The following is a 57671-nucleotide window of genomic DNA, read 5'->3' on the forward strand; positions in this document are numbered from 1 at the left end:
CTGCCCACTTAGACCGCAGCTCAAAGTTCTCCCGATTTTGCGCCCTTTGCAAACCTTCCTCAAGATCACGCAATTCTTCATCAAGACGCAAACGTACTGTCTGCTTGGGATTTGCTGCCAAAATCAAAATTTTCTGGGTTTTGATGGTCATTGCTGACGTTTTTTAAGTATATAGAGAAGTATAATTTAAATGCAGCGGACAGACTTTAGTTGCTAGGGATCACTCATGGGCGCAATTACCAATAACCCGCAGTGGGGTATTAAGTTAGCAGATTATTCCACAGTCCCGCAAAATTCTAAATTGTGATCGGGGCGACTCAATCGACTTAAATCCTATGCGGCGAATTGTGAATGTCCACCCGAAGAATTTTTGCTTGAATGCCAAACTGACCCAGTGTTAACGATTCAAATTAAACGAATGGCTTCGCTTAAACTTTGGTAAATAATTCTCATGCAACAAGAAGGAATATCTGAACCATTCCTGAATTTAAAGCAGTGAGCGTGTAGTAAAATTTGCTCACCTCATAAAATGGAATATGGTTTTAGACAACTCTAGTCAAAATCTCCGAGGACGCAACTTCAAAGGACAAGACCTTGCGGGTGCGAACTTTAGCTATGCCGACATCCGAGGGGCAAACTTTAGCGGTGCTAACCTGACAGGTGCAAACTTTAGTCATGCCAAAGCTGGACTGCAACGCCGATGGGCTGCTCTCTTAGTGGCTGTTTCGTGGGCGCTGGCGGCGATAGCAGGATTTTTATCAGCTTTTGTTGGTTCCTTGATAGCGCTAATCATTAACAATTCTTCTTTAGAAATTCGGATATCAGGCTTACTTAGTATAGTAGTTATTATTTTCTTTATTGTTACAATTCGTCAAGGAATACAGGCAGGTTCAAGAGCCGTCTTTGGAACCGTCCCCTTCGCCGGAGCCTACGTCTTCGTCTACATCTTCGCCCACGTCTACGTCAGAATCGCCAAAAGCGTCCAAGGAAGCATCGCCTTTGCCGCAGCCATCGCCGCAGCCGGAGCCGGAACTTACACCGGAGCTTTCGCCATCGCCGTAGCCGGAGCCGTCATCATAACCGCAGCTTTCGTCGGAGCCTACATCGTAGCCGGAGCCTTCGCCGCTGCTGGAGCCTTCGCCGCAGCCTTCGTCTACATCTTCGCCGATGCCGGAGCCTACGTTTACGGCACTGTCGAAGCCTTCATCGGAGCCTACTTAGGAAGAACAACCAGCAAAGCCACCATTGGCTACGAAGTCTCCTTGGTCGGAGCCTACGCCGGATTCTTCGCCGTCGTATTATTTAGCGCATATATTAGTTGGCGTACATTGAAGGGAGATGAGAAGCACACTCTAATTCGCAACATCGTCGTCGCCTTTGCAGCCTTTAAAGGTACAAGCTTCCGCCGCGCTAACCTAACTAACGCTAATTTTACAGGCGCTAGCCTCAAAAGTACGGACTTTAGAAAAGCTAATCTAACTCACACTTGCTTTTATAAAACCAAAAAACTTGACCAAGTTCGCCCTGGTTCAAGCTATCTATTTCTTCCACAAGTGCGACAAATACTGGTTACAGGAAAGGGACAAGATAAGAACTTTGACCGTGAAGACTTGCGAGGGGTCAATTTTAAAGGTGCTAACTTGCAAGATGCCAGTTTTATTAGTGCGGATTTAAATGAAGCTAACTTGCAAGATGCAGACTTATCTAGAGCCAAGCTAGTACAAACGCAGTTAGACAATACTGATTTTACAGGCGCTACCCTCACCGGAGCTACTATAGAGGACTGGGGTCTTACTGGTGAAACTAAACTCAATGAGGTGAAGTGTGATTACATCTTCATGCGATTAGAAACAAAAGACAACCCAAATCGCTGCCGTAAACCAGATGATTGGAATAAAAACTTTGAACAAGGTGAATTTACAGAATATATTGCTCCCATTGTCAAAACTCTAGACCTGTACCACAACACAGAAGTTGATTTTCGTGCAATCCAAATCGCTTTAAACCAGTTAATCGAAAATAATCCAGAAGCAGAAATTCAACCTGTAGCGGTAGAAAAACGTGGAGTTAATAAAAATAAACTTTTAATCAAAGCTGAAACAGCAACAACCGCTAATCACTCGGAATTACATGCTGAATATTTTAAGAGTTACGACACTCTTATATCTTTACCACCAGAATCTTTATTAGAATTACTAAAAGAAAAAGATAACACAATTAGTTTATTAGACAAAAAAATTGAGATAGCACTAAAAACAGCTATTGAAAAACATAGCGTTAATGCAGAAACCTATAACAATCAAGAAAATACAATGTCAGAAGCACCCAAGTATAACCTTAATAATCCGAAATTTGGTGGTGGTTTTTCAGGAGATGAAGGCACTACGATAGGCGGAACTTTAAATGACTACTCATCAAATATTGATTATTCGTCAAAACAAAACCTTACTGAAGCTGCCGCAGATATTCAACAGCTTTTGACTCAACTGCAAACTCAAGGATATAGCCAAGAGCAAGCCCAACAACAAGCTGCTCAGGACTTGGCAAAGAAAGCTGATAATGACCCCACAGTTTTAGGCAAGTTGGTTAAATGGGGACAATCATTGAGTGATACCGCCGCTAAAACAACTGTAAGTGAAGCCGCAAAAGAAGTTTTCAAGATAGCGCTGAGACTATCGGGTATACCCATACCATAATTTTTAACTATGATTCTGCCAAAGCAAATTGTGAACAACTACGCTGCTGTTCGTATTTCCGCAGTGGGGAATTGATTGATTGGAACGTCCAAGAGGGCAATGAATAACTGGTAATATTTGGTGAAAGTGGGATTTGTGGAGGTGAGTTGTGAGCAAGCCAAGCCCTCAAGTTTTAGAGACGGCTATAACAGCAGCCTGCAATGCTCATACAGGCTTGCATCAAGCAATTCATGAATTGCGACATGGTTCGGTTACTGAAGGGAAACAGATAATAGCTAGACAGATTGCGGCGCTGGCTAATGCGCTGATGATTTTGTGAGATGTTGGAAAATTTTTCAACAAGTGAGGCGATGCAAGCTACTACTCTACTTATAGCTCCCATAGCTCCCAGGATCGGCGCCAAAATCACCATCCTTGGAAAATTTTTCATGAGCCTGAACAGAGCGATCGCTTCAATATCTGAAAAACTTTTCATAACCGAGGGCGATCGCTCAAGTCTTTCGCCTACTAAGATTGGATACTTAAGTGTCCAAGGGCACAGGTATGCTCTTGAAGCGATCGCTTTTGGGTAGCTGAAAAATTTTTCATAACTGAGGGCGATCGCAAGCAGCAACACAAAATAAGACATCTGCTGGTAAGACAGATAGCAGACAAGTGTAAGACAAGTCACGATACTTGAAGTTTATAAAATTCTTTAAAAAATGCTCTTAAGGCTTAAACGTTTAAAGGCTTTGCCAGACTGGCTTTCGCCTTAGATAATCTACTGAGATTTTTATAAAAAAATTATAAAATACTCACTTCAAGTGCGGAAGACAGCAGACCATTGCTGTCTTACAATTAAGATGAGACAAATAAGACAATCGATTTAGTTTGTCAAGGTGAAGAAAATTCTTTACAGAGTCTTGTTATTTACTGTAGAAATTATTTTTTAGCATACCTTTATCACTGCCTAGTCAGTTATTTGCGTTCTATTGCCAGCTAGCCAAGTTCAACAACTGCATGAAGTTTCCCGAATCACCCCGTGTCAGATATATCCGCAACCCTCTTGCGGAAGTAATCTGCCAGCTTCGATTTCCCAAGATATTAAGAATTGAAAAAGAAGCTCCTGTGGATTTTCAGGAAGCGGTAAGAGCAGATTATCCAATCTTCAGTACTGGTCAATCCATTGAGTTCTCGTTGTCTAACCCGCAGCCTAACTCACCGCCAGTCCTATTTGGGCAAGGTTCATCTTATGAGTTTGCGAATAAAACAGGAGAGTGGAAACTGGTTCTAGCAAGTGATTTTATAGCTCTCTCTACGTTTAAATATGAAAGCTGGGAGGATTTTAAAAAACGATTACTTATTGCTATTGAGTTACTAGCTAAATACTACAAGCCTTCGTACTTTACAAGGATTGGCTTGAGATACCAAGACGTTATTATGCGCTCCGAGCTTAATTTGGTAGGTCGCCCGTGGCGGGAGTTGCTTAAACCCCCAATTTTAGGAATATTTGCAACTGACGATTTACTAGAGAATGATTTACCCCAGGCATTTTCGCATTTTGTGTGTCATCTGGGTTATGCAGACGCAATGGTGAGTGCTAAATACGGGCTTGCAATAAAAAATGCAACTAATGAACTGGGTTATTTCATAGATGCTGATTTTCATACCGAGAAGATAGTGGAGACAGACGATGTTAGCGCGTACCTCGATCAATTCAACCGAGAGGCAAGAAACTTTTTCCAGTGGTGTATCACTCCCAGCTTACACCAAGCCTTGGGCCCTGAGTCCATTGAATAGACAAGGCAGAACTTTGGCGGAGATATCTATCCCTGTTGATGCTGATGTGCCAACAAATATTCGCTCATCGGGCGTGTATCTACCAAGGCATTATCTTCAGGATAATAATTTTAACCTTTCAATTAACAAACAAGTTGTTTTAAAGGCGTTGAGCAAAGTCTTATTGAAAAATGCCAATAGGACAGTTCAAAACTGCTGGGAAGAGATCCTAGCTTCTGCCTCAACATCGTCGGCAGTGCCACTTATAGAACTTAATGATTTCCCTGCTCAAATCAAAGAATATTTTTATGAGTTGCGTGCAAATGACAAGGATGAGGATGCCCTGTATAAAATTTCAGAAGCAATAGTTGAATGGTTGACAGACAACCCAGAAGAATATCAAACAAGGTTAGCTGTTGAACTTTATGACATGTCTTCAACCGCTAAACGTATTCTTATAGCGCTCTTGAGTGATGCAGAAGCTCAAATCAGTAGTAAAATTTTGCTTAACGTTATCGGGTTATTTTTAGAATCAACAGATAAATTATTGGCTCAATCTTCCGCAGTGTGTCTTTTAGCTTGTGGTGGTTTTTTGGGCAGGAATATTTTGCAAACTACACTTTCTACTAAAAATCTGCCACACTCTGAATTGATTCAAGGCATAATTAGACTATTCGGTTAAGTTATGTTCAGTCTCTTGATTACATGAAATCTCGTGCAATCCCTTCAAGGATCTAAACTGCCCACATATCTAGTGCGTCTTTGTAGAAAGCTGACAAATTTTAAATTAATTGTAAACGAGGCGATTATCTGTACAGACGGTTGCTGGAGCGAGGATTTAATTCAAAGAGTTATCAAGGAAGTACTAGCAGAAAAAAGCTCAGGTATTTCTACTTATAATGCCGATATATGTACTCCTTTTGACGTAGGGCATTCTCTTGCGGTGATAGCAGAAGGTATATCTCAAAAAGAGTTCCTTGCTGCGTCCAAGCCTCGAAAATCTAGCTGTACTAGGGGTTCTTTAATCATTCCGGTAAGTTGTTTTCCAAAAACAACTCGCTACCAATTCACCCCTGAAAATAATTTAAACTTTTACCCAGCCAACGAGCGGCATTTTGATCTAGACATTGACGACTCTGAAGAATTAGCGGTTGCAATCTTAAAGGGCATTCACAATAGAACTATAGGATGGACAATTCTTGGAAATGAGGGGAAGTCGTTAGGCTCTTATCGTCTTCAAGCCGGTATTGCCTACTCACACTGCCTTAAAACTTTTGGAGAACTGAATCACTCTCAACCACCACCCAGTTGGGAAAATGGCAAGGATCTGACAGCAGGTGAGCAAATTGAAATTCTTCAGCATTTAGCGCAAGTAGTGCAAATTGACAGCCCTATAGAAATGTAGCCCCGCAAGCTATAAAAGATATGGCTTAAGCCTTGAATGACGCGATTCTAACAACAGTAGTCAAGGCGTTTATTCAACAAGAGCTAGAGCAGGAACAAGTATAGCTTCCTGAAAAATTTTTCACACTCCCGCCGCCATTACCTGACCGCGTGACATCCTATTCATCAAGTCTGCTGCATCATCAATTGGGTTAGGAGTTTGTACGGTCAGGCTTCGCGGTGTATTGGCTAGAGTGATAATTGCACTGTTGAGAGCATCTAACCTTTGCTCAATCCCCTGGTTCGCCATTTTCAGCGCCTCCACGAATTGGTTGCCTCCAGATGCCTCACGTGGTTGAATGGTAGCTGAATTTAAAGCAATAGCCGTTTTATCAACTGGCGGCATATCAACCTTGCTGCTGGGCAATTGCGCCCCTGATGTTGGCAACTTCATCCCCTCTCGTTGCCTTTGGTAAGCATCAAACAAGTTTTCTCCCGGCTTGAGGTCAAGCTTGGGCATCTGGTTGATGTCGATCCTGGTCGGAAGTGCCAACTGTGGATTAGTAGATTCCACCTTAGCCTCAGCTGATGATAAACTCATCGGTTGCCGTGCTTTTTCCCCAGCTTCCACTAAATCTGATGCGCTTTGTCGCTGGCGTCTTTTTTCACCGTATGCAAGACTTTCAGTTTGAGCGCCTTGGGTCGCTTTTTGTTCGGCCGTGGAGTTAGCAGCGATCTCAGGCTGGTCGTTGAGATTAGCTTGGGCGCTATCTACACGCTGATTGCTGAGGTCGATTTGTTTGTTAGCAATGTCTAGGTTAGTCTGGGCGGTTTGAATAGCCAGTGGGTCTTTTTTGGATATGGCAATCCTGAGCGCTCCCTCAGCTTCATTTTTGGCTTTTTGAGCTGATAATTGGGCTGACTCGGCTTCATCTAAAAGGATTTGAGCAGCAATACGCTGGCGTTTCAGGTCATTCTCTAGGGACTTACGTTGAAACTCCTGCTCTTTCTCCAAAGCCATCTGCTTGATGAGAGCGATTCTATTTTCAGCCTCAATCCTTTTCTCTTTAATCTGCAACTCCATAACTTCAGGTTTGGTGCTGGAATTTACCTCATAACCCATGTCTCTTAGTTGCTCGCGAGCCGCCCTTTTGGTTCGCCGCTTGACATTTGGATCTTTGAGCTTGTCAACTAAGCCTTGTGCATCGTCAGCATCAGTTCTTTGATTTTCAACTCTTGCTTGAGATGCGTCGGATAATGCTTTAGATAAGCTCTGGCGGGACTGTTCTAACTTTGAGGTGCGTTCAAGACTTTGGTTGTAAAGGTCGAGTTTTGCCTTGGATTCATCAAGTTGAGAAGTCTGCTTTTTGAAGCGGTTCTCTTCACCCGGATTTCTCACAAAATCTGAGTTTTCTTCTATAGCTTACGTTTTGATGAATGCGTTGCGACAAAGATGTTTAGCCAAAACAGAATTACAAAACGCTCAAGTTGGAACTATTCGTACCAAATTATTGAAGTTAGGAGCCTTAATTACTGTAAGCACACGGCGAATTTTAATTGCGATTACTAGCTCTTGTCCATATAAACATATTTTGGCTGCTGCTTACAGATGCTTAAAAATGCTCCCGAATACTGCTTAATATCAACTCAAACTGCATTTAATTTCTCATAATTAATCATATTTTGGCTTGCTTTTATCTAAGTCTAGTTTTGAAATGCTTATTTTTCTAGACACAGCATTTTATTTTCAGTACAAAGATAAACATAGTGATTATTCTATCTTCATAGCTACTGTTTTATACTTAATTTGTTACACCACGTAAATTTGAATTCATGATGTATCAAAAAAATGTCTTACATCAGGTCATGTAAATTGATTTTTGATTGTTTGTGAGAAATGCGGGTCAAAACGGTCACAATTCCGGGATTGGTTTTGATGGAGGTGAGAAATCAATTTTTACCCCTTATGTAATTGTCTCAGAAGAACAGCTTTCCGCATCAGAGCAAGTTTTAAGAGCGCAGATTATCCCCAATGACAAACGCCTCAAGTCTGATGAAATCAAAGCACTGTGTCAGAAATCGCCAGTGAAGCGTGCCATCTTCCACGGCGGACTAAACGAGTGGTTCCCCATGCCAGAGATGAAGAACTATTCAGGATACGATCGCGATAACCGCACTTTCCTTAATGCCAATGCTCCAAAAAACCAAGCTGAGATATTAATCGGCAAACTGGAGGCAACCAACAAAACCTCACTCGAAAGCTTTATCCTTGAGGACTTAGGCATTACTGGAGAGAAAAAAGAGCGGATGAGGCAGGGGATACTAGAAGCGATCGCCCTCCACAACCGCAACGACCTACTACAAAAATTCCAAGCATGAAAAATTTTTCATGTATAAAATTAGGGCAGATTTAGGGCAAGGTTTATTTTATGTCTTCAAAACTATTGCCATCAGGAGGTTTCAAGAATCTATAGTTACGTCAATCGGGCGGGGTTTGAATTGTCGACTTTGATTACCTTGCTGAAGCATCATTACTGCGCCAATTGGATAAGCCAGAGATATGCTGGCAAGCAGACGACGCACATGGATATCGTCCCAAACCCAATCTCGTTGAAAATCTGGAAGTTGGATACGTCCAGTTTTAATGTCTTTCATGACATCAAGGAGAAAATATTTAGTGATGTCAAAGGTAGAGATTGAGTTCATTTGATGTTCTGCCATTTTTGTCATCAAGAAAAATGCGGCTACTCGTTACAGCTAGTACTTCGTATGTCAGCCTAAGATTCTCTTTGGGGTAACAGCAAGGGGTTTTTGGGGCAGTTGGTCGTGAGTAGCGATCGCTTATGCTTAATCTTGAGGAAAGTCTGGAGGTAAGACAACAATTCCCCTTACTACTAGCTGCTTAAATTGATTGATTAAATCAGCTTGCCGTAATATTCGGGTAACGTATCTAGGCCGTCGATCAAAGTCTGTCCCCCAATCTTTAACAGTTTTTGGACTAGTACCTGTAACTTCTGCGATCGCATTAATGCAAGCTTTGCGATAATTACGTCCTGGTTCGTGAGTAACCCAACGACGACAATATTCCATCGGTTCTAGGGGCAACTGACAGAGGATATCAATTTGATGTTTATTTTGGTGGGATTGCCTCCCAGTTTGCATCTTGGGCGTTCGTGAGTTAGTAAGGGTTACAGCAGCAGGGAATTGTGAAGACACCTAGCTACTGCACTCAAAACCCATACTTGCTGACCTCAACTTAAGAAATATCTGCTCTTAGCACAAGTATTTTAGTCACGATTCACGAGTAAATTATTGTTGAGGAAAGTCAGGGGGTAGGACTATTTTTTTGATTTGGTTGAGCATATCAGCCATACGTAAGATATGCGTTACATAATTGGGGCGCTTCTCGAAGTTGGAACCCCAATTACCTATAGTCCTTGGACTCAGCCCAGTTGCTTCGGCGAGAGAGGCTATGCAGGCTTTTCTGTACCCCCGGTCATCGGGGGACATATCAACCCATTTTTTACAGTATTCCATCGGCTCCAAGGGCTTTTCACTGAGCGCGTCGATTCTATATTCAGCCCTTGAGCGAATGATGTCTATGACCTTACTTGATCTGAGTAACACATTTACTCACGATTCGTGACTACATTAAAGATATTATGAGCCACGATGTATGTAGAAAAGCAGTGCGATCGCTGATTATCGCTCAGGTATTATTTGCATCTTGAATAACAAGGGTAATATGATTTTTTTGTGCGTAGACATAACTAGGTGTTAAGTTAGAAAACTAACTAGTAAAATAGCAAGCAATGAGCAATGAAGCTAATACCTGCCGTAAATATGTTGAGCCAAAACTAAGAGATGCAGGGTGGGAAAAAGAGCCTCACGATTATACTGAGCAGTATTACTTCACTAATGGCAAAATTCGCCCCAAAAACAAGCGTCAACCTCGTGGTGAACGAAAATTTATAGATTATTTGCTGCTATATAAGGGAGAATTTCCCTTAGCCGTGGTGGAAGCCAAGCGAAAACATAAAACACCAGATGAGGGACTGGAACAGGCAATAGACTATGCCAATCTTCTAGGGGTGAAGTTTGCTTACTCGACTAACGGACAAGGAATTGTAGAGTTTGATTTCATCACGGGTAAGCAGTCTGATGTGATGGAATCGTTTCCCAGTCCTGATGAACTTTGGCGACGACTAACTGGGGAAGCGAAGGAGCAAATTAGAACAGACATAGCAGAAAAACTGTTAACTCCGTTTTATCCAATTCCAGATAAACCACTGCGTTACTATCAACGAAATGCTATTAATGCTGCACTAGCGGCAATTTTCAAAGGTCAAAAGCGCTTACTGCTAACATTGGCGACAGGAACAGGTAAAACTACTGTTGCTTTCCAAATCGCTTGGAAATTGTCAAGTTTGGAGTGGAATGCTTCTGGAGAATCTCGTTCTCCTCGAATTCTGTTTTTGGCAGACCGGAATGTGCTGGTAGATGACCCGATGAATAAGGATTTTTCTGCCTTTAATCAGGAGAAAATTTACAAAATTCAGGGGGAAGCGAAAAAAGGACGTGACCTCTACTTTGCTATTTATCAAGCAATTGGTGATACACAATATAGCTTTGGACTTTATAGAGAATACAGTTCTGATTATTTTGACTTGATTATTGTTGATGAGTGTCACCGAGGTAGCGCCAGGGATGAAAGTAACTGGCGACAAATTCTAGAACATTTTGAACCTGCGTATCAGTTAGGACTTACAGCAACACCGCTACGGGATGACAACGTTGATACCTATCGCTACTTTGGCAATCCCCTTTATACATATTCACTCAAGCAAGGGATTGATGATGGTTTCTTAGCTCCCTATCGTGTTTATCGAATTACTACCCGTTCCGATCGCCAAGGATGGCGACCTAACGCTGGAGAGATTGACCGTTATGGAAGAACAATTCCCAATGAAGTTTATCTCACCCCAGACTTTGAGCGGAAATTGGTGAGAGAGGCACGGACAAAGGCGATCGCACAACACATTACTGATTTTTTGAGAAGTGGCGATCGCTATGCCAAAACCATTGTCTTTTGCGTGGATGAGGAACACGTTAAAGCAATGATTAAGGAATTACGCAACCTCAACAGCGATATCACCAAAACAAATCCTGACTATATAACTCGCATTACCTCTGATGCTGGTGATGTGGGTAAAGGGCATCTCTACAAATTTAAAGATGTCTTAGATGAAACTCACATTATTGCTGTTACTGCTAAGTTGCTAACAACAGGGGTAGATATTCCTACCTGTAAAAATGTTGTGCTTGCCCGTGTAATTCGTTCACCTACAGACTTTAAGCAGATTATTGGACGGGGAACTCGTGTGCGAGAAGAACGAGGTAAGCTGTCCTTTAATATACTCGACTACACCAACAGCACAGTATTGTTTGAGGATAGAGATTTTGACGGTGAACCCGCCCTGATTAATGAATCAGAGATAGATGATCAGGGGAAAATACTCTCTGAACATGAAGAGGAATTAGATTCAGAAGAGTTAGAAGAGGAAGCAGACGACTTGGAAGACGATGAAAGGTCTGGATTTCCGGGACTTCCAGATGATGATGACATACCACCTCGGAAATATTACGCTGACGGGGGAAGCGAAGAGATTGTTGAAGAAAGAATCTATGATTTAAATCCAGATAATCAACTGCGCTTGTCTCGATTAATTGATTACACCAGAGAACAAGTTCGCATCCTGTATCGTTCTACTCTAGAAATACAGGAACGCTGGGCAGATCCAGAACAGCGTTCAGAAATTATTGAATTGTTGGCGGATAGGGATATTGATTTTGATGAGTTAAAACAAGTTACTAATCTTCCCGAAGCTGACCCTTTTGATTTACTATGTCATATTGCCTTTGATGCTCCGGTGCTGACTTGCAAGCAACGGGCTGAAGCGTTGCGTCGTCGCAAGACTGATTTTTTTGAACAATATGGGGAAGATGCTAGGGCAATTTTAGAGATAGTTTTGGACAAGTATGCAGAAAAAGGAGTTGAGGAGTTTAATATTCCGACGACATTTAAGGCTAACGGCGAATTTAAGAAATATGGCAATGTGGCTGAAATTGCTCAACGGTTTGGTGGAGTTAATCAACTTAGGGAAGCAGTAAATCAACTACAGAACCTATTATATTCTGCATAAAAATTGAATATGGAAAGTAATGCTAAACAAAAATTTGATAAAAACTGTGAAGATATTAATAAACTATTAGAGTTTCATGAATCAAGTGGTGGGAGTAGTCCTGGAAGACGTTATGGACTTGAAGTTCTGAATAAATCTGCTGTTGTTTTGATTTGTGCCATTTGGGAAGCATATTGTGAAGATATTGCCGCCGAAGGATTAGAACACATAGTAAATTATGCAACATCCTCAGATAATTTATCAACGGAAATCAAAAAACAAGTAGCTAAGTCGGTAAAAGAGGATCAAAATCAATTAGCAGTTTGGAGTCTTGCAGATGATGGTTGGAGAAACTATCTCAGAAATAGACTTACGCAATTACAAGAAAAAAGAAACAGACAACTAAATACACCCATAACAGTAAATATTGATAAATTATTTGATGAGTCGTTAGCGATTAAAAATATTTCACACTCATGGCGTTGGAAAAAAATGTCAGCCACTCAAGCGGCTCTAAAATTAGATAAATATATTAATTTACGGGGTTCAATAGCTCATAGAGGAAGTGCTTCTGAAACTGTTAAGAAGCAGCAAGTAGAGGCTTTTTTGAAGCACGTGCAACAAATTGTTGATATTATTGAATCGGTCGTATTTACTTATATCACTCAAATTACTAGTCAAGATAGTTATTAATTGTTATTAAAAAGTATAAATACAGTACATAAATGCCAAAACGTTCCACAAAACAAAATAATCAACCCGTAACCACCGCCCAAAAACTGGGTAGCGTGGTTAAGTCAGCGCGTGACATCATGCGGACAGATAAGGGATTGAATGGAGAATTAGACCGTCTCCCCCAGTTGACTTGGATTATGTTCTTGAAACTTTTGGATGATTCCGAAAAACTGCATGAGGTAGAAGCAGAGTTAGAAGGAATATCCTATAAACCAACTATTCAACCGCCTTATCGCTGGCGAGATTGGGCTGCTAATGAAAGTTTTACGGGCGATCGCCTGAAAAGTTTCATCAACAATGATGAGGCAATTTTACCAGATGGCACGAAAGGTGCAGGGTTACTCGCCTATTTGCGAAATCTCAAAAGCAAAACCGGACGCGATCGCGCTGATGTCATCGCCAAGGTGTTCAAAGATGTCACTAACCGCATGATTAGCGGGACTTTGCTGTGGGATGTCCTGAATAAGGTAAATGATATTCACTTTGACAAATCAGAAGAAGTGAATCTCCTCAGCACCCTTTATGAATCGATGCTGAAGGAAATGCGAGACGCTGCGGGAGATTCGGGAGAGTTTTACACCCCCCGTCCGGTAGTGCGGTTTATCGTGCAGGTGATGGAACCGAAACTGGGAGAAACCATTTTTGATCCTGCTTGCGGAACTGGTGGTTTTTTGGTCGAGGCGTATGAATACCTGAAAAAGAATTGTAGCGCCCAAGATTGGCAGATATTACAAAAAAGCATTATTGGCGGTGAGGCAAAATCCTTGCCTTTGATGTTAGCGCACATGAGTTTGCTGTTACATGGGTTTGAATATCCCGATATTGATGACGGTAATAGTCTGCGGTTTACCCTTTCGGAGATGGGTGAAAAAGATTGGGTAGACGTGATTCTCACAAATCCGCCGTTTGGGGGTGAGGAAGAAGACAGAATTAAAAATAACTTTCCCCCAGATAGACAAACTAAAGAAACTGCGTTGTTATTCCTTCAGTTGATTATGCGTCGTCTCAGACAAAGACCCAAACCAGGACGCGCCGCAGTAGTGTTTCCCAATGGGGTGCTATTTGGGGATAATACTTGCGCCAAACTCAAGGAAGATTTACTCAAGGATTTTAATCTGCATACCATTGTCCGTTTACCTAATGGGGTGTTTGCGCCTTATACTGGCATTCCCACAAATTTGTTATTTTTTGACCGTTCTGGACAAACGAATGAGATTTGGTACTATGAGTTACCTTTGCCAGAAGGACGGAAAACTTATACCAAAACTAAGCCGATACAGGATGAAGATTTTTCTGTATGTGTAGCATGGTGGAAGAATCGAGAAGAGAATGCACAGGCTTATAAATATAACTTTAGGGAAGCTTATAATCAGGCGATAAAAGATGCAACGCCTCATTGGGATGCTGGGAAGAAAGCAGAGGAAACGGCTAATCAACTTGCAAAGGCAGTCAAGGAATTAGCTGAGAAAATCCAAGGCTTGCAGAATTCAATTTTGGATTTTTCACCATCCAAAGATATTGCACAGATTAAAAATCAGATTCAGATAGTCAAGGATGAGGTTAAACAGGCTCAAACTGCGGAGCAAATTCAGCGCGAGATTGCTAAAGATGAGAAGGCTAAAGGGGAGGCTATTTACTGGGCGATTTATAATCTTGACCGAAAAAACCCAAATAGTCAGCAGGATTTTGAGCATTTACCACCTGAGCAATTAGTTGCTGATATCTTAGAGAAAGATAGGCGAGTAGCTGAAATTATGGCGGAGATTCAAGCGCTTTTGGGAAGTTAAATTAGGAGAAAGTTAGATGAACATCGAGCAAGCAGTGTTAGAAAGATTACGCCAGTTACCTATTGAGAAACAGCAGCAACTATTAGATTTTGCAGAATTTTTATCTCAAAAAACGACTCCTAAGACTCCTTTACTATCTGTTAGAGGATTATGTGCTGATTTAAAAGTGGATATTACTCAAGAAGAGATTGCTCAAGCGCGTCAAGAAATGTGGGGTAATTTTCCCAAGGATATTGTTTAATGACATCGGTAGTTGCAGATACACACACGTTAATTTGGTACATTTTTGACTTGCAGAGATTGTCTGAAGCCGCATTAACAGCGTTGGAACAAGCAGTTAATACAGGTAATCCTATTTACGTATCAGCTATCACAGTCATAGAAATTGCTTATTTAGTTGAGAAGGGACGCTTTGCTGAAGAGGTATTAACACGAATTTTAAACGCTTTGGATGATCCCAATGTAGGTATTGTACTTCTACCTCTGGATCGAAATGTTTCAGGAGCAATTCGGCAAATTGATCGGGTAACTGTTCCTGATATGCCTGATAGGATTATTGCAGCTACAGCTTTTTATTTGGGTATTCCTTTAGTTACTCGTGATTTGCGAATTAGAGCTTTAACCACTATTAAAACTATTTGGTGAAAACTTGACCTAAACACATTATTATTGCTGAGGGTTATTTATGAGTATATAATGCCAAGGCAATTACTAGTATGAATACAATTTATCCTTTAGTACCTTTAGTCCAAATAGCTGTCCCTGTTGAACGTCCAGAAGTTCCAATGGCTGGGAAAATATACCGTCAAATAGGTGTAAAACTTTGGGGTGAAGGCACTTATGAGAGAGAGTCAATAGACGGAATTCAGACTCAATATAAAACACTCTCAAAAGTAGAAGAAAACGATATTGTTGTAAATAAAATTTGGGCGCGAAATGGTAGTGTTTCCGTTGTTCCTGCCAGTCTTGCTGGTTGTTATGTTTCGGGTGAGTTTCCAACTTTTACTCCTATTTTAGATAAACTATACCCTTTTTGGTTTTATTGGTTTACAAAAACAAAAAAATGCTGGGAAAATTGTGATGAAAAATCACGCGGTACTAGCGGAAAAAATAGAATTAGACCAGAAAAATTTTTAGAAATTGAAATTCCCCTGCCACCGCTAGAGGAACAACGGCGGATTGTGGCGCGGGTTGAGGAACTGGTGGGGAAGGTTGAGGAAGTGCGATCGTTACGTCAAAAAGCACTTGAGGAAAGTAATTTGATTTATAAAAATCTTGTTAGAAAAATTTTTGATAATTATATAGAAAGTAGTATCTCTATAGAAAAGTTAGTAGGACGTACAAATCTTAAGAATGGAAAATCTATCAGGGCAACTGAGCAACTATCAGAAATTAAGTGCATAAGGTTATCTGCAATCAGAGATGGTCACATAGATTGCACTGACTCTAAGCCAGTACCAATGAGTCACGAAGAAGCACAACAATATTTAGTCAAAGCTGAAGATGTTTTTATCGTTCGTGGAAATGGTAGCAAACATTTAGTTGGTCAAGCAGGGATTGTTAAGAAGTTTGCAGAAGGAACTATATTTCCTGATTTATTTATCCTAGTCCCTTTAGATAGCCATAAAATCTTGCCCTCATTTTTTGTAGCTTGGTGGAATAATCCATTAATGCGAGAAAAAATAACTGAAGTTGCTAAAACAACCTCTGGTATATGGAAAATTAATCAAGGACATATTGCTTCTTTCTCAATTCCAGTCCCACCTCTGTCCGAACAACACCGCATCGTCGCCTACCTTGATGAACTACAAACCAAAGTAGACACAATGAAACGGCTTAGAGAACAGGCGATGAAAGAACTTGATGCACTTTTACCTTCCATTCTGGACAAAGCATTCAAAGGAGAACTTTGAAGGAAAAGAGAGACAAGATTTTTTATCAATAAATAGTTGGCACAGAAAATAGCAATACAGTATGAAGCCAGAAGACTTTCAAAATAGCCCAACAGGTCAATTAGTTCAAATTATACAGGGAGAAAATCCTTGTTTTGCTTTTGTTCCCAACCCTTTACCACCAGTGCTAGAACTGGATACAGAAATTTGGCGCACACTTTCTGATGCTGACCGAGCCTTGGGTGAACTTGCAGGATTAGGACGTACTATGCCCAATCCAAATCTTCTCATCCGTCCATTTATTCGCCGGGAGGCAGTGCTGTCTTCACGTATTGAAGGAACGCAAGCAGATATTACCAACCTCTACGCCTATGAAACCGGACAATTAACCATTCCAGGTCTAAATCCTTCTCCACCAGAATCTGATGTAAGAGAAGTGTTGAATTATGTTCGTACTTTAGAATATGGCTTAGAAAGACTCACAACCCTGCCTATCTGCTTACGTTTTATGTGTGAACTCCATGAGCGTTTAGTAGATGGTGTGCGTGGAGAAAAAGCGGCTCCTGGAGAATTCCGTCGTTTTCAAAACTGGATTGTAGTGCAAGGGCTAACTATCAACGACGCTCGATTTATTCCTCCACCTGTGCCAGAAATGGAAAAATGTCTTCAGGAATTAGAAAAATATCTTAATAGTGACTGTGGCTATCCACCACTTATTCGGATAGGTTTAATTCATTATCAATTTGAAGCTATTCACCCCTTCATTGATGGCAATGGACGTATTGGGCGATTACTAATCTCATTATTACTTTTGCATTGGAACTTATTACCCCAACCCTTACTTTATCTCAGTGCGTTTTTTGAACGTCATCGACAAAAATATTATGATTTAATGCTCAGAATCAGTCATTGTGGGGCTTGGCGGGACTGGCTAATATTTTTTCTACAAGGGGTAACTGAACAATCTAAAGATGCCTTGGTTCGGTCGAAACGGTTACAAGATTTGCAGTTGCAATGGAGGCAAGACTTAACTCAAACCCGTGCCACAGCCCTATTGTTGCGTCTTGCAGACAGCTTGTTTGAGTCTCCTATTCTCACAATTACCCAAGCCCAGACAATTATAGATGTTAGCTATCGCTCTGCACAACAGAACGTTGAAAAGCTCGTCAATGCAGGTATCCTGGTGCAGGCTAGTGAAGGTTCTTACGGAAAAATATTTATTGCGCCAAAAGTTTTACAAGTCATTGGTGAGTAAATTTACTTAAATTATACTTTTTACTTGAAAAGTATAATTCTTTAGATTAGAATTATACTTTAGTTGCAATCTTTGTAAAGCCTTGTCCAAAGTGGGTTTTGCTAGCTGGATAGTATATTGTCGCTTGCATTTGCTCCCAATTCACTCACAGCGTTATGTCTTAGCTACTTCCATGAGCTACAAGCGTAAACTGACACAATGAAATAATTTTAGAGAAGAATGAGAAAAGAACTTGATGTGCTGTTACTATCAATGCTTAAGCATTCTAAAGCGAATTGTCACTAAAAAAAGAGGTGGGAGCTTTATCCAACGCTGGTAAATTTATTTAAACTATAAATGTTTTACGCATGAAAGAAAAAGCGAATATTCGCCATTACTTCGTTGACGAAGCAGGAGACTTAACTTTTTTTGACAAAAAAGGACGAATTATAGTAGGACAACCAGGGGCATCTAAGTTTTTTATGGTAGGTATAGCCCAGATTTGTCAACCAGAACAGGTAATTTTAGAACTTGCAGAACTTAGAACACAACTTTGCAACGATCCACGTTTTAAAGATATCCCCTCAATGCAACCGTCTGCCAAGAAAACTGCAATTACTTTCCATGCTAAAGACGATCACCATGATGTTAGGCTAGAAGTCTTCAAACTGATGCAAACTTTTGAAGTAAAAATATTTGTGGCTATTAGATGCAAAGCAGAGTTAGCCTTAGCAACCCAAAAAACTTACGAAGCCTTGAGCAAAAAAATAAATCAAGATGATATATATGATGACCTAGTTAAACGATTGTTTAAGGATCGATTACACAAAGCCAGTGCTAATCATATTGTTTTTGCTAGACGCGGTAAAACAGCACGGGAAGAAGCACTGCAACAAGCTATTAATCAAGCAAAAAAGAACTTTGAAACTAAGTGGCAAATCTGCTCAGATAGTCAAACAATTATTAAACCAGCCTACCCATCAGAATTTGCTGGCTTGCAAGTTGTTGACTACTATCTGTGGGCTTTACAGCGATTATATGAACGCCAGGAAGAGAAGTATTTTTTTCCCCTTGCCCAGAAATACAGAATGATTATGGATTTAGATGATCGGCGAAATAAAGGATATGGAGAGTGGTATACCGATTCAAATCTACTGTCGCTAGATAAATTAAAGTGGGTAGTGGGCTAGGTCTAAGTAAACAAGTTACCCAGACACACGGCATGAAGCCGACGTTCGCCCACAAATTTATTTTATCATTTATAATAAGGAGTTTAACTATTTTATTTATTTTTATTGTAAAGTCATCTCTCTAAACTTGATAAAACTCCACTGAAATCAAGTATGTATCATTTATTTAATTCTTTTTACTGCAAATAGTGCTGCGATCGCAGCACCAAAAACTCAAGGTAAACTTCTGGGGTAGAAGTGCGTAGACACGCATTGGCTTGTCGCTAGACATAACCTCAACCTTGTAAATCGGCTTTTGACATTCTGCCATCTCCGCAAAAGTCAAGACCATACCCTACCGTAACTTTATTGGTGAAGCAGGTATTAGAAAGACAAATTGATGAAGCGATCGCTTGATGCTGTAGAGTTTGCCTTGGAAAGTGCGATCGTGCATCTGAATAATGAGACTCAACTCATGATTCAGCTTTACTCAAATATGATTTGCGGGAACACCAACAAAACAGAAATAGTATGGGACGATTACTTCAAATTGAAAGATAATAGAGGTAGATACTTTAGGTAAAGCAATATCTCATGGTTAATGTTATTCGAGGTGATGTAGATAATAAGCCAGTTTCATCTAGCAGGCTAGCTGAATACTTCGAGAAAAGACCCGATATCGATGGCAGCTTATATCTGGGATACCCAATAATAGGAACGTCTCAAGGTGGTTATCAAATTGATGCTATTTTATTATCTAGAGAGCATGGTGTTGTTATTTTCAATATTATTGAAGGAAATAATACCAGCATAGATAATATAGAAGAGTCACAAGATGAAAGTGTAACCAAAGTTCAATCAAAACTACTTCAGCATAAAACTCTGATTGAAAGAAGAAAACTAATGGTAGAAATCAATGCTGTAACATTTGCGCCGGCATTGAGTAATACACTAAATAATATTTCAGAAGACTATCCCATCATAACTAATGAATCTAACTTAGAAAAGTACTTAAAATCTTGTAAATGGGAACACAACCAATATTTTGAGAGCCTTAGCTCAGTGATACAAGTTATAACTTCTATCAGAAAAAGAAGGCAGAGGAGCTATGTTCAGAGAGAAAATTCAAGGGGTGCAAAACTCCAGAAACTGGAAGATTCAATCGCAAACCTAGATAATAATCAGAGTGCTGCTGTGCTTGAAACTGTAGAAGGTGTACAGCGAATTAGAGGACTTGCTGGCTCAGGTAAAACTATAGTTCTAGCTCTTAAAGTTGCATATTTACAGGCAAAACATCCTGATTGGAATATTGCTGTTACTTTTAATACTCGCTCTCTTAAAAATCAGTTTAAACACTTTATTAATACTTTTAGTATTGAACATACGAGTGAAGAGCCGGACTGGGAAAAAATAAAAATTATTCACGCTTGGGGAAATCCCTCAACGGAAGGAATTTATTATGAACTATGTAAAAAACATAATATTGAATTCAGAGATTTAGGTGCAGCAAGAAATCTTACAAATGTATCTGGTCAAGAGTTTGACAAAGTTTGTGAGGAAGCACTCGATAAAATCCACAGTTTTGAGCAGTATTATGATGCAATACTAGTTGATGAAGCACAAGATTTTTCTAAACATTTCCTGCAACTTTGTTACAAAATTTTGAAGCAGCCAAAAAGACTAGTTTATGCATATGATGAGTTACAAAGTCTGAGTAATAAGACAATGGAATCACCAGAAGAAATCTTTGGAAAAGATACTTACGGTAATCCATATGTTCAACTTAAAAACAGATCAGGAAAACCAAAACAAGACATTATATTAGAGAAATGCTATAGAAATTCTCGCCCACTCCTAACTTCTGCACATGCTCTGGGTTTTGGAATATATAGAAATGAAGGATTAATCCAGATGTTTGATGATGCAGGGTTATGGAGAGATATTGGTTATGAATTAGAAGAAGGGAAGCTAGAAGATGGAAAGCCTGTAAAGCTTAGTAGGACTAGCAATACTAGTCCAATGTTCCTCGAATCTCACTCATCTATTGATGACTTAATTATATTTAAGTCCTTTAATAATAACCGCGAACAAAATGAATGGTTAGTTAAGGAAATAGAAAAGAATATTAGGGAAGATGAATTAAAATATGATGACATAATGATTATTCATTCTAACCCGTTTACAACTAAAGATGCCGTTGGAACCTCTAGGGCTTTACTCTTTGAAAAAAAGATTAATTCTAACCTGGCCGGAGTTACAAATTCCCGCGATGAATTTTTTAGTGAAGAAGCAGTTACTTTCACAGGTATCTATAGAGCAAAGGGAAATGAAGCTGCAATGATATATGTTATAAATGCTCATGAATGCTTCTCTGGTACAGAGCTTTCCAGAAAAAGAAATATCTTGTTTACTGCCATGACAAGAAGCAAAGCTTGGTTAAGAGTGTTGGGGTATGGCGAAGACATGAGGGGTTTGGTGAAAGAATTTGAAGAAGTGAGAAAAAGAAACTTTGTTCTTCAATTTACCTATCCTACAGAAGAAGAACGAAGAAGAATGAATGTTATCAATAGAGATATGAGTCCTAAAGAGCATGAACGTAGAATTCAGAACCAAAGAAAATTAAAAGATATTATTGAGGATTTAGAGAAGGGTGTTATGCAGAAAGAAGATTTGCCACCAGAATTAATAGAAAAATTAAAAAATCAACTATTTGAAAATGACTAGTCATCAAGAAATTTATAAAGAAATTGAATACATTACTAAAAAACTAATAGAAGTTAGTTTATGCGATCAACAAAATTTTCCCTCATCTACATCTCTTGGTAGAGATAGTTATGAAATTGCATATTCTGGTATGCAGAATCTCTCAGTAGCACTGAAAAATATTGACTATAAGAACATATATAATGAACTAGAGAGAGGTAAAAACTACAATTTCAAAATGATTGATTGTGCGTTAATACAACTTTTGTATACGTATAAAAAATCTGAGTTAATTTCACATAGGCTTGCCTTTTTACCATCACCATTTTTAGAAGTATTCCAGAATGAGCCTACAATTTATGAAGCAGACGAAATATATGCAGATATAATAGCAAAAAATATATTACCAGTACCAATCAGATTCGATTATGATCCAGGCAATCATAAAGAATTAGATCACCCCAAATGCCATCTAACCTTGGGACAGTTTGAAAATTGTAGAATACCTGTTTGTTCCCCAATCACACCGAGTACCTTCATATCCTTTATTATTCGTAGTTTTTACAATACTGCTTTTAGGAAATTTACAGATGATCTTACGTTCTCAAGTAACCTTTTCGATAAAACGATAACTGTTGGAGAGAAGAAAGTATTACATATAGCTATTTATTAAATTTTTGTATAGAATGCTTACTGGTTAACCGACTCATACAATCTGTTGGAAAGCCGAAGAATCAAGCAGTACTAATAATTTATGAGCTTTCCATCCACTAATAACGCCGAATCTTACACCTTTCCGTAAACTTTGGAAATTATAACAGTAAGTTTAAATTGTGGCGATCGCACTTCAGTTTTTCTTCAACTCGCTGTCATTACATTGACAATTACAGAGGAATGCCCATAGAAGATTAGGCACAATAAGCTCTTGATTTGAGTGCGATCGCAATCCTTAGTAAGCTTTCTGCCGTTTTTTCATACTTCTAAAAGGCGTATGACATTTGTTACATTTTCCCTGTTCCCACAACGCCGGGATAGCAAAACGTTCTTTGCAAAAGGGACATTCTGAAAGCAAACGCAACTTGTGGCGATCGCACCCCACCATTGATTGAAACTGCCACTCTAGGCGGTGATATGATTTCTCAGCATAACAAGCCGCACATAAACGAATTGGCTCAAGCTTCATCTTTTCGCCTTTTGGCGGCAGCATTTGAACTATTTTGTCTGCGTCCAAACCTATTAGTTTTGCGATCGCCTCTAATTCCTTTTGACTGGGAAGCGGATTCAATCGAAATTTCTCCCACCTTGCTAATACTGGGCCAATTCCTGCGGCTTTACTTAAACTCCCAGGAGACGAGACGCAAACTGCTTCGTGTCGCCTAAATCGTCCAAAATAGTGACTAATACTCTCCCCTTCGTTGGGTTCTACATACCAAGGCGGACGTTGAACCGCTTCTGGCTCCATAACTTACATCTCAATGCTTAAACGGCTTGAACTCAAAGTAAATATGCCATTTTAGCCTTTCCTCTTAAATTTAACTTTTGGTTCCTTGCGTCTACCAAATTTTCTAGTCAGATTAGCTTGACTCAATTCAAAGGATGGCTCATCTAGTTTCAGGATTGCAATTTTACGAAGTAAATCATACAAAGGCTCAATCAGCCCTCCAGATTTTAGTTTCAAATAAGAAATCACACTATCCATTTGTGCAAGATTTAATCGACCATCTTCAGGAATGAATTTTTGCTCCCAATCATCCACAACTTCAATAATATCTTCTTCAGTTAAATTGGGAAACTCGTATGGCTCTAAAAATGAGTCATGAACGCGCACGTATGGAAGACTTTTTCGTTCGAGAATATTATCGCTTAAATAGTAAGTCCCAACCAAGATAATAGCTATTCGCCATTTCGTAAAAATATCAATTAGTTCGTTAAATCCTTCCAAAGTTAGGTAGTCGGCATTACCAATTATGAGTATTTTGACACCATAGCTTTTAAGAGTTCCCCATGCCCGCGATCGTAAATCTCGCAGCGCTCCAACATTAGTAAGCGGATGACCGACTTCTTCTAGAATAGAGTAATACAAATCTGTTGGGCCACCATGCTGATCAATTTCGGCATAAATAACAGTCGCCGGAATTTCTAACAATGTCCCTCGCCTTTTTACATATTGCATCCTATAGAGTTGGCAAGCTTTTAGCAAACCAGAACCTGTAGCAGATGTAACGTAACCACAGAGTTTTGCATCACGCTGGTCATCAAGCCAGTCAAATAATTCTGTATCGCGGTCTAATGGTAAGTAAGTGTCAGCTTTACCAATTCGCTCAACCTCAGCCTGTATTTCTGGTGAGCGACGCAGTTCATCAGCAGACTGTAAACTAGCATCAAACTGCTTCTGAAGTTTTGGTTCTACATGGGCTAAGTTAGTCTCTGACATTTTACTTACCAGTTATCTTCCACAAATTGGTTCCAATTTTGTACCCCTACTCTCGGTCGTCTAGCCTTAGCGGTGCGATTGGTTTCAGGTGTATCCTGTTTGTCTATAGAATTTACAGGTTTTTGTGAGGCAATATCAGGTGCAGATGTAGAATTTTCTTGTGATATCGTTGTTTCCTCCAGTATTGCATTTTCAGGAAACATTTCAACAATTTTCGATTTATTAGACTTTTGTCCCTGTTTTGCTTGAGCTTTTCTTTGCCGTTTTCTCCGACTTTTACGTTCTTGTTCCACGTCCTCAAATATATTTAGTCGTTCATTCAAAATTGAAGAATTATCAACTTCCTTAGCTTCCACCCGAAGCTTCTTCTTAATCCAATTTAATTCCCCAAGAGAAAGCCGCTCTTTTTCTAGATCCCTAGCTTTGACAACACCAATAAACTCTCCTGGTTGACCGTCAAGAGGACGGGTATAAGCAAGCAGAGTTACAATATTGCGCTGGTCATATCTTAAGGAAATTTTCTGACCTTCATACCTTACTAAAGAATCTCCCTGATATACCAAACCTTCAAAGTTGACAGAACCATATTTCTCGACATTCCGATAAGCAACTTTCATTAAGCAGATGTCTAGTTCACGCTCATCGAAAACTTCTGGCTCACTCAAGAGCATTGATTTCCAGCGTTTAATACGTTTTTGGTTTTTTACCTTTGGATAATCATGCTGATTGTAGTGGTCTACAAAATACCTCACTAATATTCTTTCTAGCTTATCAAGCGTTAAACATGCAGTTCTCTCTGCCTCTTTAGGGCGTTCCTCAATACTCGATCCGGTATATCCTCCATATAAAGACAAAACTTCCTTATTAATCTTGTCAAATATAGTTTCAATTAAACCGCCTGCCGATGGAAAAGCACGTAGCCGACGTTGGAAACCTAACTGTAGCGAAATTTGCTTCAAATGTGCAGACTTAAATTCCTTGGCGCGGTCTGTAACTAAATATTCTGGAACACCCAGAATATCCCATTTTTCTTGCAGTTTGTACTCTGGTTCGTAATGCTTTGGCAACATTGAATGACGAAAGGCTAGTGCAACTTCATGTGACCCAGCAGACTCATATCCCAAATAAAACCCAACCACACATCCAGAATAGCTATCCATCACTAATGTTATGTAAGGGCGACCAATAATTTCTTTGTCTTCATCATCAATCAACAAAATATCTAACTTGGTATGGTCAACCTGCCAAATCTGGTTGCTATGGGTAATTTCTAAAATTCCTTCAGTTGTCTGAATAATTTGTCCTTCGGTTGGTGAACCGGGATGGCGAACTATTCTGCTTTCTTGATCAATATTAAAGTTTATAACTTTATAGACGGTGACATGAGAGGGACACTTTCCCTCTATTAAATCCTTTAGTACCTCTGGGTATTGTTTGAATTTTTCAGCATCAGCATACTTTTTAGAGCGTAGTTCTTCTCCCTTAGATGCCAAAGCTATCAAGTATCCGTGAATTTGATTATGATTTACCCGCGAACCCTCTTTTTGACCCCATTCATGCTTTTCAACTATAAATTGAAACCATTGTTTGCTAATACGAAACTGTCCTTTATCCTGACGACCGACTGCAAGGGTAGCAACTCCGTCTTTTTGAACTCTCTCAACCATTCGTTTTATAGTTCGGATGCTTTTGCCAAGTGTTTTAGCTGCCTCTGCGATCGCATCCCTGCGAGCATTCTTATCAGGTGCTTGTACAATGGCATCAATTACATCAGCTTTTTGCTGAAACTCTGGCGAATCATCATTAAACAGTAGATAAGGCTTTCCCTCTACCTGCTCCGTAGCAACAACTTCCTCATGATCGGAGAGATTAGCGCCTTGACTCAAAGAACGCGTAGACATACACTTGACCTGTCTTCCAAGAAAAATGACATCATTTACTTTAAAACTCTATCAGAAAAATGACATCATTTACTTTAAAATTGGTGAGAGAATAATCAAAGAAAAAATATGGTTCAAATACTTTTGCAGCAAGGCTTTTGGCTTATTAGGGAGCTATCCTAAAAATGGACACTAATTCTTTAAAATGGACAATAATTATTTAATGTACAGCTGCTCGTACTAATCATGCTTTTGTGCTGACGGAAACTGTAACGGTTGCTGAATTAATGCACCAAGGAGCAACAGCAGACGATATTCGTCGTCAAGTTTTAGTAGAGGATTTATTTCAATTACGTTCTCAAGCTTCCCGCGAAAGAGCGCTGCAAACAATACTCAAGCGTCTGCATCAAGTCCCAGAGACTTACGTACACTTAATTGCTACTGGTAATATTGATACCCGACGATATACTATTTTGTTTTTGATTTTGCGGGAGCATCGTTTGTTACGCGAATTAGTTGCGGAAATCTTGTTAGATAAAATCAAAGCCTTTGACTATATTCTAACTGCGGCTGATTTGCGAACTTTTTTTGAAGGTAAACGGGAGCAAAGTGCAACTGTAGCAGCGTGGTCAGATTCTACTTATAAAAAGGTAATGAGTAGTACAGTACAAGTTATAGTAAACGCCGGACTCTTGCAGCCTACTCCGCAACGAGGTAATTATGAAATTCGATCTATACCCGTACCATCAATATTGCGTCAACAACTTCTTAATGATGGTTTTGAGCATTATCTGGCTTTAATGCTCGATTTTTAATCAATGGCTAATGCTTTATAAACTGCGTCTACGGGGTCGGCATAAAATGAAGTTTGAAATTTAGCAAATAATTCTGGCGGGACACTCACTAAATCAACAGCGTTGGACATTGGTAAGAGAATACGTTTTGCACCTGCGTCAAATGCAACTTGTAAGCTACCAGCCAAATTACTCACAGGGGTGATTGTACCGCCTAAAGTCATTTCCCCGAAGATTGCAAGTTGGGTTTGGACGCTGCGTTTAAGAGTTACCGAACACAAAGATATAAACAAAGCGAGTCCACTTTCCTTGGGTATTCCTACCCCCTGTAAGTCAAGTAACTGCAATAAAAAATCGTAATTATTCGGGTAAATGCTACTACTAATTCGTTGGGCGATCGCCTTAAAGTAATTTAAAGCAATGTTCGCGCTGTCTTTAATTTTGGCTGTGTTTGCGACACCTGTACGTGTCAACTTACCGTTACCTGGTACTACTTGCGATTCGAGTTTAAAAGTGCCAATAATACCGCTATCTCCAGTGCTAATAAAGTGTAAATGACCGGGAGTTAATATTTCCTGACTAATTAAACTGGAACCACCTTGTTCGGGGACAGAGACAAAATATTCATCCATTGTCTCTAAGTCAATGTAGCTAAAATACACATCGTAAAATTCCATCCCGCCAATTTTTTTGAGTTGTTCCTTCACTCGTCGTCGCACTCGCAGGGCATAAACTAAAGCTTCCCGGACATCTTCTTTAGTATAGGAACCATCAGGAAAAAGTAACTTTAACAACCCGGATACAGTTTTACGAACTGCTTGCACATCTCTTTGCTTCAAGTTATTACCCAGTCGGTAGTAACTATCAATGGCATCAGCAAAGCTGCGTTTACGCATTTCCCGCAGCCATTCGGCTAAATAATCGACAATAAAACCGTACTGGTTAGTAAAATTTTCTGGGCTGAATTTAGGAATTTCCCAACCAGGAATATATGCGTGAAAGCGGTCAAAAAATGCCGTATCTATCATTGTTTCCGGGAAGGGTGCAAGCAAGTGGGAAGTTCTCACCAAAGATTCAACGCTTTGGTTGATGTTTCCCACAAAAACCATTGAAGCGGTGGCAGTAATTTCTGCTTTTCCCCGTGCAAAGGAACCGGAAGCCATGTAGTCTTTCATTATTTGCACACCGTCGTTGTCGTGGAAGCTGATGCCAGCAACTTCATCAAAAGCAACTACATCGAATAAACCAACTAATCCGATGCGACGGGTGGACATATTGTAAAACAGGTTGGCAACTGTGGTTTTACCACCGGAAACTAAAATCGAATTGGGGGAAACTTCTTTATAAACGTGGGATTTTCCAGTGGAGCGAGGGCCAAGTTCGCAGCAATTGTAATTATTTTCGCACAGAGGAACTAGGCGGGCGAGTAGATGCCATTTAATTTCTGCTTCAAAGGTAGTAGATTCTAAACCTGCTGACCGAATTAAAACATCAATCCATTCATCACGGGTAAAATTAGGACGACCCGCAAATAGTTCCTCCATGTCTACATTAGGCATTTGGATGGGTTTGAGGCTGCCGACAATGAAGGGACTGGGTTTAATTCCAGCTTCGTATTCTAGTTGTAAAATACACCAAATTCCACCACCGAGTAACTTTTGGTTGACTTTGACAATTTCCGGGTCAACAACCACACCTTTTATACCCAGGTTCATCAAAGTACCTTGATACATATCTTCTTTTTCGTTCAGTGTTACCGTTACCCTGTCAATGATCGTGAAGCGTCCTAATTCCCGAATTTTTGATTTTACTTGTTCTGCTTCATCAGGACGAACGTAGTTTTGGGCGAGGATATTTTTCACACGGGTGACACCTTCCTCGATGGTAACTTCATCGTCTGTAGCGCAGTACATTCCCAGTAGGTATTCCAAAACGTATATAGGTACGTTTGCGCCTTCTTTAATACGCTTGGTCAGGTCTTTACGCACCACCTTTCCAGGATAAATGCTGTTTAGTTTTTGGTTGAGATCATCCATACTGGGATGCGGGGGTGGTGAGAATATTTTTTGATATCTTTTAGGTTAGCTTATGATTTAACTATCAAAAATCGCCAAAATCGTTGGCTATACTCAAGCTAATAGTCCAGTCTTCTCGCACCAATTCGCTGTCATCATCGGCATCGCGGATAATTAATAAGGCACGGGTAGGAGGGTTAGAAGTCGCGATCGTTAGACGGACGATATTTCCTCTTTCGCTGGGGTTGGAACTGCTACTACTTAATTCGATTTTCTTGACATCAGTGATAGGTGTATTGGTTTCGGTATTATACAAAGCCACTGTTATTTGACGCGATCGCCATCTTCCTTCAACTGCATCTGTTTGTACCAATGTCAAGGTAAAGCGATTATTCGTGACTCTTCTTTCTCTGGCGCTAACTTGGACATTGACTTTTCTGGCTATTCCTTCATCGTCTTTTGTGGCTCGTTTATGATGATAGGTGATAATTGGTATGCAGATTTCTTGTAGAGAAGCACCACCGTGGACAAATTGCGAACCTGCACCCTGAATGGCGAAGCGTAATGTCCCGCGAGGAATTACGGTAAAGGTATTTTCTGCATAGGGTAAGAAAAAGTGTAATAAACTGGGTTCCTGTATTTTTTCTCGCGTTAATAGGTAGCGACGTTTACTTTCTAAAACTACATCGCCGTTTGGTATGGAACGTTTTTCTGCTTCTTGGATGGGACGACGTTGATATAAAAATCCGTGGTCGCTAGTAAAAAATACATTTGTGCCATTAAGAGAATTACAGATTTTCTTGACTAAACGCACAAGTTCTTTAATTGCATCTTCACAGGCTGCAAATACTTGACGTTCGCTTGCTGGTTTATCGCCAATGGCATCAATGACATTGTGATAAATATATACCAAGCGGTAGGATGAAATTGCATTCCGCCCTTCTTCAATCGTCATGTCTAATAAATGGCCTGCATCAATCACTGTTGCTTCAACTTTGCTATTTTGAGTTAGCAATTTTTGCCGAGCTAGGGAACCTTTAGTACTGAGTCCATCTACTTTTACATCATCATTTTTCGGCACTAATTCTAGCTTAGACCCTGGTAATAATGCTGCCATTCCCAAACGGGTAATGCTGGGTAAAACACCTAATTGTGCATTGAAATTGGTGTCACCCCGTAATTCTTTTTTGATGACTTCTTCGAGTTCTCTAGCGACTTCGTAACGCAAAGCATCAGAAATAATCACAAAAGCTTTTTCTCTGTCGCTGCGATCGAATATGGGCAAAACATTTTCGCGGTAAAATCTGGTTTGAGATGGAACACCAGCTAATTCCCATTTTTCACCGAGAGAATCTGACCAAGCAGCACCTAAGCCATCCAGAAACCATTGAGTGTAGAGATTTTCAATATCATCGATTAACTCTCGTTTGAGTATATCTCCTTGGGCTGCGTCACTAGCAACAATGAAATGACGGTAAGCAAGGTCAAATTGGTATAATTCGCTGGTGTAAGCTTTAAATAAGACAGGTGCGGAAAGATGAAATCCTTCTCGATATTGCTGTTTGAGTTCGAGTAGAGTTATCGCTGCATCGAGCGCTTGATAAATTGCTTCGTAAGTAGGAAACCAAATTAAAGTCCGACGAGCTTGCAACCAATTTCGCCAAGGTGTTAAATTTTGAGTTTGTTCTCCCATTTGAGAACGAAGTATTTTCACACAACCTCGGATTAAGACTTTATCGACATCCTCAAAACTTGCAGCCTCACATAATATATCCGGTTCTAAGTCTTCAATTTTATTAAAAATATTTAATTCATTTCCAATGGTATTGCTTAATTCCTTCCAGATGTTTGAGTCTTGCTGGTCACGTATCCATTGGTCAATAAAGGCATAAGCTCTTTGCCCAGGAATAATAAGATAATTATCTAGGTATTTTTTTAATTGGGTAGGAATATTACCGCGCAGAGATTTATCAAAGTGGGTGATAATTAAATGGATGAATAATTTATTTAAACTAGGGTTTGTATTCGGGAAATCTGTATGTTCTTGAACTATTTCCCAAAATACGACTGGGGAAAAATAGCGTTCGATATCTAACCAAATTACATTATCAGATTCCAGTAAACCCGCTATTAAAACCCGACGAATTAGTAAACCCGCATCGGGTACTTTTAAACCGACAACAACCGATAGCATCGCCAAAAATAAAGCGCCTTCGTCGCTGTCAGCAGAAATTTTCATTGCTTCCAATGCTTCTTTGCGTTTGCGATTGTTGAAAAATTTCTGATGTTCGCGGATGGTATTTTCTAAACGACGCTGACGCAAGCCCAAATCAGCATAAATCAAAGCCGCAGGGTCAGCAGAAAAAGTTAAACCACTTTTTTGGATATCAAACAACCAATTATCTTGAGGTGCAGGTTCGCTTTCGGGAATGTATAGTAAAAAATTTTGATTTGGTTGTTGGATAAGTAAACGGTATTTGGTTGTAAAAGGGTTGTCAGCAAGTTGGAGTTTTTCCACACCTTCAATTTGTAGTTCGTGGAAGGTGCTGGTAAATTGTTCATCTGGATCGTACCAAAACACTACCCGTCGTCCTGAGTGCAACCAACGGGCTGAATCTTGAAATAGGTTTTCTAAGGTATTTTGGATACGAGCAGTATTCACTCTCGTTTATTCCCTCCCTCTTTGGCGATGGTTTTGAGCGTCACTTCCTTCTTTTACCATATCGATCGCCTATTTCCGAGTCTTTTTTTCACTTCCTCACACTAATACACTTCCGGCTTAAAATCGACAAGGTGCAATCTTCCGATAAAATCCTTCATGCGTCGAGATACAATTTTCTATAAACTATTTCAACAATCGCCAACTTTACTATTTGAGTTATTGACAAATCCTCCAGCAAATACAGACGAATATAGATTTGATTCCGTAGCAGTTAAAGAACCAAAATTTGAAATCGATGGCGTATTTTTACCTCCAGAAAGTCAAAATTCCGGTGTTGTGTATTTCTGTGAGGTACAGTTTCAAAAGGATGAACAGCTTTATGAAAGGGTATTTGCCGAATCTTCACTATATTTTTACCGCAATAGTACCAGGTTTAGTGATTGGCAAGCAGTAATAATTTATCCATCCCGTAGTATTGAACAAAGTAAAATTTATCCCCATCGCTCATTTTTGAACGGAGAGCAAGTAACTCGCATATATTTGGATGAGTTGGGTGATATTCGCTCTTTACCTGTTTGGGTCGCGTTGATGGTGTTGACTACAATTGAAGATGAGCAAGCAACCGAAGAAGCTAGGTATTTGCTTACCAGGAGTCAGCAGGAAGCACCTCAGCCAGAAAATCGCGCCATAATAGAGTTATTAACAACAATAATGGTGTACAAATTTGAAAATAAGAGCCAACGGGAGGTAGAGGAAATGTTAGGAATTACACTTAAAGAAACACGGGTTTATCGAGAAATCAGAGAAGAAGGGGAAAAATCTCTGGTTTTGCGTTTATTAGCCAAAAGGGTGGGAGAATTACCCCAAGAGGTGCGATCGCAAGTTGAATCTCTCTCCCTGGAACAGTTGGAAAATCTGGCTGAAGCATTGCTTGATTTTACTAGTATGGCTGATTTGGATGCTTGGTTGGCAGCACTTAAAGCTTAAAATCGACAAGGTGCAATCTTCCGATAAAATCCTTCATGCGTCGAGATACAATTTTCTATAAACTATTTCAACAATCGCCAACTTTACTATTTGAGTTATTGACAAATCCTCCAGCAAATACAGACGAATATAGATTTGATTCCGTAGCAGTTAAAGAACCAAAATTTGAAATCGATGGCGTATTTTTACCTCCAGAAAGTCAAAATTCCGGTGTTGTGTATTTCTGTGAGGTACAGTTTCAAAAGGATGAACAGCTTTATGAAAGGGTATTTGCCGAATCTTCACTATATTTTTACCGCAATAGTACCAGGTTTAGTGATTGGCAAGCAGTAATAATTTATCCATCCCGTAGTATTGAACAAAGTAAAATTTATCCCCATCGCTCATTTTTGAACGGAGAGCAAGTAACTCGCATATATTTGGATGAGTTGGGTGATATTCGCTCTTTACCTGTTTGGGTCGCGTTGATGGTGTTGACTACAATTGAAGATGAGCAAGCAACCGAAGAAGCTAGGTATTTGCTTACCAGGAGTCAGCAGGAAGCACCTCAGCCAGAAAATCGCGCCATAATAGAGTTATTAACAACAATAATGGTGTACAAATTTGAAAATAAAAGCCAACGGGAGGTAGAGCAGATGTTAGGAATTACACTTAAAGAAACACGGGTTTATCGGGAAATCAAGCAAGAAGGACGAGAAGAAGGACGGGAAGAAGGACGAGAAGAAGGAGAAAAATCCCTTGTTCTGCGTCAATTAGCTAGAAGGGTGGGAGAATTACCGCAACAGGTGCATCAACAGGTTGAATCTCTCTCCCTCGAACAGCTGGAAAATCTGGGGGAAGCGTTGCTTGATTTTACCAGTATGGCTGATTTGGATGCTTGGTTTAATCAGTTATGAATTTTGCTTTAACAAATCCCTTTTCCACTGGGATGCTTTTTCTAAATCAGCCATTTTTAAATCTGCACCTTCATATACCAAACCTTTAAATCTGGTGTAGTTGTAAGCAACTCCGTCATCTAAATCTAGTTTAATTCTGGCATCAGCTAAATGTTGCAGCTTTGCTTGATAGTCGCGTAATTCTAATTGTTGATCTTGCAATTCTTTTAAGCGTTTTATAGCTGCTTTTTTGACAATACTGGATGATGCATTTTCTAATTGTTGCTGTGCGCGGGCAATTTCTCCATCTAATTTTACTTGTAATTCCAAAACATAATCGGTGCGGATGCGGGCCAGGGTGTCTTCGTTATATCTGTGGAGATAGATTAATGCACCAAAGGCGCGTTTTTTACCGCTTGTAAATAGCCAATATATCGGACGTTTTTTATATATTTGAATGTGGTCAGAAATAAATTCTTGCAGAAAGTAGCGGCGAATTCTATCGCGGGGACTTTCGCCGTTTTTTAGGGTGAGTGCATTGGCGATAAATTCGAGGTTTTCCGTTAGAGTTTCAGGGCTGTAGACGATGCGGATAAAATCGACGATGCGGGTGACTATATCATCATCAAAATAGGCTTGGTCGGTGATGGGAATAATCGCATCAATATCGGCGGGGAAGGTTTGGTGTAGTTTGGGGTCAAAGGGTTGTCCGGCGTGGATGAGTCCGGGTTTATCAAGGGAGTAGCGCCCCATGATACAGCCGACGGCGTAGGAGATGAGGGAACGAATATCTTTATTTAAGTCGGCGCGGCGGATGGTGATTTGGTCGTCGGGTACTTCTGGGGTGAGTTCGTCTTGTAAGCCGTATACTTCTATCCAGTAGCGGTTATTTTCTTCTTCTAATTGTTGCATTCTATAAACTTGGTTATTGTAATAAGCTTTCCAGTTTTCCCAAGTTTGCTGAACTGTTGTAGTTTTTAGAGAACTAGTTAACCAAGGATAATTTTCAAAATCCCAAGACGTTTCAAAAGAATCCCAATCAAACTTAGATATATCAATTAAATTTTGAATTACAGATTTAATATCATGTACAATTTTATTAAAAGGTAATAGAGATATGTCTTGAATTTGATAATTCAATGTTGGATTAATAACAGAAAGTAATTGACTTGTTACTTTTGAACATAAAAAACCTAAGATAATTGGTAACAGTTCTTTAGATGGCAGTACACTAGAACTAGCTACATCATAGCAAACTCCTGCTTTTTTATATTTTGCCGAAAAATAGCTAGAAGTTACAAATCCCCAGGATATCCCATCAGAAAAATAGTTATTTAAGTCTCTAACTCTAGACCTTAATACTCCATTAACAGATAGATGTCTTATTTCATATCCATCATTTAGCCAATCTACTATATGCTCGAAATTCCCATACCACTTCCTAAAATCACCACCTTTTGAATATAAAAACCATCTTTTAGGATGTTGAGGCATAAGGTTACTGTATATATTAATCGAGCTATTATTGACTTCATACCAATATCTTAAAAAACGATCGTTATTTCCTGTTTGCATTCCAGTTTTAACTTCAGCAATAGAGCTAATTGGTTTAAACTCTGTAAATATATTTCTGATTTTATTGGTAGTTGAATATGCGATCGCACTCCCCGGTATCTTCTCAAAATCAGCTTGTTTTACTCCTAAATAACGATTTTCACCTTTAAGTAATGTCTCTTGTTTCCATTTATTGCTATAGTTATCTGTTAATCTAACGAAGATAGATGTGCTTTCATTCGATTGAGGTTTTAGTTTACTTAAAACAAAAGCTGTAGACTGTACTACTTTACTGTTTAGCTCTGGGAAAACGCCAATCCCCAAGTGCAGCATACTACAAATTGTATAATTCTGGACTATCTCTTTTCTTATTTCCTCATAACTGCTTAGAAACATCCAGCTATGTTGATTAATATTTGACATTAATCCATGTTTTAATGTCATTTCTAATGATTTTTTAATAAATGGTGCAAATAGATCACCTTTATTTTTTAGCAATAAATCGCTTCAATACTTCATTAAACGAACCACTACCCATATAAGGCGGATTCGCCACCACCACCCAATATTGATTCCTCAATAATTCCGCCTGCAACACCAACCCCCGCAAAGTCGGAACATATTCCCGAAAAACTGAACTACTCGCCTCTAAATCATCTAATTGCTGCTTCAACTTCTCAGCATCAAAAATAGGCGGTGTAATCAAACTTCCCAAATTATCCGCATCCTTAAAAGCCTCAATCAACCCTTCCCAATCTTTACTATTTAACTCATCAGCTAGTGGCAAAATTTGTCCGTGAATTGGATGCACAGTAGTAATATTCAAAGCAACAGGCTTCCGCAAAATCCGGGAGTTCTTCGCCCTCGCTTTCATCAACACAGCAAAACTTGCTAACTGCGCCGCCCGTTCATCAATATCCAATCCATGTAAATTATGGGTTAAAATCAACGCAGGAATATCTCTTTCTAAATAACCCTGTTCTTTATAAATTTCAAATAGCAAATCAAACGCATAAACTAATATGTGACCGCTACCACAAGCAGGGTCCATCACCGTCAAATCTTGTGGGTTTTGAATTTTAGATACTTCGACTTCGATCAGTACAAGTTTTGGATTCTGGATTAAAGATTCTAAATTATCTTCCTCTTCTCTTATTTCCTCTCCTCTTGGTAGAGGGTTAGGGAGAGGTTCCTGATTCTCCAAATAATAGGGCATCTTTTCCCGCAAATTTGATTCTGGGTGAGACTCTAACCACAAACGCCCCAAACTGTTTTCCACCATATACTGAACAATCCAACGGGGTGTAAATAGTTGGGTTGCAGCGGGAATATCTGCGGCTGCAACTTTGGATTTCGCCCCAATTACCTCATCTTTGCGTTCAGAAATATAGAACTGATACAGCCAACCTACCACCTCAATATCTTGCCAATCTGACTCTGGAATTTCTTTCACCAGTCGGCGCAAAATTGAATCCTGATTAAGCAGATTTCCTGGTAAAAACAATGCTTGATAGTTTTTACTCTTATCAAACAAAGCCGGAATACCCTCAGCTAATGCATTACATTGCGCTAACAGCAAACGACGATAAATAAACTCATCGGGATTTGGTTCTCGACTGGCAAAACTGCGCCACTGATTGAGAGTTTCTAGGTCAAAACCAGGTAACTCACCCATTTCTGCAATAGAAAAAGCATCCCGTAGCATATCAGGGTCAACTAAATTCGGGTCGCTACTACTCAAAACTCGCCCAATATACCCGTTTATTTCCATAAACCGCAACGCTGCTAAACGGTTAAACCAGGTGTAAGCAATTTCATCAATTAATGCATCTACAGCTTGAGGGTGGTGGTGATTTATCCTCAAATCTTGGAGATGTTTCAGCAATTGGTCATACTGAGTTGCTTCATTTGCATCTAAAGTTTGGCCAGCTACTAATAAACCCCCCGTAACTTTCTGCGGTTCAATAATACTGTTACGAGTAATTCCATACTGAGTAGCACGCGCTGTCACCTGTTCCCGTAGATAGCGACGCGCCCAAATAGCAAAATTTTTAATCGCAGTACGATTCATATAATTTTAAATTTTAGATTTAGAATATGGGTTAAATTCCCGACTTTATTTTAAAAGTCGGGAATCTGGCAATTATTCACAAACTACTCAATGCGAATACGATTATTTTGTTGTATTTTATCAAGTAAAGCACTTCGCAATACTGCTAAATAATCTTCCACATCTTGTTCTGTTTCCAATAAGTTTTTCGATGCAATTTCTCTAACTTTTACTGGAACAATTGGTTTAACGACGGGTTGGTTTTCATTATTATCGAGATTTACCCGATTTTGAATAATTGCTATTGCTTGTGCATCAATTGTTTGAAATATTTGCGCTTTGATTCCTTCAAGCTCAGTTTGACGCGCTATAACTGAGTCGATATTTGCTACTTGACTAACTGCATTAACAACATTATCAACTTCTCTAGTTATACTCGCTATATCTAATTCTGTAGAAACATCACCATAGGCTGAGGTAATATATTTACCAACATCCTCGCGCATAGTTTTAGCTTTTGTCTGAACTTGGGCGATTTGTGACTGTAAAACCTCCTGTACCTTCTCTTGGACTGGTTTTAATAATATTGCTAATTCCGGTATTTTAGCAGTCGGATCTGGCATTGCTAAAATTTGTTTTGCCGAACTAACCCGTTTTAATATATCCTGGTCGCTGATGTGACGCAATTGCAGTTCTAGGGTTTTTAAATCATTGCTGGCTTTTAGGAATACCTTAATTTGTGCCGTAAAAAAGGAATGCAATTTTTGTACATCTTCGATATGTTCCTCGATTTCATCTTTTCGAGCGCGAAATGTGCGGTAAAATTCTGCTGCACTATCTTTGGCTAATAAATCATCTAATATTTGTAAATTACTACGCAATAAACTAGCAAAAGGTAAATTATCTCCAACATTTTTCTCTACTGTTTGCAACCATTCCTGTAATTTTTGACGGCGGTCGTTAAAAGCCTCTTGGTAAGCTGTAAAAAGTAATTGTGGGTCACTAGCTGGATTTTTATCTAACAATTCACTCGCCATGTTTTTGGCAATTGTCAAACTTGCACTGTCAATAGTCTCTGCCAAACGTACAGTATACTCATCTAAACCTTTTTTGGAACGTAATTTACTAACTAACCCATTTTCTTGCAAATTGACGCTATTTTGGGCGTGTCGTAATTCAATTAATCCCTTATTAGCAAGTTCTGCCATTATTCCCAGTGTATCTAACTCCGACCAGCCATAGGGACGAACTGTGAATTTGTCTACTAATGTCCGAATTGTGACTTGGCGATAAACGCAAGTTTCTTCGCGCAACCAATTTTGCATATCACTGTGTGCTGCATTATTTACAGGTTGACTATTAATATCTAATTCCTGAGTCTCACGAGTGAATGCATTAGCTATCTGATCTTCTGTTTCAAAACCACTGGCAACATAACCCAGTTTTATATATATATTATCAACTAAATAAGTAAGACCTTCAATCAATACATTCTTACTGTCACGGTTACTAATTTCCACCTTGCTACCACAAGCAAAAATAGTAGCACGAGCAATTAAATCTTTTAACTTTTCTTGAATTTCTTCACGTCGTTTAGTATTTTCATCTCCCCTAGACCTTAAAATACTTTGAATACTAGGAGTTAAATTACTACTATTTTTTAAACGCAAATATTCAGTAGTTTTAATTAAAGTATTTAATTCATCTAATAAATGCTTGTCATCGGGTAATCTTACCAAGACCTCATCACCACTTACCGTAGACACCATACAGTAATTATCATCCTGCATAGCTTGGTAGGCTTCCGCGTATGGTGTAATAATATGAAGTGTGATATCACTTTTTGAAGTTCTTAGTTGTTCATCAAGTTTTCGGTTGAATTGATATTGATGACGCGAATCCTTACGAAAAAGTTTATCAGTAAAAATTGCATCCCAAACAAGCTTTTGTAATTCACTAGTTACTTTATTAGGCTCAAATTGTGTATTTTTAATTTCTCGTCCAATATCTTGCTCCTCGTAGGTCAAAAATTCATATATATCACCATTGCGCTGAATTAAGGTTTGCTTTTCCAATCGTTCTAATGATTTTTCTACATCTTCCTTTAATGTCAATCTATCTTGGTCAATATTACTAATACTTAAAGTAATTAAATTATCAACATTTGCCCGAATTTCTTTAACGTACTTAATCAGAAATAGCGTTTTCAACAAGTTAATATCAAACGGCTTTTGCAGTTGAGAGTTTTCCTCACCTTGGACAATTACCTGACTGATAACACTATCTAAAAATCCTTCTACTGCCATATAAAATGTGTGGAAGGGAACCAAGACACCAAGAGATGAGTTCGATATTTCTTTAGAAGCAACTTGAAACGCATCTAATAATGAACGTTCTCCCGATGCTAAATGTTTACCCGCAGAACCCATAACCCGAATTTGAGTAAACACTTTCTGCAATAAATTGAATTGATAGGGAATAAACGGATAAGAAGTAATAAAATCTTCGGCGTTGCGATATCCGGGCAATTCTGCACTATCCTGGCTAAAATTAATTTGGTTTTTCAGAATTGTAAATTTTTGATTATATAAAATCTCTAAATCTTTTCGGGCTGCATCATTTTTTGCCAGTAATCGTAATTTAATTACCTCATCAGTATTTGTGGAAGAAAGACTTAGAGGACGGTAAAAACGACCAATAATTTTAGAGAAATCTTGCTCCTTAATCCGATTTTTAGTAATTTCATCCATCGCTTCTTGGGATGTCACCACTACCCAAGCTTTCCCTTGACATTTAATACCTAACTCCTCTACTACAGTTTGCATATTCAGCATTAAATCGGGATTTTCACCAATATATTGCCCGACTTCATCAACCATAAAAATTAGACGATGTTGTTTACCTTTTTTGTTCAAATGCTCTTTAACTTGCGTGGAAAATTTATCTACACTCAAACTATAGCTTTGTTCGTTAAACTCTAATAATTTACTTGCAGCTTCTGCGCTCATCCCGGTGCTAGTTTGCAAAGCCGTAATTATGGCATCTTGATAAAAACCCCAAGCATCCCGATTTTCTTTCCATTCCAACCCATTTTCTGCTAAAAAAGCTTGTTGAAAAGCCTCATACTTGCCCTGCTTATCCAATTGACGTTCAAATTCGGCAATTGCTGGCACTGTACCAAAATAACCCAAATATTCATCAAATACTTTCTGGAAAACTTTAACAATACTTTCCTTATCATTTTTACTACTAGCTTCCGCTTTCGAGTCAATATTGAATAAAATTACATCGCAGGAATTATTTGCAGCTTGGGCAATACTTGCACGCAACATCGCATCGGGAATGCGAACATCATCAAAATAATCTAACGCCCGCTTATTTCCCATTTGTTGATTCGCAAGCAAATAGGATAAAATCTTCAGAAAGTGGGACTTACCCGAACCAAAAAAGCCTGAAATCCAAACCCCCATCTTATCTGTTGGGTTGTTTAAAGCTTCAGTATAACGTTCAAAAAAAGTGCTAAAATGCTTGTTTAATTCCTTGGTGACAACATACTCTTCCAGTTCTTGGCGAACGTTATTTATATCTTGTTGTCCGACTTTAATTACACCATTAATATTACGGTAAATATCTTTTTGGAAGAGTTCAGAAATTTTCATAGTAGTTATTATTCAAAAGTCTATTGAAAATGGTAGTGTCCGTATATACTTTAAACAATGTGGTAAATACTTAGTAGAGGTTACTTACGGGGTACAAGAGGAAAAGCTCGATAATAGTTATCGTCCTTAAATGTATTAAACAGGCGTAGTTCATTTCCGTCGTATGAGCCAGGAAAGAACATTACTAAGGGTATTTTGTCAAGTACCGAGTGTAAGTTGTTCAGGATAGTGTGCGATCGCAATATTGGATAACTAGCACCAACCCCAGTCATCAAAATCAACTGTTCGTTACCTTGCAGTTGTCGATTAATATAAGCAATAATTTGGTCGGGTCGAACAAGCGGTGCTATGGTCTTTGCTAAAGTCGCGCTTCCCTTCGTTGCTTCCAAGTCAAAAGTCCTTTGTAACACCTTTCGTTCATCTAAAATAGCGAGGATAGATTTATATAAATTTATCTCCACCACCACTAATTCATCAGGTGGACTCGTTAGCTGGAAAATTAGCTTATCAACACGCTGCTGCACCAAAGGCTCGTATTCGGGGTCATAATCGAAAATATAGAACCCAATTTCATTACCAATACCACGATTACTTAGCAAACGCGGGTCTTGTAATTTAGCCAGTACTACATCCAAGCGTTGATGAATGGTTAGCTGGATCATAAGTTACGTCACAATATTTTGTCAGTGTCGGTCAATTAAAACGCAACTTGTAGGATACACACAATCTTGTCTACGTTTATTCTAGATAGCGGAACAGATTGTATGTTATTTTAGCTACTAAATAATCAGTTTAGCAAAAGCTCAAGCATTTAAATAAGGCTAAAAGCCATTGTTATCTTATACACATCTACTTAGTAGGCTTTCTGACGCTTTGCCATACTTCTAAAAGGTGCATTGCATTTATTACATTCTCCCTGTTCCCATAACGCTGGGATAGCAAAACGCTCTTTGCAAAAGGGACATTCTGAAAGTAGACGCAATTGGTGGCGATCGCACCCCACCGTTGATTGAAACTGCCACTCTAGGCGGTGATATGATTTCTCAGCATAACAAGCTGCACATAAACGAATTGGCTCTAGCTTCATTTTTTCGCCTTGTGGCGGCAGCATTTGAACTATCTTGTCTGCGTCCAAACCTATCAGTTTTGTGATCGCCTCTAATTCCTTTTGACTGGGAACCGGATTCAATCGAAATTTCTCCCACCTTGCTAATACTGGGCCAATTCCTGCGGCTTTACTTAAACTCGCAGGAGACGAGACACAAACTGCTTCGTGTCGCCTAAATCGTCCAAAATAGTGACTAATACTCTCCCCTTCGTTGGGTTCTACATACCAAGGCGGACGTTGAACCGCTTCTGGCTCCATAACTTACATCTCAATACCTAAACAGCTTGAACTCAAAGCAAATATGCCACTTTAGCCTTTCCTCGTAAATATAACTTTTGCTTTCTTGCGTCTAGCAAACCTTTTAGTCAAATTATATTGATTCAGTTCAAAATGCGGCTCATTTATTTTCAGTAGCGCAATCTTGCGAAGGAAATCATATAAAGGTTCAAATATCCAGATTTTAGTCACAAATTTAACACTTCGGTACATAAACTTGCTTAAATAACTGTAATCCTTCATGGCGGGAATTAAAAGTTTGACTTTGCGATGCGATCGCACTGTTTGAGCAATAAATTTTTATTTAGTGCAACACAAAATTGCAAGTTTTGAGTTTTTGCCAATGAGAATTGCTAGGAGACTGTAAAAACTAAGTCACTTCTAGAGCGTTGGCGCACTCTCTCGTAGAGAAGCTTCTCCAAAGGAGACTGACTTTCATCTTAAATTCTCATAAGCTGTTGCGCCTACAATTTGCATATAATAAAAATGAATATAACTTCGGGTATAGGTTGTTATGCCGGCTATTGGCTTTCTAAGCTTAGAACAAAAACAACATCTACAACAGTTGTTAAAACAGAGCGATCGCTCTGAAATGAGAGAGCGAGTTTTGATACTGTTATTGATGAATGATGGTAGAACGCAAGAAGAAATAGCAGCATTAATCGGTTGTTCTCGTAGAACAGTAGCATATTGGTGTGTGCATGGAGATCCAGATACGATAGAAAGCTTAGAAGACGGTAGAAGAAAAAGAGAATATAGAAAAGTTAATCAAGTTTACATAGATAAACTATTAGAGATAGTAGAGAAAGAACCAAGTGAGTTAGGTTATGAATTTGGTCGATGGACAGCAGAAAGATTATCAACATATTTAGAGAAAGAAACAGGATTAAAAATAAGCAGTTCTCAAGTAAGGAAGATATTAAAAAGAAAAAAGTATGCTTACCTTTGGGCAAAGTATAGTCTAGAGGACAGACAAAATGCAGAGAAAAGAAAAAAATTTAAAGAAAAATTTCAAAATTATTTATCAATAGTAAAAGAGAACCCAAAGCTTTATCAGATATGGTTTTGGGATGAAAGTGGTTTTAGTTTACGAGTGTTAAGAAGGAAAACTTGGGGTAAAAAAGGAAAAAGAAAAAAAATTACTGGCAAACGTAGTAGAGGTCGAGTAAACATGATGGGAGGTTTAAGGCTATCTGATAAAAAGCGGGTATGTTATTTTATTGAAAGAGGAAATTCAGAAACCTTTTATGAGCAACTCAAACAATTGCACGAATTTGTATTAAAAGAATGGTTGGCTTTAGGGAATAGTCAAGAATGTTTTCACGAACATGGGCCAAAAATAGTTATATTTTTGGATAATGCAAGTTACCATAAACGTAAAGATATATGCGCCGAAATAGAAAAAAATCTACCGAATATTATTCTTGAATATCTCTCTGCTTATAGCCCTGATTTTAATCTAATTGAATTAGTTTGGCATTCATGTAAAGAATATATAGCTCATCGACTGTTTCAATCAGAATGAATTTACATTAATTACTTAAGAATCAATATCAATACAAATCACTGTAACGTATGGATTAATTACTGATTCAGGTACATCAATTGTTAATTCTCCTAACGGATTAGAATTGAGGAGAGAATCAATAATTGCACAGCGACTTGTGTAGGTTAGTGCTGTGCCGTCAGCAAGAACAAACACCGATTTTACTTGTTTGATTGGTATACCCCTAACTGATATTGTTTCGTAAGGTTTCATTAATAGGTGTAAATAAATGCGATCGCCCTTACGAGTTGAGGGGCCATAAAATTGCCACGGTTCTAATCCTGGGGTTGTATCAAGTATACTTTCAGAGTGGCTCCCCATCCAATCTGCTATATCTTTGAGACGCTCTAACTGCTCAGGAGGCATTTGTCCATTACCCATTGGACTAACATTAAGCAAGAGGTTGCCCCCTTTGCCTGCTACTTCGCAAAGAGTGTGAATCAATTGACGAGACGATTTGAAGTTGCAATCATCTGAATTATATCCCCAACTCTCGTTAATAGTCAGACAAGTTTCCCAAGTACGATCGGGTGGGTGAGGAGGAATAAACTGTTCAGGAGTCTCAAAATCTCCACAATTCGGAAGACGATCGTTGATGAGAATATTAGGTTGTAAATCACGAATCATTTTTGCTAATTCTTGAGCCTGCCATTGCTCAGGAGTGCGTTCCCAACTTCCGTCAAACCAAATGATGTCAATTTGACCATAGTTAGTCAATAATTCTCGTATCTGATTGAACATAAATTGGATATATCGCTCCCACTGTTGGGCTGTAGGTTGAGGTAGCTTATCAAAGCGATAAGGTTTATCTGCTTCTGTAAAAGCTGGATAGTCTGGATGATGCCAGTCACTAAGCGAAAAATAAAGACCAATACGCAATCCTACAGAGCGCATCGCTTCGATATATTCACGTACAATATCTTTTTTATAAGGTGCAGATGCAATTGAAAAGTCTGATTCTTGGGTATGGAATAGGGCAAAACCATTATGATGTTTGGCTGTTAATATGGCATATTTCATTCCTAGACTTTTTGCTAAATCTGCCCATTCTTGAGGATTGTATTGCTGTGGATTGAAAGTATTAGCTGTGTAGTGATATTTCTCAACTGGAATATCTTTGCAAAAAGGTAGGCTGAATACACCCCCAACTAACGGCCAAGATAACTCACATCCTTGTTGGGAACTATGTCCCCAATGAATAAACATCCCCAATCGAGCTGTATCAAACCAGTTATTCATCATGGTGAAATTTGGTAATAATTCTGCTTAATAAAGGAGAAATAGCTCCCTTTGCATATTAGTACATATACAGATTTTGGTTGTTATTATTTGTTGGCTGAGGTGAAAAGGCGATCGCATTGGTTATAGAATCCAGTTGTCACGACTTATCCTCAATCACCAATGTAGACTCAGCAGTACGCCCAAATTCTTCTGGCGCATATTGCAGGTGAACTTCTGCACCAGGCCAAGAAAATGTACCAGGAGTAACAGAACGGACTAAGTAATGGAGGCTATAAACTCCTGGTTCCAGGTGGTCGGCATAGGCGATAATGCGATCGCGGTACACATTCTTAAAACCAAGTTCCCAGCTATCGGCTTTTGCTTGTAATGCAGCTGTGGTAGTTTGAAAACTTGCATCCACTGCCTCAAAACCTGATGGTAAGGGATCTTTTATCACCAGATGATCCACAGAACGATCGGCAATAATTTCTAAACCAATATCAAACACCTGTCCAGAGGCTAAAGTCAAGGGTTTATCGAACGCGTAAAGACCTGTTTTTTGTAAAACTTTGTCTTTATTTACTTGACTAATTTCTCGTGTTATGCGTAAACCATTAAATCTCCCTGCTTGATTTCCCTGCAAGCGATAATTATAAGCAACCAGATAGTGTAAAGTGCCATTACCTGCTTTTTGCAGCGTTAAATCATTACGCCCACGAGGTAATAGATTCATCGGCACAATTAGTTGTAAATTAGGATTTGTGTAACCTTCAAAACGATTTTCTCCTAACTTATTACCAGCTAATTGTACTGTGGCAACAAAATTAGGTGGTGTGGCTTGCAGTTGACTATAATCTACCAAAGCTGTTAAAGCTTGGGCATTATTATAGTTAGTTTGCCATGTACCATCTCGTCGCAATGCCAAAAGACTTTGGAATAACTTATCTATAACTTCGGGTTTACTTTGTTTGGCAATAAATAATCGTAAAGCTTGCGCTTGCGTCGTGGTAGATGAACTCATCCATCCCCAACTAGTTGGTAAACTTACAACTGCTGTGCGACCAGTTTCATAAATATTCTGTTGCAGCTTATTCACTAATTGCTGAGATTCATCTTGCCATTCTGGGAATTGAGATAAGTATCGCGCTAGTTTAATTTGAGTTGCTACATCAAAGTTATTGCGCTGTTCATAAATATCTGCGAGGAAAGTATTGCGTTTGTCTCCCAAGTCTGCTAAAGAGATTAAAGCATTAAGTTGTAGCTGCCTTTTACAGAGTAGTTGTTTACAAAAGTCGTATTCTCCGGGGTTTGCTAGAACTTTTTGTAAATAGGCTTTCAGGCGAGATACCATTGCAGAATCGACTAAATTAGGGAACACCTGACTAGCTTTAGCCAAAGATTCACCCGTATAGGAAGAAACCCAAGGGTCGGATTTTTCTTGTCCGGGGAAAGCAGCAAAACCACCATCGGCTATTTGGAGTTTTTGTAATTTTTCAATTGCTTGACTCGCTTGTTGGCTAGGATTAAATTCTGCAAAGGTCTGACCATATTTTTGGGCAAGAGTTTGCAAATTTGCCGCAATTATTAACTGACTCGCCGCCGGTTCTGTAAATGGTAAATCATCATCTTCTAAAACTTGTTTTGCTGGTGCTTTAATTTCTGGAATCAAAGTACTCGCCAACTGAATATCTAAACCTCCCGCATCAGGGAAGGTATTTTTATCGACATTCAAAGGAATCTTTACCTGTTTGTCAGTAACACCAGATTCAACGACTTGTTCTGTAATTTCAATTGGCTTAATTTCCAAAGGTACTTCAAAAGCATCTGCGGCTGTACCATTTAGCTGAGTCGTAAAGCGAACTTTACCAGTTCCGACACTATCCGCCAGCATGGGAAAGCGATAAGCATGAGTTGCGGATTCAGCTTTGGTTTGCAAAGAAGTAGTTGTGGAGTTTTTATCAGCAAACTTCACCGTACCGCTAAGTTCGGCATTAATTGAGAGATTTCCTGTATTCCCGGTGTTGTTTGTGACGGATAAACCAGCGAGGATGCGATCGCCTGGACGGGCAAATTGTGGCAAGATAGCATTAGTTAGCAGTGGCTTGGTGCTGATAAACGTCGCCTCCCCATTGCCGAAACGCAGATTTCCATCGGTGGCGACAGCCATCACTCGCCACGTAGTTAAGTCATCCGGGAGTTTAAAAGTTATCTGTGCATTCCCATTTGCATCGGTGACGACAGAACCGTTGTAGTAAGCTAAGGCTTGAAAATCGGTGCGAGTGCGAGTATTGGCTGCACCAGTGGAGAAACCACCGCCATAACCCCAACCTTTGGGTTTAGCTATATTTTGTGCTTGTAATATGACATCTGGGCGATTATCGCTAAAGCGCGTAGAAATTGGCTGTTCTGCATAAACTGTATCTACCAAATCTGGCGGACGATAACCAGAAAGTTGTAACACCGCCTCGTTTACCACCATGACTGTAAACTGTCCTTTGGTGGAGTTTCCTTGATTGTCCTTCAATTCTAGTTGTACCGTTTCTTCTGCGCCAGGTTCTAATGATGCTTGCACTGGCTTAACTTGCAGTTTTAGATACTTATCTTCTAAATTAACTTTAAAAGGTGCAAAACCAATCTTCACCAAGTTATCTAAACTTCCCGCTTCTACTTGGTTGATGGGTTTACCTTGTCTTACTAAGACAGCTTCAATGGCTGCATTTGGTAGCATTTCTGGTGTAACTTGAAACTGAATTTGTGGCGCGCCTCCCTGAACTTTGATAATCTGCTGATAAAGGGGTTTGTCTTTAATCACAGCAAAGTATAATTCTGCATCTGGATAGGGAGATTGAATTAATATAGTAGCAGTATCACCAGGTTTAAACTCTTTTTTATCTAATTTAACTTCTAAGACATCATCTTCCTTAGAACCCCAAAATACCGGATTTTCTCCAGTTGCCCAAATTTGCAAATCTGTGGCACTTGATTCGCTTTTTGCATCGCTCAAATTAACTCTAATCCGATATGAGGCAGATTCCGGTGCTGTTAAATTTACTGATTGTGGATTACTTGCAGATGTAATTTCTGCTTGTCCCACTGTTTTATATTCAATTTGATTTTTTGGTGTTCGGCTACCTTCCACCAACTGTGTGACGCTGCTATATTTAATCTGTTGTAATTCCAGGCGCACCCGTTGACCTGTGATTGGTTTTCCTGTCGGGTCAGTAACAATCACTTCAATCGGAAAAGGCTTACCAGCATCAGCGATAAAATTACTTTTTAACCCGATGAGGCGATTACTTGGTAAGGCTGTAAATGTTTTTGAATTCGCTACAGAAAGATTAGAAACATCTGCAACTTGCACATCTACTTGGTAAGTCATCGGATATGGTAAATCATTTGCCACATTCACAGTTTGACTACTTTTACCATTAGCATCTAGCTGGGCATTAGTTTGCAATACATCACTAGATATAGTAGGCGTTTCCTCTGGCCATAACCATTGCCTACCAAAAGTAAATCCTTCCCAACCTTTAGGAACAAAATCAGCTTGCTGGCGAGTGATAAAATATTTTGCTTCTCCACCTTCTACAGGTGCGCCAAACAAATAATTGCTTGTAGCATTAATATTAACTTTCTCGTCAATATATGCAAATTCTTTATCTAAGTTGAGTTCGACTTTAAAATTGGGTGGCTTAAACTCAGCTACCCGAAATTCTCCAGAAATTTCTTGTCCATTTTTACCTTTAGCCTGGATTGTATAGTAGCCTAAGCGCTGAGTAGTTTTAATTGGTAGTTCCAAAGAAAAACTGCCAAATTCATTTGTGGTTTGCGTACCTAAGCTGGTTTTTTGCCCATCGGGATTTACCAAAGTTAATTGGTAAGCAGCATTTTTATCTTGCTGAATCGCACCATTTTGTAAATAGTCTGCAAAACCAGTTAACCAAGCTTTTTCGCCTGGTTGATATAACTGTCTGTCTGAAAAAATTATCCCGCGTGATTCTGGCTTTTTATCTTGCCAACCTGCATCAATACCATAGCCATAAACACCGCTATACTCTTCAGTTCTAGCGAATGCCCAATCTTGATTTTCACGGGCAATTACTAATAATTGTGGTGATTTACTAGAGCTTTCATTCCCAGAATAACATTGCTGTAATCCTTCACGAGCAATTCTAAAAATTCCATTGTCATCAGTTTTACCTATTGCACAAGGTAAAGCTTCGGGGCGAGATTTTGCTTGTAATTTTGATTGATAAATTTCAACGGCAGCCGCTTTAACTGGTGAACCATCTGTAAGATGATTGACGCGAATTAACCCTGACTCAGGAAACCACTGAGTAAATACGCCCAAATTTGTCAATTCAACTAAGCCATAAGTCGTAGGTTCGCGCCACAGTTCCTTACCATTTTCTTGATATTTATTAGTGCGGGCTTGGACTCCATAAGCTAACATCCCCGTAGCAGCACTAATTTTTTCTCGCAGAGGAACAGCAATATCAACTGACTGATTTTTCTTACCCGATACCTTAAAGCTTTGCCATTCAGAAGCTTGTGGTAATAAATCACTACTATTATTAAAATAAACTAAATCTGTAGGTTGAACTACTCGATAAGCGGCTTTATATTTAGATTCTGGCAGATTACCCGTACTAATATTTAGCTGTAAATCTTTACTTGTGGGGAAAATATTCAAATCTGATGGTACCCAGATATCACCAGCTAAATCTCCAGTATCATATTTAAGTGTGACGGGTTTACCCAAAGTTTGCCCAAACTTATCTTTGAGATTTCCGCCGATAGAAATTGTATAAGTCTTGGCAGGTTCTAGCGCATAAGGATTGATGCCGACAATTTTATCTTCATCATTAACTTCCAAAATTCTTGAAATCTCTTTTGGTGCTGGATTAATAGTAATGTTTTCTTTAGCCGAATCTGCTAATAAAACGTTATTAAATTCTAGCTGCGGACTGCCTTTAACAAATCGTCCAAATGTTCCGCCTGAATCTGGCTGTCCGTAAAAGTTAATTTTCTGAAAAGCCAAAGGCGAATAAGTTGCTAACTTCGTGGCAAATTCTTTCGCTGTAGCTAGATTGCCATAAGCAGGAAGGATTCCGGGAGAAAATACTAGCCGATAACTAGTTGCTTTTTCCAGATTTTGCTGTGGGATGAGATTATAAATCCAATTGCGTGCTGAAGGGTCAAACTTTTCTAAAGGGTCTTCTTCATTTTTTAATGGTTTTTCTTCTTTGTTTAATTCGACTTTAAAACCTATACCTTTATTTTTACCTTCTGGAATTAATTGTAAATGTTCTTGTACAGAAACTAAATCCAATTCGACATTGGAAGTAAACTGTAACTTCTGTTGTAAATCAATTGGTTCGATATCAGCCTTCTCTATGGGATTGACACCGGGTAAATTAGTCAGGTTGATAGATTCGGTATTAAAAGTCCAAGGTAAATCTTTGTCTAGACGATGATTTTTTAAATCAGCTAAACCTGCTTTGAGAGTGACTTGAAATCTTGTCGCTATTGGTAATGCCTTCTCAGCTTGAAATCCTACCATGCGGGGTGTCAAAAAGCGAAATTGACCGGGTAAAGGCGGCCAAATAGCAAATTTTTGTAATATTTTTTGCTGTTCTGGACTATCAAGACTTTCAACTGGGATTAAAGCCTCTTTAAAACGGATGCGGATTTGATTGAGGGGTTTTGCATCTCCAATGGGACTTATTTGTTCAATCCAGTCTGGTAATTTTGGTGGTGTGAGTGAGGAAACTGCTGGGAGTTGTTCTTTACTTGAGTTTATACCAAAAAAATTACACCCTGCCATCCCTAATATAAATGTAAAGAGAAGGATAAACTGTATTGTTCTCTTCCGCCTTGAAGAACGTCTAATTTTTTTTAACAAACTGCCAATAACCCTAAGAATGCGATAGGTTATTTTATGCTGGAAACGCAGTAAAACTCTGATAATCATTTTTCTAGCAATTAAAAATAAAAAATTCACGCACTATACCAAATAAAAACGTAAGAATTCAGGAGTCAGAATTCAGAATAGTTAAATAATCAGGAGAAGATTTGATGAATAAATATACCAATCATTCTAGATTCCTGATAAATTCTGGGTGCTGACTCCTGGGTGCTGAATTCTTACATAAAAACTTTCATTCCCTGATGGAGTCGGAAATGCCAAGGCTAATAAAGGACGCAAGATAACTAGTTATTTTTACACAAGCTGCGGATGTAACGTATGTTTATTTACATAGATAACTAATCTAGTGTTATTGTTCCAAAAATGACTACAATTCTTAACTATAAAGAAGTATTTAAGTTTCGCAAACATTAATTTACATCTGCTGAGTTAGTAAAAATTAATTATTAAGGATTTGAAATATTTACTGATGTAGATGTAATCGCTGCGTCAAGATTAAGGTAAGTATTCTTGGACAGGGGATTCCCTGATGAAACTAATTTTACGATCGCTACTCAAACTTAAGCGCACTAGTAAAGTTATCATAGCTGTGCTGCTAATCTGTCTCGTGATACGCTTACTACCTTATTTTGCGCCCATCCGGGCCGCAGATATTGCCCAAAATCATTTGGCAATGCAATTTAGCGATCGCAATGGTTTACCATTAGGAACATTGCTCACCCGTGACCAAGAGCATACATCAGTAGTACCCCTAAATCAGGTTTCGCCCCAGTTTATCCATGCCATTTTAGCCGCCGAAGATGGCAGCTTTTACCATCATGGGGCGTTGGATATGAAAGCTGTTATCCGCGCCAGCAAAGAAGCCATCCACGCGAAACGTATTGTTTCCGGTGCTTCCACAATTACTATGCAGTTGGCGCGGATGTTACAACCAGTCCCGCGTACTCTGTCAGGTAAAATGCAAGAGATTTGGCTATCTTGGCGGTTAACAGCAGGGATGAACAAAGATGAAATTCTCTCTGCATATATCAATCGGCTACCAATGGGCGGGAATATATATGGTGTGGAAGCAGCCGCGCGGACTTATTTTTCCATCCCAGCTAGTGAGTTGAATCTTGCTCAAGCTAGTTTGTTAGCTGCTATTCCCAATAATCCCACATATTTTAATCCTTACGAACATTGGGAACGGCTTAAGCAGCGGCAAAAATACGTCCTTAATCGGATGGTACAGGAAAAGTATATTAGTGGTGCGAACGCAACCCGAACACATACTGAAAAAGTTGTGTTTCAGTCTCGCCAAGGGGGAATTATCGCTGCACCACACTTTTTATTTTGGTTAGCCAATCAGTTTGATAAGACGCAAACAGAACAAAATTCCCCCATCCGCACGACTATAAATCGCCCTTTGCAGCAGTTTGTGGAAGCACAGGCACAGCAGGTAATTTCTTCCCTAGCCGCTAACAATGTCCATGATGCTGCTGCGTTAGTGATTGACAACCAGACTGGTGAAGTTTTGGCTTATGTCGGTTCACCTGATTACTTTAATGAAGCCAAACTGGGACGCAATGATGGAGTGCAAGCACTACGTCAACCAGGTTCTACCCTTAAGCCTTTTGTCTATGAACTAGCTTTAGAAAAAGGTTTAATTCGCCCAAACACCATTTTGGCAGATGTACCCGCCCATTACGCAATTCCTGGTGCGAAACTTTACAGCCCCACAGATTACACCGAAAGATTTCTTGGCCCGGTGCGGGTGCGAATCGCTTTAGCAAATTCTTTAAATGTACCTGCAATAAAGGTATTAGAAAAAGTTGGTGTGGAAACTTTTTTAGAACGACTGCATCAACTGGGATTTGAACACCTCAATCAAACTCCAGAACATTATGGTTTGGGTTTGACTCTAGGTAGTGGCGAAGTCAGTCTTTGGGAATTAGCCCGTGCTTACCTGACCATAGCACGACAAGGAGATGCTACCCCAATAGTCAGCACATTTTCCAATTCCCCAATCCAAAATCGTTCGGTTGAGCGAGGTCGAAGTCCCAAATATACAATCCAAAATCAGACAATATGGCAATTAATCACCAATATACTCAGTGATAGCTATGCTCGTGCAACAGCATTTGGTGTAGACTCGGTGTTAAATTTACCCTTTCCTGTTGCTGTTAAAACTGGCACTTCTTCCAATTTTCGTGATACTTGGACTGTTGGCTTCACTACAGATTACACCGTCGCTACTTGGGTAGGCAATTTCAATGGCGAACCAATGCGACAAGTTTCAGGTGTGACGGGCGCAGCACCTTTATGGAATCGAATTATGTTACATCTGCACGAACATCAAGAACCAGCAGGTTTTCCCCCTCCAGAAGGTTTAGTGCAATTACCTGTTTGTGCAATTTCTGGGTTACGACCCACACCAGATTGTACCTCAGTGGTGCAGGAATATTTCTATCCTGAAGATAAAAGTAATTACGAACGTGACAATCAATTCAATTTGCCACCAGAGTATGATGAATGGTTAGCAAAACAACAGCAGTCAAATTTTACTTCTACCAATTTGAGAATTTTATCTCCACATCATGGCGATTTATTTTTAGTTTATCCTGGTGAAGAAGCAAAGCAAAAACTCGAATTTAAGCTAGCTGGAAATAAATCTGCACCAGTGGAGTGGTGGTTAAACGGCGAAAAGTTAGATACAAACTCAGCTAATTCTTTATTTTGGAATTTACGTCCTGGTAAGTGGACTTTGGAAGCAAAAAACGGGGAAATGAGTGACAAGGTAAGTTTTCAGGTGGAGTTAGCTAATATGAAACCTACGCGTCGAGGCTTTTCTATTAGTAATAATTAAAATAGCAACGATGGCTCTCTGTCAATGGGGAACTCTTGAACGTGTCTGCTTGATAGGAATCTCAATGATAAACTCTGTACCCTTACCAGGTACAGAAATACACTGAATTTTTCCTTGATGTTTTTCCACTATAATCTCGTAACTAATAGATAATCCTAAGCCAGTACCTTTACCTATAGGTTTAGTAGTAAAGAAAGGGTCAAATAATCTAGTTTGATCTTCTTCAGTTATTCCTAAACCATTATCTTTTATACTAATAATTACAGACTCTTCATTTTTAACTTGAGTATGGATAATAATAGAATTAAGCTGTCTTTCAATATCTCCTTTTAAACACTCTACTTCCCGTTGATGTAAAGCATCAATAGCGTTACTAAGGATATTCATAAATACCTGATTTAGCCCTCCTGCATAACATTCAACAAGAGGCAAATTCCCATAATCTTTGATAATTGCAATTTCCTGCTGTTTCTGATTTTCTTTGAAACGATACTGTAAAATTAATAGGGTGCTATTAATTCCTTCATGAATATCAACAAATTTCATTTCTGCTTCATCAAGGCGTGAGAAGTTACGCAAAGTGAGTACAATTTCGCGAATACGTTCAGTACCAACTGCCATTGATGATAAGACTTTTGGCATATCATCAACAATAAACTCTAAATCTATCTCATTAATTAGAGTAGTTATTTCTGATTTCTCACTAGAACAGTCTTGCTGATACAGTTTAATTAAAGTTAGTAATTGCTGACTATATTCTCTAAGATGCATCAGATTACCATAAATAAAATTAACTGGATTATTGATTTCATGAGCAACACCAGCAACTAGCTGACCTAATGAAGACATTTTTTCAGTTTGAATCAGTTGTACTTGAGTGTGTTGCAATTCTTGCAGTGTATTTTGTAGCTGAACATTTTTATGTTTTAATTTTGCCGTTCTCTCCGTAACTTGCATTTCCAATCGATAATTCGTTTCTTCTAAAGCGGCTTGAGCAATTTTTTTAGCTTTTAAGTATTGCTGTAATAAATGCAATACTAAAAGCCATGCCGGAATCAGCATCGCTAAACTTATAATAGACTCCGAAATCGCCCATAGGATTCTTTGATAATATTCATTAACCCTCTGCTGTAATTGAAGCGATATATTATATTTTCTTTTCATCACCCCATCAGCATAAATTTGCTTCTGAGTTTCATATTCGCGGCTAAAAAGTAGTTGTTGTGCTGTCTCTTTTTGATTTTTATTAACTAAATCAAAAGATTGATATTCCATTGCGACTAGGCGCTGATTAGCAGCATCAATTTTCTTGGTATCCTCATTTTTATATGCTTTAGGAGCTAGTTTAATGGATTCTTGAATAGCAATATCAAGCTTAGGTTCAAATTGGCGATATCGTTGTTCCCAAATAGTGTTTCCTGTAGCAGCATTCATGCGGGCTGACATAGTTAATACTTCATCAAAATAAGTAATTTCATCACTTAATATTTGAAGTTTAAATTCATTTTTAGTGATGCTATTGAAGTTATAATATGCTTGCAAGTTGAGCCAAACTTGAGGAATAAATAAGAGCAGAGTAAGTAGTACTGTTACAGTTATTAGTTGAGAGGAAGCAAATCTCAGTTTATAAGGTAGGTGCATTTTCATACTCTTTTTTTAGATATATTTTAATTAATTTTTGTCGCTATTAATACTCTTGCATCAGTTTAGACTCATCAGTATTGATACCGAAAAAATTTCTCAAAAATCCTATAGTTTCATTTTGGTAAAATTCAAAGTTAATTTCATTTATTTGTTTGACTTTAATCTTTCTGCCATAAATAAATCCTAACTTAAAACTCATAAAGTCTAATTTTGAAAAATTATAAGGAACTGGATAGATAAATTTAGCAAAGAATTGATATATGAATAAATGTAGTTGATTAGTCTTTAAGTCATTACCCATTGTAAATCCTATGACAAAGGCTTCATCTTGAGAAGAAATCCCTCTATCTAAAAGTATGTGAATATAATCATGATGGAGCAGACTAATTTTTCCAGGTAATGCCATTATGCTATTAGGATTCTCCAGTAACCAAATGACAAAAGGCATTTTCTGCTCACCATGTAACCTAAATACTAATGAATGTGCTTTTTTCAAATTCATTTGAGCGATATCTATTTGAAAAGCTTTATCTAAATTAAATGCCATATTCTGTATATTTATAATCAAACAACTAACTTATTAATATTTGTTTTTCTTCTAATTTGTCTATAATTCTCAACAAAATTATTTTTATTTTTATAATTAAGTATATAAAAAACAATTTTACATAAAATTCCAGTATTATCACTGAAGCTTGTGCTAAGGGCAAAAGCATCTATAGCAGTTCTCAGTTGAGTGAGGTACAAGAACCCCACCCCCAACCCCCTCCCCGCAAGCAAGGAGGGCAGGGTGGTTTCATACGAAAAAAGAAAAATACATAAGCCTTGATTTCTTGTTTTGTAGCATGGCTTTTTACCCCTCTCCAAACCTCTCCCCGAAACGGAGAGAGGCTTTGAAACCCAGTTTTAGTTTTTCTCTCGTTGTATGAAACCACCCTGCTCCCCGCAAGCAAGGAGGGGGCTATGATGTACTTTATGTGATTAGTAAATAAACGCCATAAATGAAGAATCATCGACTGAGATAAATTGCTGCACTCTGCTGTGAAAAAAGATGTTGCTGCAATAGCTCGATCGCACTTTGGTTGATGGACTATTTCTCAGAGGCTGTTTGAAAAGTGGTTGGCTGTGATTTTAGGTACTTATTGATCGATCTCCCCTAGCCCTTAAAAAGGGGGGAACCGGAATCAAATTCCCCCAATTTATCGGGAGATTTAGGGGGATCTAGAACTTTTTGCTACCGTGAAGAGGACTTTTCAAACATCCTCTCCCGATCTTGAGTTCGATGAATGCGTTGCTCGATATAAGTAACGAATTAGATACCGGAAAGTGTCAAACTAAATATAAAGTTTATAGAAAAACTGCAAACTCAAACCATGACTCAACAACCAACTGATTTAGATAATAAAGCTGTATTTGAGCAGTTGTGGGAGATTACAAAGGAACTCCGCCAAAAATTAGAGGCTCGTTTTCAGTTACATCCAGACCCTTCTGTAGAAAATTTACAGCAATACAGCAGTCTTGATGGCAATATGAAGGGTTCGCTAACCGCTTTTTCTGGGGAAGAAATCGACTGGCTAGTGCATTCGTGGTTGGGAAACCCGGAAAAATCAAACTTTGCTACTATGCGTCTCACCACTTGGTTGAAGTCCCATATTCAGGTTCCTCATTTGGCCTTCGAGTTTGGCACACTTCCAAATATTTTCTTTTATATAGATTACATTCCTCGGACTGAGCTTTTAACCGATTTGGCATCTCTAGATCGCTACTATGAGCCAGTTAATCAAACATTCTTAAAATTACAGCAAGATTCGCGGCTCAAGGTATTTACTAGCAAAAGTGCGTATATTCGCCTATTTCAATCGCCCGTTAGTCTTTGCTACACAGGCGCACCTACTTTTGAAACCCTGGAACTAACTCGCACACTTGCACACGAAACACTCGATCGCTGGTTAACTTGGATAGATGGCGCTGAACCTGTGCCAGAAGATGCACGAGAAACTTTAGCTGCTCGCGATTTAGCGCTCCGCCGGATCAGTGCTGAACGCGATCCAGGTAATAAATTTGCCGCACAGATGTTTGGCTCGGAATTGACAGAGAAACTTGTGCGATCGCTCTGGGGTGGCGATCGCATTCTCTAAATTAGTCATTTGTCATTGGTCATTTGTTATGACTCTCAATTTTCCATGTCCACTAATTTAGAATCGTACTGCGCTTTAGCATCGCAAGTTACCTGTTATGCAATCAACCTTCACTCGCGATCGCCAATCACACTTTTACCCTGCTAATACTATGCTGGAAAGAGAAGTAGACCGCAAACACTTCCTGCAAACACAGCAAACCACCATTGAGTGCTTCACCAACCTGGGGATGATTTGAATTTGGGAATGGAAATTGGGGATTAGGAAGTAATAACAAATGACAAATGACAAATGACAAATGACAAAACCAATAGAAGTCCGCAATCCCCGAACTGGCAAATTTGACTACGTAATTATCCCGCCGCCTCCAAGGTTGGTGGTACAGCAATGTAAGCGGACGCGCCGGGCACAAGTTCGCTGGCAGAAATTGGGCTTAGAGGGGAGAATTGAAGCTTTACAGCAGTGGAAGGATGCGATAATATCTGGACGCGATCGCCTCACGGAAGCTTTGGTAA

At 39.1% G+C, this 57671-nt stretch carries 40 protein-coding genes and 4 pseudogenes (1 of these 44 running past the window's edge); 26 read left to right on the forward strand and 18 right to left on the reverse strand.

Translation table 11 applies throughout. The features are described 5' to 3' along the window. Nucleotides 1-536 precede the first annotated feature (536 nt). From V7K61_RS09400 to V7K61_RS09425, 6 genes are all read left to right on the forward strand, one after another. Complete coding sequence (locus tag V7K61_RS09400; protein ID WP_335053010.1) at nucleotides 537-2696, forward strand: pentapeptide repeat-containing protein; 2160 nt, start codon at nucleotides 537-539, stop codon at nucleotides 2694-2696. A 148-nt stretch (nucleotides 2697-2844) separates the two neighbouring features. After that, nucleotides 2845-3015: a hypothetical protein gene (locus V7K61_RS09405; RefSeq protein ID WP_335053012.1), complete on the forward strand. Its 171-nt coding sequence runs from the start codon at nucleotides 2845-2847 to the stop codon at nucleotides 3013-3015. Nucleotides 3016-3124: 109 nt separating this feature from the next. Then, nucleotides 3125-3268 carry a hypothetical protein gene (locus V7K61_RS09410; RefSeq protein ID WP_335053014.1) on the forward strand — a complete coding sequence of 48 codons (144 nt, stop codon included), beginning with the start codon at nucleotides 3125-3127 and terminating at the stop codon, nucleotides 3266-3268. 427 nt (nucleotides 3269-3695) lie between these two features. Continuing rightward, nucleotides 3696-4475: a TIGR04255 family protein gene (locus V7K61_RS09415; protein ID WP_335053016.1), complete on the forward strand. Its 780-nt coding sequence runs from the start codon at nucleotides 3696-3698 to the stop codon at nucleotides 4473-4475. Next, nucleotides 4468-5136 carry a hypothetical protein gene (locus tag V7K61_RS09420; RefSeq protein WP_335053018.1) on the forward strand — a complete coding sequence of 223 codons (669 nt, stop codon included), beginning with the start codon at nucleotides 4468-4470 and terminating at the stop codon, nucleotides 5134-5136. Before V7K61_RS09415 ends, V7K61_RS09420 begins: the two co-directional genes overlap by 8 nt. A 33-nt stretch (nucleotides 5137-5169) precedes the next feature. Further along, nucleotides 5170-5859, forward strand: coding sequence for a hypothetical protein (locus tag V7K61_RS09425; RefSeq protein WP_335053020.1), 690 nt, complete (start codon nucleotides 5170-5172; stop codon nucleotides 5857-5859). A 120-nt stretch (nucleotides 5860-5979) separates the two neighbouring features. Here V7K61_RS09425 and V7K61_RS09430 read toward each other — a convergent pair whose 3' ends face one another. Beyond that, a complete protein-coding gene (locus tag V7K61_RS09430; RefSeq protein ID WP_335053022.1) occupies nucleotides 5980-7236 on the reverse strand; it encodes a hypothetical protein in 1257 nt (418 codons plus the stop codon). Nucleotides 7237-7249: 13 nt separating this feature from the next. On the opposite strand from V7K61_RS09430, the pseudogene V7K61_RS09435 reads away from it, so the two are divergent. Further along, nucleotides 7250-7477 (forward strand): annotated as a pseudogene (locus V7K61_RS09435) (transposase); the annotation flags it as partial. A 250-nt stretch (nucleotides 7478-7727) separates the two neighbouring features. Beyond that, a complete protein-coding gene (locus V7K61_RS09440) occupies nucleotides 7728-8216 on the forward strand; it encodes a hypothetical protein (protein WP_335053024.1) in 489 nt (162 codons plus the stop codon). Between the two features lie 81 nt (nucleotides 8217-8297). On the opposite strand, the gene V7K61_RS09445 is transcribed toward V7K61_RS09440, so the two are convergent. Together V7K61_RS09445 and V7K61_RS09450 are read right to left on the reverse strand one after the other, a co-directional pair. After that, nucleotides 8298-8543 carry a DUF262 domain-containing protein gene (locus tag V7K61_RS09445; protein ID WP_335053026.1) on the reverse strand — a complete coding sequence of 82 codons (246 nt, stop codon included), beginning with the start codon at nucleotides 8541-8543 and terminating at the stop codon, nucleotides 8298-8300. 141 nt (nucleotides 8544-8684) lie between these two features. Next, a complete protein-coding gene (locus V7K61_RS09450) occupies nucleotides 8685-9053 on the reverse strand; it encodes a hypothetical protein (protein ID WP_442936306.1) in 369 nt (122 codons plus the stop codon). Between the two features lie 596 nt (nucleotides 9054-9649). Between V7K61_RS09450 and hsdR the strand changes: the two genes are divergently transcribed. The 8 genes from hsdR (at nucleotide 9650) to V7K61_RS09490 (ending at nucleotide 18857) form a co-directional block, all read left to right on the forward strand. Then, nucleotides 9650-12040, forward strand: a complete 2391-nt coding sequence (gene hsdR, locus V7K61_RS09455; RefSeq protein ID WP_335053028.1) for an EcoAI/FtnUII family type I restriction enzme subunit R — start codon at nucleotides 9650-9652, stop codon at nucleotides 12038-12040. Nucleotides 12041-12049: 9 nt separating this feature from the next. Further along, complete coding sequence (locus V7K61_RS09460; protein WP_335053030.1) at nucleotides 12050-12712, forward strand: MAE_28990/MAE_18760 family HEPN-like nuclease; 663 nt, start codon at nucleotides 12050-12052, stop codon at nucleotides 12710-12712. A 32-nt stretch (nucleotides 12713-12744) separates the two neighbouring features. Then, complete coding sequence (locus V7K61_RS09465) at nucleotides 12745-14541, forward strand: class I SAM-dependent DNA methyltransferase (RefSeq protein WP_335053032.1); 1797 nt, start codon at nucleotides 12745-12747, stop codon at nucleotides 14539-14541. Between the two features lie 16 nt (nucleotides 14542-14557). Continuing rightward, nucleotides 14558-14782: a hypothetical protein gene (locus V7K61_RS09470; RefSeq protein WP_335053034.1), complete on the forward strand. Its 225-nt coding sequence runs from the start codon at nucleotides 14558-14560 to the stop codon at nucleotides 14780-14782. Continuing rightward, nucleotides 14782-15186, forward strand: a complete 405-nt coding sequence (locus V7K61_RS09475) for a type II toxin-antitoxin system VapC family toxin (protein WP_335053037.1) — start codon at nucleotides 14782-14784, stop codon at nucleotides 15184-15186. Before V7K61_RS09470 ends, V7K61_RS09475 begins: the two co-directional genes overlap by 1 nt. 71 nt (nucleotides 15187-15257) lie before the next feature. Then, nucleotides 15258-16454 (forward strand): restriction endonuclease subunit S, encoded by a 1197-nt coding sequence (locus V7K61_RS09480; RefSeq protein ID WP_335053039.1) that lies wholly within the window; start codon nucleotides 15258-15260, stop codon nucleotides 16452-16454. A gap of 61 nt (nucleotides 16455-16515) precedes the next feature. Then, on the forward strand, nucleotides 16516-17688 hold the full coding sequence (locus V7K61_RS09485; protein ID WP_335053041.1) for a Fic family protein: 1173 nt from the start codon (nucleotides 16516-16518) through the stop codon (nucleotides 17686-17688). 347 nt (nucleotides 17689-18035) lie between these two features. Then, complete coding sequence (locus V7K61_RS09490) at nucleotides 18036-18857, forward strand: DUF3800 domain-containing protein (RefSeq protein ID WP_335053043.1); 822 nt, start codon at nucleotides 18036-18038, stop codon at nucleotides 18855-18857. Between the two features lie 166 nt (nucleotides 18858-19023). Here V7K61_RS09490 and V7K61_RS09495 read toward each other — a convergent pair whose 3' ends face one another. After that, entirely contained in the window at nucleotides 19024-19188 is a 165-nt protein-coding gene (locus V7K61_RS09495) for a hypothetical protein (RefSeq protein WP_335053045.1), read from the reverse strand. Between the two features lie 242 nt (nucleotides 19189-19430). Between V7K61_RS09495 and V7K61_RS09500 the strand changes: the two genes are divergently transcribed. Beyond that, nucleotides 19431-21560, forward strand: a complete 2130-nt coding sequence (locus tag V7K61_RS09500) for a DEAD/DEAH box helicase (RefSeq protein WP_335053047.1) — start codon at nucleotides 19431-19433, stop codon at nucleotides 21558-21560. Then, nucleotides 21553-22212 carry a DUF2290 domain-containing protein gene (locus tag V7K61_RS09505; RefSeq protein ID WP_335053049.1) on the forward strand — a complete coding sequence of 220 codons (660 nt, stop codon included), beginning with the start codon at nucleotides 21553-21555 and terminating at the stop codon, nucleotides 22210-22212. Before V7K61_RS09500 ends, V7K61_RS09505 begins: the two co-directional genes overlap by 8 nt. 276 nt (nucleotides 22213-22488) lie before the next feature. Here V7K61_RS09505 and V7K61_RS09510 read toward each other — a convergent pair whose 3' ends face one another. Genes V7K61_RS09510 through V7K61_RS09520 form a run of 3 tightly spaced genes read right to left on the reverse strand, consistent with a single transcriptional unit; the run spans nucleotide 22489 to nucleotide 25874 of the window. Further along, nucleotides 22489-23001, reverse strand: a complete 513-nt coding sequence (locus tag V7K61_RS09510) for a TniQ family protein (protein ID WP_322673136.1) — start codon at nucleotides 22999-23001, stop codon at nucleotides 22489-22491. A gap of 51 nt (nucleotides 23002-23052) precedes the next feature. Further along, a complete protein-coding gene (locus V7K61_RS09515) occupies nucleotides 23053-23973 on the reverse strand; it encodes an ATP-binding protein (RefSeq protein WP_322673137.1) in 921 nt (306 codons plus the stop codon). 5 nt (nucleotides 23974-23978) lie between these two features. Next, nucleotides 23979-25874, reverse strand: a complete 1896-nt coding sequence (locus V7K61_RS09520) for a Mu transposase C-terminal domain-containing protein (RefSeq protein WP_335053053.1) — start codon at nucleotides 25872-25874, stop codon at nucleotides 23979-23981. A gap of 230 nt (nucleotides 25875-26104) precedes the next feature. Between V7K61_RS09520 and V7K61_RS09525 the strand changes: the two are divergent. Beyond that, nucleotides 26105-26668, forward strand: a pseudogene (locus V7K61_RS09525) (BrxA family protein); the annotation flags it as partial. Here the strand turns inward: V7K61_RS09525 and brxL are convergent. Beyond that, nucleotides 26665-28683: a protease Lon-related BREX system protein BrxL gene (gene brxL, locus V7K61_RS09530; protein WP_335053056.1), complete on the reverse strand. Its 2019-nt coding sequence runs from the start codon at nucleotides 28681-28683 to the stop codon at nucleotides 26665-26667. The pseudogene V7K61_RS09525 and the gene brxL sit on opposite strands and share 4 nt — an antisense overlap. A gap of 64 nt (nucleotides 28684-28747) precedes the next feature. Beyond that, nucleotides 28748-31324, reverse strand: a complete 2577-nt coding sequence (gene pglZ, locus V7K61_RS09535) for a BREX-1 system phosphatase PglZ type A (RefSeq protein ID WP_335053058.1) — start codon at nucleotides 31322-31324, stop codon at nucleotides 28748-28750. 156 nt (nucleotides 31325-31480) lie between these two features. Between pglZ and V7K61_RS09540 the strand changes: the two genes are divergently transcribed. Further along, nucleotides 31481-32311 carry an Rpn family recombination-promoting nuclease/putative transposase gene (locus V7K61_RS09540; RefSeq protein ID WP_335053060.1) on the forward strand — a complete coding sequence of 277 codons (831 nt, stop codon included), beginning with the start codon at nucleotides 31481-31483 and terminating at the stop codon, nucleotides 32309-32311. A gap of 35 nt (nucleotides 32312-32346) precedes the next feature. Beyond that, nucleotides 32347-33207, forward strand: a complete 861-nt coding sequence (locus V7K61_RS09545; protein WP_335053062.1) for an Rpn family recombination-promoting nuclease/putative transposase — start codon at nucleotides 32347-32349, stop codon at nucleotides 33205-33207. Here V7K61_RS09545 and pglX (V7K61_RS09550) read toward each other — a convergent pair. The 5 genes from pglX (V7K61_RS09550) to V7K61_RS09570 all read right to left on the reverse strand — a co-directional run bounded on the left by pglX (V7K61_RS09550) (nucleotide 33202) and on the right by V7K61_RS09570 (nucleotide 41815). Further along, nucleotides 33202-35184: a BREX-1 system adenine-specific DNA-methyltransferase PglX gene (gene pglX, locus V7K61_RS09550; protein WP_335053064.1), complete on the reverse strand. Its 1983-nt coding sequence runs from the start codon at nucleotides 35182-35184 to the stop codon at nucleotides 33202-33204. The genes V7K61_RS09545 and pglX (V7K61_RS09550) overlap by 6 nt on opposite strands. 40 nt (nucleotides 35185-35224) lie before the next feature. Then, a complete protein-coding gene (pglX, locus tag V7K61_RS09555; RefSeq protein ID WP_335053066.1) occupies nucleotides 35225-36811 on the reverse strand; it encodes a BREX-1 system adenine-specific DNA-methyltransferase PglX in 1587 nt (528 codons plus the stop codon). Between the two features lie 83 nt (nucleotides 36812-36894). Then, nucleotides 36895-40449, reverse strand: a complete 3555-nt coding sequence (gene brxC, locus V7K61_RS09560; protein WP_335053068.1) for a BREX system P-loop protein BrxC — start codon at nucleotides 40447-40449, stop codon at nucleotides 36895-36897. A gap of 80 nt (nucleotides 40450-40529) precedes the next feature. Next, nucleotides 40530-41111, reverse strand: coding sequence for a DUF1788 domain-containing protein (locus V7K61_RS09565; protein WP_335053070.1), 582 nt, complete (start codon nucleotides 41109-41111; stop codon nucleotides 40530-40532). Nucleotides 41112-41302: 191 nt separating this feature from the next. Continuing rightward, a complete protein-coding gene (locus tag V7K61_RS09570; protein WP_335053072.1) occupies nucleotides 41303-41815 on the reverse strand; it encodes a TniQ family protein in 513 nt (170 codons plus the stop codon). Between the two features lie 532 nt (nucleotides 41816-42347). Here V7K61_RS09570 and V7K61_RS09575 point away from each other — a divergent pair. Beyond that, nucleotides 42348-43355, forward strand: a pseudogene (locus tag V7K61_RS09575) (IS630 family transposase); the annotation flags it as partial. An 18-nt stretch (nucleotides 43356-43373) separates the two neighbouring features. Here the strand turns inward: V7K61_RS09575 and V7K61_RS09580 are convergent. Both V7K61_RS09580 and V7K61_RS09585 read right to left on the reverse strand, forming a co-directional pair. Further along, entirely contained in the window at nucleotides 43374-44621 is a 1248-nt protein-coding gene (locus tag V7K61_RS09580) for an alpha-L-fucosidase (protein ID WP_335053074.1), read from the reverse strand. A gap of 136 nt (nucleotides 44622-44757) precedes the next feature. Then, nucleotides 44758-50427: an alpha-2-macroglobulin family protein gene (locus V7K61_RS09585; RefSeq protein ID WP_335053076.1), complete on the reverse strand. Its 5670-nt coding sequence runs from the start codon at nucleotides 50425-50427 to the stop codon at nucleotides 44758-44760. Between the two features lie 631 nt (nucleotides 50428-51058). On the opposite strand from V7K61_RS09585, the gene pbpC reads away from it, so the two are divergent. Then, on the forward strand, nucleotides 51059-53374 hold the full coding sequence (gene pbpC, locus V7K61_RS09590) for a penicillin-binding protein 1C (protein WP_335053078.1): 2316 nt from the start codon (nucleotides 51059-51061) through the stop codon (nucleotides 53372-53374). A gap of 21 nt (nucleotides 53375-53395) precedes the next feature. Here the strand turns inward: pbpC and V7K61_RS09595 are convergent, their stop codons facing one another. Together V7K61_RS09595 and V7K61_RS09600 are read right to left on the reverse strand one after the other, a co-directional pair. After that, complete coding sequence (locus tag V7K61_RS09595) at nucleotides 53396-55015, reverse strand: sensor histidine kinase (protein ID WP_335053094.1); 1620 nt, start codon at nucleotides 55013-55015, stop codon at nucleotides 53396-53398. 46 nt (nucleotides 55016-55061) lie between these two features. Next, a complete protein-coding gene (locus tag V7K61_RS09600) occupies nucleotides 55062-55565 on the reverse strand; it encodes a hypothetical protein (protein ID WP_335053080.1) in 504 nt (167 codons plus the stop codon). Between the two features lie 826 nt (nucleotides 55566-56391). Between V7K61_RS09600 and V7K61_RS09605 the strand changes: the two genes are divergently transcribed. From V7K61_RS09605 to V7K61_RS09615, 3 genes and pseudogenes are all read left to right on the forward strand, one after another. Continuing rightward, nucleotides 56392-57156 (forward strand): red chlorophyll catabolite reductase, encoded by a 765-nt coding sequence (locus V7K61_RS09605; RefSeq protein WP_335053082.1) that lies wholly within the window; start codon nucleotides 56392-56394, stop codon nucleotides 57154-57156. 121 nt (nucleotides 57157-57277) lie between these two features. Next, nucleotides 57278-57394: pseudogene (locus V7K61_RS09610) on the forward strand (nitrilase-related carbon-nitrogen hydrolase); the annotation flags it as partial. Nucleotides 57395-57454: 60 nt separating this feature from the next. After that, on the forward strand, nucleotides 57455-57671 hold the 5' end (the start) of the coding sequence (locus tag V7K61_RS09615; RefSeq protein WP_335053084.1) for an aldehyde dehydrogenase family protein. 1202 nt of this gene lie beyond the right edge of the window; only the first 217 of its 1419 coding nucleotides appear in the window; its start codon is at nucleotides 57455-57457; the stop codon falls past the right edge of the window.

Origin of the sequence: Nostoc sp., from assembly GCF_036918015.1 — a bacterium.
Taxonomy (GTDB): domain Bacteria; phylum Cyanobacteriota; class Cyanobacteriia; order Cyanobacteriales; family Nostocaceae; genus Nostoc.

Bases quoted from the DNA above. Each gene is read 5' to 3' on its own strand.
- V7K61_RS09490 (WP_335053043.1), top strand. From the start codon at position 18,036: ATGAAAGAAAAAGCGAATATTCGCCATTACTTCGTTGACGAAGCAGGA.
- V7K61_RS09600 (WP_335053080.1), bottom strand. From the start codon at position 55,565: ATGGCATTTAATTTAGATAAAGCTTTTCAAATAGATATCGCTCAAATG.
- V7K61_RS09510 (WP_322673136.1), bottom strand. From the start codon at position 23,001: ATGGAGCCAGAAGCGGTTCAACGTCCGCCTTGGTATGTAGAACCCAAC.
- brxC (WP_335053068.1), bottom strand. From the start codon at position 40,449: ATGAAAATTTCTGAACTCTTCCAAAAAGATATTTACCGTAATATTAAT.
- brxL (WP_335053056.1), bottom strand. From the start codon at position 28,683: ATGGATGATCTCAACCAAAAACTAAACAGCATTTATCCTGGAAAGGTG.
- V7K61_RS09585 (WP_335053076.1), bottom strand. From the start codon at position 50,427: ATGGCAGGGTGTAATTTTTTTGGTATAAACTCAAGTAAAGAACAACTC.
- V7K61_RS09520 (WP_335053053.1), bottom strand. From the start codon at position 25,874: ATGTCTACGCGTTCTTTGAGTCAAGGCGCTAATCTCTCCGATCATGAG.
- V7K61_RS09480 (WP_335053039.1), top strand. From the start codon at position 15,258: ATGAATACAATTTATCCTTTAGTACCTTTAGTCCAAATAGCTGTCCCT.
- hsdR (WP_335053028.1), top strand. From the start codon at position 9,650: ATGAGCAATGAAGCTAATACCTGCCGTAAATATGTTGAGCCAAAACTA.
- V7K61_RS09565 (WP_335053070.1), bottom strand. From the start codon at position 41,111: ATGATCCAGCTAACCATTCATCAACGCTTGGATGTAGTACTGGCTAAA.
- V7K61_RS09495 (WP_335053045.1), bottom strand. From the start codon at position 19,188: ATGGTCTTGACTTTTGCGGAGATGGCAGAATGTCAAAAGCCGATTTAC.
- V7K61_RS09505 (WP_335053049.1), top strand. From the start codon at position 21,553: ATGACTAGTCATCAAGAAATTTATAAAGAAATTGAATACATTACTAAA.
- V7K61_RS09580 (WP_335053074.1), bottom strand. From the start codon at position 44,621: ATGATGAATAACTGGTTTGATACAGCTCGATTGGGGATGTTTATTCAT.
- V7K61_RS09470 (WP_335053034.1), top strand. From the start codon at position 14,558: ATGAACATCGAGCAAGCAGTGTTAGAAAGATTACGCCAGTTACCTATT.
- V7K61_RS09415 (WP_335053016.1), top strand. From the start codon at position 3,696: ATGAAGTTTCCCGAATCACCCCGTGTCAGATATATCCGCAACCCTCTT.
- V7K61_RS09400 (WP_335053010.1), top strand. From the start codon at position 537: ATGGTTTTAGACAACTCTAGTCAAAATCTCCGAGGACGCAACTTCAAA.
- V7K61_RS09485 (WP_335053041.1), top strand. From the start codon at position 16,516: ATGAAGCCAGAAGACTTTCAAAATAGCCCAACAGGTCAATTAGTTCAA.
- V7K61_RS09545 (WP_335053062.1), top strand. From the start codon at position 32,347: ATGCGTCGAGATACAATTTTCTATAAACTATTTCAACAATCGCCAACT.
- V7K61_RS09595 (WP_335053094.1), bottom strand. From the start codon at position 55,015: ATGCACCTACCTTATAAACTGAGATTTGCTTCCTCTCAACTAATAACT.
- V7K61_RS09515 (WP_322673137.1), bottom strand. From the start codon at position 23,973: ATGTCAGAGACTAACTTAGCCCATGTAGAACCAAAACTTCAGAAGCAG.
- pglX (WP_335053066.1), bottom strand. From the start codon at position 36,811: ATGAATCGTACTGCGATTAAAAATTTTGCTATTTGGGCGCGTCGCTAT.
- V7K61_RS09540 (WP_335053060.1), top strand. From the start codon at position 31,481: ATGCGTCGAGATACAATTTTCTATAAACTATTTCAACAATCGCCAACT.
- V7K61_RS09465 (WP_335053032.1), top strand. From the start codon at position 12,745: ATGCCAAAACGTTCCACAAAACAAAATAATCAACCCGTAACCACCGCC.
- V7K61_RS09570 (WP_335053072.1), bottom strand. From the start codon at position 41,815: ATGGAGCCAGAAGCGGTTCAACGTCCGCCTTGGTATGTAGAACCCAAC.
- V7K61_RS09460 (WP_335053030.1), top strand. From the start codon at position 12,050: ATGGAAAGTAATGCTAAACAAAAATTTGATAAAAACTGTGAAGATATT.
- pglX (WP_335053064.1), bottom strand. From the start codon at position 35,184: ATGACATTAAAACATGGATTAATGTCAAATATTAATCAACATAGCTGG.
- V7K61_RS09445 (WP_335053026.1), bottom strand. From the start codon at position 8,543: ATGAACTCAATCTCTACCTTTGACATCACTAAATATTTTCTCCTTGAT.
- V7K61_RS09500 (WP_335053047.1), top strand. From the start codon at position 19,431: ATGGTTAATGTTATTCGAGGTGATGTAGATAATAAGCCAGTTTCATCT.
- V7K61_RS09605 (WP_335053082.1), top strand. From the start codon at position 56,392: ATGACTCAACAACCAACTGATTTAGATAATAAAGCTGTATTTGAGCAG.
- V7K61_RS09475 (WP_335053037.1), top strand. From the start codon at position 14,782: ATGACATCGGTAGTTGCAGATACACACACGTTAATTTGGTACATTTTT.
- V7K61_RS09410 (WP_335053014.1), top strand. From the start codon at position 3,125: ATGAGCCTGAACAGAGCGATCGCTTCAATATCTGAAAAACTTTTCATA.
- pbpC (WP_335053078.1), top strand. From the start codon at position 51,059: ATGAAACTAATTTTACGATCGCTACTCAAACTTAAGCGCACTAGTAAA.